Annotated in this window: 53 protein-coding genes (1 of these 53 only partly in view); 22 read left to right on the forward strand and 31 right to left on the reverse strand. The window is 41.0% G+C overall.

The genetic code is table 11. The features are described from left to right. Positions 1-79: 79 nt before the first annotated feature. The 11 genes from iscX to E0H81_RS01590 form a co-directional block, all read right to left on the reverse strand. Entirely contained in the window at positions 80-280 is a 201-nt protein-coding gene (gene iscX / locus E0H81_RS01540) for a Fe-S cluster assembly protein IscX (protein ID WP_086192927.1), read from the reverse strand. Between the two features lie 85 nt (positions 281-365). Beyond that, a complete protein-coding gene (locus E0H81_RS01545; protein ID WP_131315971.1) occupies positions 366-917 on the reverse strand; it encodes a phosphatase PAP2 family protein in 552 nt (183 codons plus the stop codon). A gap of 31 nt (positions 918-948) precedes the next feature. Further along, the gene (locus E0H81_RS01550; RefSeq protein WP_131315973.1) at positions 949-2,232 is read right to left on the reverse strand and encodes a glycosyltransferase family 4 protein; all 1,284 of its coding nucleotides are present in this window, start codon (positions 2,230-2,232) and stop codon (positions 949-951) included. A gap of 384 nt (positions 2,233-2,616) precedes the next feature. Beyond that, positions 2,617-3,027, reverse strand: coding sequence for a hypothetical protein (locus E0H81_RS01555; protein ID WP_131267134.1), 411 nt, complete (start codon positions 3,025-3,027; stop codon positions 2,617-2,619). 9 nt (positions 3,028-3,036) lie between these two features. Continuing rightward, positions 3,037-5,364 carry a fimbria/pilus outer membrane usher protein gene (locus tag E0H81_RS01560; RefSeq protein ID WP_131315975.1) on the reverse strand — a complete coding sequence of 776 codons (2,328 nt, stop codon included), beginning with the start codon at positions 5,362-5,364 and terminating at the stop codon, positions 3,037-3,039. Positions 5,365-5,375: 11 nt separating this feature from the next. Continuing rightward, positions 5,376-6,077, reverse strand: a complete 702-nt coding sequence (locus E0H81_RS01565; protein ID WP_131315977.1) for a fimbrial biogenesis chaperone — start codon at positions 6,075-6,077, stop codon at positions 5,376-5,378. A gap of 111 nt (positions 6,078-6,188) precedes the next feature. Further along, complete coding sequence (locus tag E0H81_RS01570) at positions 6,189-6,617, reverse strand: hypothetical protein (protein ID WP_244926484.1); 429 nt, start codon at positions 6,615-6,617, stop codon at positions 6,189-6,191. Between the two features lie 1,037 nt (positions 6,618-7,654). Continuing rightward, entirely contained in the window at positions 7,655-8,470 is an 816-nt protein-coding gene (locus E0H81_RS01575) for an XAC2610-related protein (protein ID WP_131315981.1), read from the reverse strand. 383 nt (positions 8,471-8,853) lie between these two features. Next, positions 8,854-9,870, reverse strand: a complete 1,017-nt coding sequence (ilvC, locus tag E0H81_RS01580) for a ketol-acid reductoisomerase (RefSeq protein ID WP_131267139.1) — start codon at positions 9,868-9,870, stop codon at positions 8,854-8,856. Between the two features lie 120 nt (positions 9,871-9,990). Further along, complete coding sequence (gene ilvN / locus E0H81_RS01585; protein ID WP_067722031.1) at positions 9,991-10,482, reverse strand: acetolactate synthase small subunit; 492 nt, start codon at positions 10,480-10,482, stop codon at positions 9,991-9,993. Continuing rightward, entirely contained in the window at positions 10,479-12,206 is a 1,728-nt protein-coding gene (locus E0H81_RS01590; protein WP_131267140.1) for an acetolactate synthase 3 large subunit, read from the reverse strand. The genes ilvN and E0H81_RS01590 overlap by 4 nt, the downstream gene beginning before the upstream one ends. Positions 12,207-13,003: 797 nt before the next feature. Between E0H81_RS01590 and E0H81_RS01595 the strand changes: the two genes are divergently transcribed. The 7 genes from E0H81_RS01595 (at position 13,004) to E0H81_RS01625 (ending at position 22,983) form a co-directional block, all read left to right on the forward strand. After that, positions 13,004-13,363: a DUF4124 domain-containing protein gene (locus tag E0H81_RS01595; protein ID WP_131315983.1), complete on the forward strand. Its 360-nt coding sequence runs from the start codon at positions 13,004-13,006 to the stop codon at positions 13,361-13,363. Positions 13,364-13,510: 147 nt separating this feature from the next. Further along, positions 13,511-16,132, forward strand: coding sequence for a leucine--tRNA ligase (gene leuS, locus E0H81_RS01600; protein ID WP_131315985.1), 2,622 nt, complete (start codon positions 13,511-13,513; stop codon positions 16,130-16,132). Positions 16,133-16,387: 255 nt separating this feature from the next. Continuing rightward, complete coding sequence (locus tag E0H81_RS01605; RefSeq protein WP_131267143.1) at positions 16,388-16,924, forward strand: LPS-assembly lipoprotein LptE; 537 nt, start codon at positions 16,388-16,390, stop codon at positions 16,922-16,924. 16 nt (positions 16,925-16,940) lie between these two features. Further along, entirely contained in the window at positions 16,941-17,930 is a 990-nt protein-coding gene (holA, locus tag E0H81_RS01610) for a DNA polymerase III subunit delta (protein WP_131267144.1), read from the forward strand. Positions 17,931-18,239: 309 nt separating this feature from the next. Next, complete coding sequence (locus tag E0H81_RS01615; RefSeq protein ID WP_131315987.1) at positions 18,240-19,586, forward strand: MacA family efflux pump subunit; 1,347 nt, start codon at positions 18,240-18,242, stop codon at positions 19,584-19,586. Between the two features lie 2 nt (positions 19,587-19,588). Beyond that, entirely contained in the window at positions 19,589-21,568 is a 1,980-nt protein-coding gene (locus E0H81_RS01620) for a MacB family efflux pump subunit (RefSeq protein WP_131316206.1), read from the forward strand. Positions 21,569-21,579: 11 nt separating this feature from the next. Then, complete coding sequence (locus E0H81_RS01625) at positions 21,580-22,983, forward strand: efflux transporter outer membrane subunit (RefSeq protein ID WP_131315989.1); 1,404 nt, start codon at positions 21,580-21,582, stop codon at positions 22,981-22,983. An 82-nt stretch (positions 22,984-23,065) separates the two neighbouring features. On the opposite strand, the gene E0H81_RS01630 is transcribed toward E0H81_RS01625, so the two are convergent. Continuing rightward, positions 23,066-23,587 (reverse strand): CHAP domain-containing protein, encoded by a 522-nt coding sequence (locus E0H81_RS01630; RefSeq protein WP_131315990.1) that lies wholly within the window; start codon positions 23,585-23,587, stop codon positions 23,066-23,068. 651 nt (positions 23,588-24,238) lie between these two features. Here E0H81_RS01630 and thyA point away from each other — a divergent pair. The 5 genes from thyA to msrA all read left to right on the forward strand — a co-directional run bounded on the left by thyA (position 24,239) and on the right by msrA (position 28,077). After that, a complete protein-coding gene (gene thyA, locus E0H81_RS01635; RefSeq protein WP_131315992.1) occupies positions 24,239-25,081 on the forward strand; it encodes a thymidylate synthase in 843 nt (280 codons plus the stop codon). A 185-nt stretch (positions 25,082-25,266) separates the two neighbouring features. Next, a complete protein-coding gene (locus tag E0H81_RS01640) occupies positions 25,267-25,779 on the forward strand; it encodes a dihydrofolate reductase (protein ID WP_131315994.1) in 513 nt (170 codons plus the stop codon). Between the two features lie 28 nt (positions 25,780-25,807). Further along, positions 25,808-26,869, forward strand: a complete 1,062-nt coding sequence (locus tag E0H81_RS01645; RefSeq protein ID WP_131315996.1) for an Lnb N-terminal periplasmic domain-containing protein — start codon at positions 25,808-25,810, stop codon at positions 26,867-26,869. A 102-nt stretch (positions 26,870-26,971) separates the two neighbouring features. Next, positions 26,972-27,433: an META domain-containing protein gene (locus tag E0H81_RS01650; protein WP_131315998.1), complete on the forward strand. Its 462-nt coding sequence runs from the start codon at positions 26,972-26,974 to the stop codon at positions 27,431-27,433. A gap of 119 nt (positions 27,434-27,552) precedes the next feature. After that, positions 27,553-28,077 carry a peptide-methionine (S)-S-oxide reductase MsrA gene (gene msrA, locus E0H81_RS01655; protein ID WP_131316000.1) on the forward strand — a complete coding sequence of 175 codons (525 nt, stop codon included), beginning with the start codon at positions 27,553-27,555 and terminating at the stop codon, positions 28,075-28,077. A gap of 67 nt (positions 28,078-28,144) precedes the next feature. On the opposite strand, the gene E0H81_RS01660 is transcribed toward msrA, so the two are convergent. The 5 genes from E0H81_RS01660 to E0H81_RS01680 all read right to left on the reverse strand — a co-directional run bounded on the left by E0H81_RS01660 (position 28,145) and on the right by E0H81_RS01680 (position 31,832). After that, complete coding sequence (locus tag E0H81_RS01660) at positions 28,145-28,549, reverse strand: ExbD/TolR family protein (RefSeq protein ID WP_131267153.1); 405 nt, start codon at positions 28,547-28,549, stop codon at positions 28,145-28,147. Then, positions 28,549-29,172 (reverse strand): MotA/TolQ/ExbB proton channel family protein, encoded by a 624-nt coding sequence (locus E0H81_RS01665; protein WP_131316003.1) that lies wholly within the window; start codon positions 29,170-29,172, stop codon positions 28,549-28,551. The genes E0H81_RS01660 and E0H81_RS01665 overlap by 1 nt, the downstream gene beginning before the upstream one ends. Positions 29,173-29,192: 20 nt before the next feature. Continuing rightward, positions 29,193-29,975 (reverse strand): energy transducer TonB, encoded by a 783-nt coding sequence (locus tag E0H81_RS01670; protein ID WP_131316005.1) that lies wholly within the window; start codon positions 29,973-29,975, stop codon positions 29,193-29,195. A gap of 210 nt (positions 29,976-30,185) precedes the next feature. After that, positions 30,186-31,052, reverse strand: coding sequence for a formyltetrahydrofolate deformylase (purU, locus tag E0H81_RS01675; RefSeq protein ID WP_131267156.1), 867 nt, complete (start codon positions 31,050-31,052; stop codon positions 30,186-30,188). A gap of 78 nt (positions 31,053-31,130) precedes the next feature. Further along, entirely contained in the window at positions 31,131-31,832 is a 702-nt protein-coding gene (locus E0H81_RS01680) for a TetR/AcrR family transcriptional regulator (protein WP_131316007.1), read from the reverse strand. A gap of 115 nt (positions 31,833-31,947) precedes the next feature. On the opposite strand from E0H81_RS01680, the gene E0H81_RS01685 reads away from it, so the two are divergent. From E0H81_RS01685 to E0H81_RS01700, 4 genes are all read left to right on the forward strand, one after another. Next, positions 31,948-33,396 carry a coniferyl aldehyde dehydrogenase gene (locus tag E0H81_RS01685; protein ID WP_131316009.1) on the forward strand — a complete coding sequence of 483 codons (1,449 nt, stop codon included), beginning with the start codon at positions 31,948-31,950 and terminating at the stop codon, positions 33,394-33,396. Between the two features lie 162 nt (positions 33,397-33,558). Then, positions 33,559-33,795, forward strand: coding sequence for a 50S ribosomal protein L28 (gene rpmB, locus E0H81_RS01690; RefSeq protein WP_010325866.1), 237 nt, complete (start codon positions 33,559-33,561; stop codon positions 33,793-33,795). Positions 33,796-33,807: 12 nt separating this feature from the next. Next, positions 33,808-33,963 carry a 50S ribosomal protein L33 gene (gene rpmG / locus E0H81_RS01695; RefSeq protein ID WP_001205031.1) on the forward strand — a complete coding sequence of 52 codons (156 nt, stop codon included), beginning with the start codon at positions 33,808-33,810 and terminating at the stop codon, positions 33,961-33,963. Between the two features lie 140 nt (positions 33,964-34,103). Then, positions 34,104-35,822: a cation:proton antiporter gene (locus tag E0H81_RS01700; RefSeq protein WP_131316011.1), complete on the forward strand. Its 1,719-nt coding sequence runs from the start codon at positions 34,104-34,106 to the stop codon at positions 35,820-35,822. Between the two features lie 53 nt (positions 35,823-35,875). Here the strand turns inward: E0H81_RS01700 and E0H81_RS01705 are convergent, their stop codons facing one another. The 12 genes from E0H81_RS01705 to E0H81_RS01760 form a co-directional block, all read right to left on the reverse strand. After that, entirely contained in the window at positions 35,876-36,154 is a 279-nt protein-coding gene (locus E0H81_RS01705; protein ID WP_067722074.1) for a hypothetical protein, read from the reverse strand. A gap of 104 nt (positions 36,155-36,258) precedes the next feature. Next, positions 36,259-36,762, reverse strand: coding sequence for a DUF6586 family protein (locus tag E0H81_RS01710; RefSeq protein ID WP_131267160.1), 504 nt, complete (start codon positions 36,760-36,762; stop codon positions 36,259-36,261). Between the two features lie 259 nt (positions 36,763-37,021). Further along, positions 37,022-37,294: an RNA recognition motif domain-containing protein gene (locus E0H81_RS01715; protein WP_131267161.1), complete on the reverse strand. Its 273-nt coding sequence runs from the start codon at positions 37,292-37,294 to the stop codon at positions 37,022-37,024. A gap of 97 nt (positions 37,295-37,391) precedes the next feature. Further along, the gene (locus E0H81_RS01720; protein ID WP_131267162.1) at positions 37,392-39,383 is read right to left on the reverse strand and encodes an ATP-dependent helicase; all 1,992 of its coding nucleotides are present in this window, start codon (positions 39,381-39,383) and stop codon (positions 37,392-37,394) included. Positions 39,384-39,638: 255 nt separating this feature from the next. Then, positions 39,639-40,781: a glycerate kinase family protein gene (locus tag E0H81_RS01725; RefSeq protein WP_131316013.1), complete on the reverse strand. Its 1,143-nt coding sequence runs from the start codon at positions 40,779-40,781 to the stop codon at positions 39,639-39,641. A gap of 78 nt (positions 40,782-40,859) precedes the next feature. Further along, positions 40,860-41,456, reverse strand: a complete 597-nt coding sequence (locus E0H81_RS01730; RefSeq protein ID WP_131316015.1) for an HdeD family acid-resistance protein — start codon at positions 41,454-41,456, stop codon at positions 40,860-40,862. Between the two features lie 113 nt (positions 41,457-41,569). Further along, positions 41,570-42,328 carry a hypothetical protein gene (locus tag E0H81_RS01735; RefSeq protein WP_131316017.1) on the reverse strand — a complete coding sequence of 253 codons (759 nt, stop codon included), beginning with the start codon at positions 42,326-42,328 and terminating at the stop codon, positions 41,570-41,572. 32 nt (positions 42,329-42,360) lie between these two features. Then, a complete protein-coding gene (locus E0H81_RS01740) occupies positions 42,361-43,341 on the reverse strand; it encodes an NYN domain-containing protein (protein WP_131316019.1) in 981 nt (326 codons plus the stop codon). A 93-nt stretch (positions 43,342-43,434) separates the two neighbouring features. Next, complete coding sequence (topA, locus tag E0H81_RS01745) at positions 43,435-46,074, reverse strand: type I DNA topoisomerase (RefSeq protein WP_131316021.1); 2,640 nt, start codon at positions 46,072-46,074, stop codon at positions 43,435-43,437. 35 nt (positions 46,075-46,109) lie between these two features. Beyond that, positions 46,110-46,559, reverse strand: a complete 450-nt coding sequence (locus E0H81_RS01750; RefSeq protein ID WP_131316023.1) for an ammonium transporter — start codon at positions 46,557-46,559, stop codon at positions 46,110-46,112. Positions 46,560-46,630: 71 nt separating this feature from the next. Beyond that, complete coding sequence (locus E0H81_RS01755) at positions 46,631-47,629, reverse strand: hypothetical protein (RefSeq protein WP_131316025.1); 999 nt, start codon at positions 47,627-47,629, stop codon at positions 46,631-46,633. Positions 47,630-47,727: 98 nt separating this feature from the next. Beyond that, positions 47,728-47,973 carry a SlyX family protein gene (locus E0H81_RS01760; RefSeq protein WP_067866331.1) on the reverse strand — a complete coding sequence of 82 codons (246 nt, stop codon included), beginning with the start codon at positions 47,971-47,973 and terminating at the stop codon, positions 47,728-47,730. A 33-nt stretch (positions 47,974-48,006) separates the two neighbouring features. Between E0H81_RS01760 and E0H81_RS01765 the strand changes: the two genes are divergently transcribed. From E0H81_RS01765 to E0H81_RS01775, 3 genes are all read left to right on the forward strand, one after another. Next, positions 48,007-49,902 carry an ATP-binding cassette domain-containing protein gene (locus tag E0H81_RS01765; RefSeq protein ID WP_131267168.1) on the forward strand — a complete coding sequence of 632 codons (1,896 nt, stop codon included), beginning with the start codon at positions 48,007-48,009 and terminating at the stop codon, positions 49,900-49,902. Between the two features lie 106 nt (positions 49,903-50,008). Further along, a complete protein-coding gene (gene lpxL / locus E0H81_RS01770) occupies positions 50,009-50,944 on the forward strand; it encodes an LpxL/LpxP family Kdo(2)-lipid IV(A) lauroyl/palmitoleoyl acyltransferase (protein ID WP_131316027.1) in 936 nt (311 codons plus the stop codon). Between the two features lie 36 nt (positions 50,945-50,980). Next, positions 50,981-52,087, forward strand: coding sequence for a glycosyltransferase family 4 protein (locus E0H81_RS01775; RefSeq protein ID WP_131316029.1), 1,107 nt, complete (start codon positions 50,981-50,983; stop codon positions 52,085-52,087). A 94-nt stretch (positions 52,088-52,181) separates the two neighbouring features. Here the strand turns inward: E0H81_RS01775 and E0H81_RS01780 are convergent, their stop codons facing one another. Both E0H81_RS01780 and E0H81_RS01785 read right to left on the reverse strand, forming a co-directional pair. After that, on the reverse strand, positions 52,182-52,589 hold the full coding sequence (locus tag E0H81_RS01780) for a GNAT family N-acetyltransferase (RefSeq protein ID WP_131316031.1): 408 nt from the start codon (positions 52,587-52,589) through the stop codon (positions 52,182-52,184). A 471-nt stretch (positions 52,590-53,060) separates the two neighbouring features. After that, positions 53,061-54,197: an endonuclease/exonuclease/phosphatase family protein gene (locus tag E0H81_RS01785; protein WP_131316033.1), complete on the reverse strand. Its 1,137-nt coding sequence runs from the start codon at positions 54,195-54,197 to the stop codon at positions 53,061-53,063. A gap of 187 nt (positions 54,198-54,384) precedes the next feature. Here E0H81_RS01785 and asd point away from each other — a divergent pair, with 187 nt between their 5' ends. From asd to E0H81_RS01800, 3 genes are all read left to right on the forward strand, one after another. Further along, complete coding sequence (gene asd, locus E0H81_RS01790) at positions 54,385-55,503, forward strand: aspartate-semialdehyde dehydrogenase (protein ID WP_131316035.1); 1,119 nt, start codon at positions 54,385-54,387, stop codon at positions 55,501-55,503. A 143-nt stretch (positions 55,504-55,646) separates the two neighbouring features. Further along, positions 55,647-57,104 (forward strand): FimV/HubP-related protein, encoded by a 1,458-nt coding sequence (locus tag E0H81_RS01795; RefSeq protein WP_131316037.1) that lies wholly within the window; start codon positions 55,647-55,649, stop codon positions 57,102-57,104. Positions 57,105-57,174: 70 nt separating this feature from the next. Then, positions 57,175-57,671, forward strand: the 5' portion of a protein-coding gene (locus tag E0H81_RS01800) for a T4P machinery localization factor FimV (protein WP_131316039.1). Its footprint extends 835 nt past the window's final position; the window shows 497 of its 1,332 coding nt (coding positions 1-497); its start codon is at positions 57,175-57,177; its stop codon lies off the right edge, out of view.

Genomic DNA, 57,671 nt, shown 5'->3' on the forward strand with positions numbered 1-57,671 from the left:
AATTTTGCCGCATTATACCGAGATAATCAGCAAGTATCAGCTTTTGATATGTAAAAAGTTGCTTTTTTCGATTTACTGATTAACGAACTTCGTCAATCCACGCCATTTGAATGCCTTCCAATAAACCTTCAGTCGATTTTTCCGGGTCATCCTTGAAGTCTGGCAATGCACAAACCCATGCATGCAGGTCTGTAAAGCGAATCCATTGTGGATCGACATCTGGATGGGCTTCAGAAAGTTCAATGGCAAGATCAATGGTGTCAGTCCAACGTAAACCCATGGTTATTCCTAAACGCTAAATGGATGCCCTACTTTAACAAATTCCTAAAATCGAGAGAGAGTTTTTCGATTTTTAAAAGACATTTTTATAACACGATATTTAAAAATGGTGCGGTAAAAATAATGCCCGTCGCAACCAACACCCCAATCAATGCGCCTACAATCACATCGCTAGGATAATGCAACCCTAAAACCATACGTGATACGGCAACCAAAAGCGTAAACGGCAACATAAAAACAAGTAACATCGGCTGAATATAGCCCAACACTGTACTGGCCATGACAGCATGCAAGGTATGTCCAGACGGAAAACTGAAATGATCTAGCGGCGGCTCTTGTAACAGAACCACTTGATGCACCTGATAAGGTCGAGGACGCGTGGTTTTTTGTTTTAAAATTTTATAAATTGCAGAGCCCACAGATCCACTAATTAAGATATACAGCAATTGCTCTATATAAAAGCTATCTTCCAGTACCCAAAGACTGGCCAACATTAGGCACCAAAACAAACCATTGCCCAGACGGCTGATAATTTTAAAAAAATAGGCAACGGTTTGTGAATGGGAAAAATGATTCAGATATAAACATCCTTTTAAATCGAGATCCAGCATCGTTATTATTGCTTTTTTTAATTTCATGATGATGCTCCTTTAAGCGTCTGCTTAAAATTCAGGATGTCATTTGCCTCTCTCTGGCAACTCCATAAAGTGCCTGTTCAAATTGTCGTACCGGATGCTGCCATCCTGCATCCATTACTGTTTCACGGGCTTTCATCCCCATGTATTTCAACTGTTGATTATTCGGCAATTGATCAATTGACTGAATCAGTTTATCCATCCGACCTAAAGGACTTAACCAACCGGTTTCACCATTTTTCACATGCAAGTGCGCACTGGCATAATTATAAGCAATTATCGGCAAGCCACTTGCCATAGCCTCAAGCACAACATTACCAAAGGTTTCCACTTGGCTAGCGAATACAAATACATTGGCGCTTGCATAGGCCTGAGCTAAATTCAAACCGCTTAAGTTTCCCATAAAAATAACGTCATGACTTTGGCATAACATTTCCAATCGGCTTCGATCTGGCCCGTCACCGACAATAACGAGTTTTACATCCTGCCGAGTCGCTCGCTTCATAGCCATATATGCATTCACCACAACCTCTATTTCCTTTTCGGGAGATAGCCGTCCTACATACAACATCACCCTGGTTTCTGCAGTGACCTTCCACTGTTGGCGCAAAGCATCCGAACGATGTTCTGGAGAAAAACATGCAACATCCACACCACGCCCGACAATAGCTAAAGGACAACGAACTCCAAACTTTCTTAAAATATATTCTGTATCTTTGCTGGGAATACATGTCAGTTGTGTATTGTTATGAAACCAACGTAAATAATGCTGAACGGGCTTAACTAAAAAAGCCAAATCAAAGAAGCGACTAAATTCTTGAAAAGGTGAATGGAAGCCACTTGAAACAGGAATTCCTTTGGTTTTTGCAGCCTGCAAAGCACTTAAACCCAAGGGTCCTTCGGTAACAATATGCACAAGGTCTGGTACAAATCCATCCAGTGCATATGATACTTTTAAAAATTGCGGCCAACCAAATTGAAGGTTTGAATACTTGGGAATAGATTGCGCTCTGACCAGACACTCTTTAGTGGGTGTAAAGTCATGACAAGTCCGCTGTTGCTCTGGTCGAATCAGTAAAATTTTATGACCTTGTTTTTGTAAGCCTTTACATAATTGTAGTAAAGACAGTGCCACTCCATTAATTTCTGGAGGCCAGGTCTCGGTAACAATAGCTATTTTTAGGCGTGGACGAACCAAGTCACTTAAAACCTGGATCTCATCGCACCTAATATCTTGCTTTTTTTGTTTAAAAAAAAATTGAAAACTTTCTGGAAAATCTTGTTGTTTGAACAGACTTGTCGTATATAAATTTGTCATACAACACCTATATCATTATTTTAAACCTAGCTTAGATGTTGTTTCTTGCAGTTTGATGATTTTTAGATGACCGTTTCTTGACATATTTTATAAGGCAAATTTTATAAAACAAAATGAATAAAGACTAAAGCATTACCTATGTAACGTGCTCGTTAAATATCTCTTTACGGCTGATTTGTATCCATAAAAATCCTTATATTCCCTCAGCACTGATATATAAAACCATTCAAATAACAAGCTTAAGTAAACTGCCTTCCAAACTAAACTATTTTGGGACGGCACTTAAATTATCGAAATAAATTCTCTACGCTCTAGTCATTTTTGTTATTGAGCAACTCAAAACAATCTATAGATTGGGTAACTTATTTAATAACCAAATTTATTTTAGAATGAAATATCAACTGAAACTCGATCTCGATAGATGCCTGCAGGAACACCATTTAAGGGATTATCTTCAAGTTGTACAGAGATAATATATTTTTGTCTTTGCGCCCCGGCCTGATTAAGATGCACTCCCCATAAATTTTGATTTGCTCCTCTCAAATTTAACTTGGTCCGTAATTTATACGGCCCATTTGAAATATAACTCATTCCATTCGGTGTGGTTAAATTTTGGCTATTGAATAAAATTGAATAGCTCGCGTCACATGAAATATTAAATGAAGTTGCCGACTGACTACGCTGATAACTTGCCAAGCGCATTTCTGAGTTGGTAAATCCATCAATTGAACATTGTTGAGCAGCAACCATTTCACTCATCAATGCGCCTAAAATTATTAAAATGAATTTATTCATTTTCAACTCCTATTTACATACGGTACTCAAAACCTGATTAGCTAAATTTTCGAATTGATTCTGATTAAGGACAAATTGAGACTGGCATTGCGTTCCCCCTTGCGTCTTAACTACAAGGTTGTAACGATCAGGCTTGGATACATACAAATAGACGATCCCATCACTACCCATAAAATATGGCTCTGTGGATATGCCTTGTACCTGAACTTCTGATCCTGCCAATACATTATTTCCATTGATATCTTTAATATTTATAGCAAGGCGTTTCGTTTTATAAATGGGAAAATCGATTTTATATCCGCGTTGATCTAGGCCAACCAGTCTTTTAGAAGAAGATTCAAAAGTTTCCTCCATAGGTAGCTGATTCTGATCAAAAGAAATATCATAATTTATATAAGGAATAATATGATGTACAAACATATAGCCTTTATTATTGGTGCTACCGACTAGTGAGGAGGATTTATAAATATCCAAATTTGAATGATTATTGACGTTAACAAGGGCAAAAGCATTATCGGCATATTTGGTTAATGCCGCTTTATTACCCAACCAAACTAATGCGCCTTCAAACATGGCTTGTGAAATTCGATTATCTTGATATTCATCATGAGAAACACGTAAATTACCAATATCAGTTTTCCATAACCCATAAGCATTATAATTTATTTCATCTTCAATTCGATTTACACCTAATACATAGTCAAAGCCATTTTGTGTCATCGTTGTTTTTCTAAAGCTTAGTCGGGTTTCATCGTTATCAGTATCATGGTTTAAATTAATTTGACCTTTTCCAACCCAATTATAATTAAATGCAATATTAAACCCATAGTCTTCATCATCTCCAAAATCTTTAAAAAAACCCAAAGTTGAATACAAATTATTGGTTAAATTTTTTCTTGCAATAATATCAAAAACTTTGCGGTCATTCGGGTCAGCATTATTAGACGTATAATTTGTCTGATCGATATAACTTATGTTTAGTCCATCTATATATTTAAGGTTATAAAAATTAAAATAAACCAGATTGGAGGTTTTTATATTAGAATTAAATTCTTCATCGCTAATATATTTATATTGTTCAGAAAAAAAACGGCTATTTAGTCCAAATGACCAATTCATAAAATCTCGGCTAAGAGATACAGAAGCACCATATCCTTGCTCATTTTCAGCATCACTTAGCGCAAAAGCAGTGTCTAAAAGTACAAATTTACTTAATGCTTGAGTCCATAACAAACTGGCATTACTCGCCTCCTCACTATATAAAACATCTCCTCCTAAAGTAGTGGATGAAGTAATTCCTCGCCGAAAATATAATTTTGAAAAAAAGTCTCGGTAATCATCATCAACCTCATCATAGTTATATCTGAGTTTACCTAAAGAGAAATTGTATTCATTTAATTTAGGTTTGAGTAATTGATTATTGATATAGATAGGAAAACTCTGAACAGTTCTATTACCCAAAATATCTTCTACAACAATTTGGGCATTTCCTGCCTGATTAATGAGTGCACCTGTAGGCAGGGAGTAATTACCTGGTGTCACAGAATTTTTATACAATTGAACGCCATTAAGGTATAAATCAACTGTGGAAGGTAGCGCAGCACTTCCTTTTAGAGTCGGTGCATTCCAGTAAATAAAATCTGGCCGATCTGTATAATTCGTCCCAATACTCAGCCCTCCAAACCGGAATGAATTATTTAAAGTGTTATAAGGACTGGTCGTATCCCCTAGTGTTAATGTTAAAAATTTTTCAGGAAACTCAATATCTAAAGTACTGTTTACTCGAAGTAATTTCTTTTCGAATTCATCTGGACTATTTCTATATAAAAAAGAATTTTTTAATAACCAATAGTCTTTAAATAGGCCTAGTTCAGAAAACGTATTAAAGTCCTGCTCATAATTATCTTTACTATAAAAAAGACTATAGTTCAAAAAACCACCAAAACTTGCTTTTTCTGGAGGCGTAGTAGTATTTAAATTATATTGCGTATCTTCAAAATAATCTGGTGGAAAATTTATTTTTATTGCTTGTAAAGCCTGATCATCTTCAAATTTTATTAAAGATGAAGTCAATAGACAAAAATCTTTTTTAATCGTATCCCTGCTCAATTTCTCAATACGGACCCCCACATTTTTTAAGGCCTGACATTCAATAAATTTTTTTCCATCTCTCAAAAAAGTAACTGCTTCCGTTTTATAATCAAGGCCATTGATCCAGATATTTACAATGACCATACCCACTTCTTGTTGTTGATTTACTTGCTGATTAATATCTGCATTTACATGAGTAAAACCTATACTACAAACGATCATTGTAAGAATTTTATTGGCCTTCATAGCACTCCCCCCTATCCTTTTACCGAGTATTCCAAATACTTCTCATCCTTATCTGTTTTAATTTTAATTTTTAACTCATTATTATTAGTAATTTCTCCAAGCTCAAGCTTGATCCGATTCCCCCCTAAAATATATTGACCTAATTTCTTTTTTAAAATTTCTTTATCTTTATTATCCGTTACAAGAATTTCAATAATTTTTATGTGCGATTTGGCCACATTATCAATATTTAAATAAGCCTGATTATCTAATTTCTCTAATTTTAGATTTAATTTAGGATTCACCTGTTTTCCAGCAAATAATGGCAAAGAAAAATTAAATAAAAAATTAATAGTAGAATCATCTTCAATAGGGGCAACTTCTTTAAAAATGATACGCCATGTTTGTTCTTGATTCATATTTGTTAATGGTTGACTAAAACCAACACGTACAACTTGTTTACTTTCGGGCTTTAATTCAAAAGTTTTAGGATTAAATAAAAGTGTTTTATCTTCTTCTAAAATATCTTCACCTTGCTGATTTTGTTTCCACTTCACTGCAGAAATTTCAAATATCCGTGATTTCTTTAATCCTGTGCTTTCGACGCTGACCGTGGTACTTCTTTGCCGGGTAGAATCTTGAATATATAGTTGTATAGGGTTAAATTTTATTCCTGCAGATACAGATAAACTCCACAAAAGTAATCCGCAAAAACCTATTATTTTTTTCATCATTCTTTGCCCCAAATATATAAAATTATTTTTCTGCTATAAAGGCTAAAAATAGGAGATGCTGAAATGCACCTCCTATATGATCTTTTTTTTAAAATAGAGAATGCTTGTAAGTTAGAATTTAACTTCTACACCATAAGTTCCTCGGTAAGTACCCGCATATGTTCCGATACCAATGTTACGGGCCTGAGCTCGAACACCATAAGTATGTTCCCGTCCATCCCAAGTAACCGTCGAGCCACTACTGTATGCAGCCCCACCCCGTCGAGTAGTTTGAACACTTACCGGCACAGAACGAGTACCATTGACCAGTGTTCCAGGAGGTGTAATGGTCAAACTATAATCAGCATTGGTACGTACACCAAAGGTTGTGGCGTCTGTATAATTATTTTGTTCTGTAAGTACAAGACTTGAATCTGCAATATCAAGATCACAATGTTTTGGAACTTCTAATACAATATCAATTTTGCCTTTACAGTCATGACCGCAAGAAGATTTTCCTGGTTTATGCCCACCTCCACGATCTGCTTCTCCTGCATGCACGCTTGTTACACATACACCAAAGGCTAGTGCTGCTAATGCGGCTTGTATTGTTTTATTCATAACTTTCTCCATTTCTTTTTAAAGAATGTAATAAGAATGTTTATATATTTAATGTTAACAATTACGTTTGTAACTCTTTTTATTATGAGTAAGGTTTCGTAATCGTTGAGTTATCTTATTACGATTAATATAAAAATTTTAAAAATGTTATTATTCACAATATTTTTTTATATTTTAATTTTTCAATACCATTCATAGATAGAATACTATTTTTATTAAGGTTTAAATTACTAAACAATAAGATACAATTTAAACTTGTTTCCAATTATGTCAAAAAACAACTAAATATTTCTTAAAATAAATTAATAAAAAACTAAATACTTAATTTCTATATTTTTTTTAAATTATGAAGGTATTACACAAAAACATCATAAGATTACATAAATTACAAAAGAGTAAAATTTATTTCTTATTTTCTAATAAACACGTGATTTATTTTTTAATTTTACGTTATTTTTATAACAACCTCTGATTTGAATAATTTTATGCTCACACTCTCATCATTAAAATATTAAACAATTAAAAACATTCAATAAAAATTAAAAATTCACTTTATAAATCTTATTCAAAATAAAAATCTTGTCATAATTATTCATTATTATGATTGTATTTATATTGCTTCCGATATTCTCTGAATCGTGAGCAATCGTACTTACTTTAATTCAGCATGTAATGTTTTAAGAATGATTTTCCTAAGAAATTAAATCGTATATTTATTGAGAAATAAATTATAAAAAAATTAAATGAATATTTATTTAAATAAAATTTATAATTTAGGATTAAAAAGCGATTAATACTATTATTAAAAAATACATAAGCCAACCCATGTAAAATCCACTTAGCTTAAAAAAAATGAGTTAATTCAGACTATTAAATTACACTTATTTCACATACAGAAATTTAATATCAAAAAATCCCAAAGCTATTGTTCAATATAAGCTTATACATAGCATAATTATTCTATTAAAAATTCATATTTATTCTATTCGATTTAATAAGCCTTTTTCTACTTGGTACATTTGTCCATCTCCAAAATCAATCTGTTGTTTATCACCCTGTAATTTTGGAAATCCTATAATCCTTTCAAGTTGGGGGGAGCGTTGAAACTGCTGGGTTTTGGGGTTAAACATCCAGTAAATATAACGTTTATCTTGAATGGTTCGTTCTTCTGAAATATCTGACAACACAATATCGTAATATCCATCAAAATTAACATCCATGTAACCAATACTTTTCGGAAATGCGCTAAATCCTGACAGCGCCTGTACAACGCTATTGTTATTTTTATTTACAATGTCTACTCGTTTAAGTACCGAACCATAGGGTTGCTGAATATCTTCCAGACCATAAAATTTAAAGATAAAATTAGGTTTATCTGTAACTTTTATTGCAGGCTCAAACTGAATGGATTTCCCCAAAGCATCATCACCTTCAGCAAACATCGCCTTCAGATCACCGCTATTGGCATTCAGCATCCCCGATAATTGATAAGTCCTGCTTGTTATATTTTCAGGGTCAGCATCAACAGATTTTAAATTCAACTGATCGCCTTTTTGCAATCCTTTTAAATTGATTATCTGATCTTCAATAAGGTCATATAAAGTAGCATGCGGATTCCAAATCCCAGCATACAGACTAAGAAAATAACGTCCTTCGGTCGATTTCAACATGCGTTGCATGGAAACTCGAACATTATTGAGTGGCTTGTATTCTGGAGCATTTAAAACGGTTTCAGCCATACTTAGGTTGGAAAAAGTCAACGCAGCAATACAAAGCAATAATTTAGTTTTCATTGTTCAGCACACTCATAAATGCGGAAATTATGAGTACTGTATCACAAAAAAACCACTCAATTGAGCGGCCTTTTTTGTATCTTTGCAACAGAAAGAAAACTTAGTTCTTTTCTTTATCTATGATTTTGTTTGCTTGAGTCCACGGTATGAGCAAATTCAAAGCGCTGCTTTGAATGAAGTGCAAGGAGACAAAACTCTGCTTGTCACAAAATGTAAGAAAGGGAAAGCTACCTTGCATAAAAAAGCCCCTGTTAAAAACAGGGGCTTTTTGACTTAGAAATTAGAACTTAGTTCTTTTCTTTGTCTACAACCTTGTTCGCTTGAATCCAAGGTATGAAAAAAATGGAAAGCATTGCTTTCCATTTTTTGTAAAGAACGAAACCTTAGTTCTTTTCTTTATCTACGATCTTGTTCGCCTGAATCCAAGGCATCATAGAACGTAACTTATTACCTGTCACTTCAATACCATGCGCTGCATTTTGACGACGACGTGCAGTCATAGATGGATAGTTCAACGCACCTTCTTGAATGAACATCTTCGCGTATTCGCCAGATTGAATACGTTTAAGCGCATTACGCATTGCTTCACGAGACTGTTCGTTGATAACTTCAGTACCAGTTACATATTCGCCGTATTCAGCATTGTTAGATACTGAATAGTTCATGTCCGCGATACCGCCTTCGAACATCAAGTCAACGATCAATTTAAGTTCGTGTAGACATTCAAAGTAAGCCATTTCTGGAGCATAACCTGCTTCAACCAAAGTTTCGAAGCCCATTTTAACCAATTCAACAGCACCACCACAAAGAACTGCTTGCTCACCGAAAAGGTCAGTTTCAGTTTCTTCACGGAATGAAGTTTCGATAATACCAGTACGTCCACCACCTACGCCTGAAGCGTAAGAAAGCGCAACGTTACGTGCATTACCAGAAGCATCTTGGTGAATGGCGATTAAGTCAGGAACACCTGAACCACGTTGGTATTCAGAACGTACTGTGTGACCCGGTGCTTTCGGTGCAACCATGATCACGTCTAAGTCAGCACGTGGAACAACTTGGTTGTAAAGAATTGAGAAACCATGAGCAAATGCTAAAGTCGCACCTTGCTTGATGTTTGGCTCAATCTCGTCACGGTAAAGTTGTGATTGGAACTCATCCGGAGTCAAGATCATGACTACGTCAGCTTGCGCTACAGCAGCAGCAACTTCAGCAACTTTAAGACCTGAATTCTCAGCTTTTTTCCAAGAAGTAGAGTTCGCACGTAAACCTACGGTCACGTCAACACCAGAGTCTTTAAGGTTAAGCGCATGTGCGTGACCTTGTGAACCGTAACCGATGATCGCTACTTTTTTACCTTGGATGATAGATAAGTCAGTGTCTTTATCGTAAAAAATTTGCATTGCTGTCTCCGCTTAAATGCTTTTGTTTCCTTTTTCCCAAGCCAATGATGTTATTGGTATTCATTGGCCTAGAACCTCATCTATAAGATGAGCAGAATGTGTGAATAAAATTAAAATCGGTTAGATTGTTAAAACTTTTTCGCCGCGCGCGATACCTGATACACCTGAACGCACCACTTCAAGAATGGTATTTTCTGCCAGCGCATCAATAAAGCCGTCTAGCTTTTCAGTGGTACCTGCGATTTGAATCGTATACGTCGTCGGTGTTACATCGACAATTTGTGCACGAAAAATGTCTGCAGTGCGTTTAATTTCGGCACGAGCTGATCCAAGTGATTTCAATTTAATCAACATGAGTTCACGCTCAATGTGTGCACCTTCAGACAAATCTACAACCTTTACAACTTCAACCAACTTGTTGAGCTGTTTGGTGATTTGTTCAATTTTATGATCATCACCATAAGTGGTGAGGGTTAAGCGCGACATGGTGGGATCTTCAGTCGGTGCTACATTTAAAGTCTCAATGTTATAACCGCGTTGAGAGAACAAACCGACTAAGCGAGAAAGCGCACCAGCTTCATTTTCAACGAGTACAGAAATTATGTGTCTCATTTTGTGCGCTCTCCTTTTCCTAACCACATATCTTTCATAGATTGACCAGCAACCAGCATTGGATAAACGTGTTCTGAACGATCAACCATCACGTTAATGAATACGCATTTATCATTGATGGCCATTGCTTCTGCAAGCTTAGAGTCAAGCTCATCTGCATGGTCAATTTGAATGCCGACGTGACCGTAGGCTTCCATTAATTTGGCAAAATCTGGCAATGAATCGACATAAGAACTTGAATGACGACCTTCGTAGTTCATATCCTGCCATTGTTTAACCATACCTAAAGCACGGTTATTCAAGCAGAGAATTTTCACATTTAAGCCATATTGCTTACATGTTGATAATTCCTGAATACACATCTGAATCGATGCTTCACCGGTAATACACACAACTTGCTGGTCCGGGAATGCGAGTTTCGCCGCCATGGCATATGGCAAGCCCACACCCATCGTTCCTAAACCGCCAGAATTGATCCATTGACGTGGACGTTTGTATTTATAGTAGTTAGCACCGAACATTTGATGCTGACCAACGTCTGAAGTAATGATGGCTTCACTGTTGGTGATGCGATCAAGTGCTTCAACCACCTGTTGTGGTTTCATTACACCATCAACACCTGGTTCATAACGCAAGCCATGTACTTTGCGCCATTCATTAATTTGAGACCACCACGCAGCAATCGCTTCAGGATTTGGCTTAGAAACATTCATTTGTTTCAATTGAACCAACATCTCTTGAAGTACAGGTTCTACTGCACCCACGATTGGAATATGCGCCATGATGGTTTTTGAAATCGTCGCTGGGTCGATATCAATATGAATTACTTTTGCATTTGGACAGAATTTTGCCGGATTATTGGTTACACGGTCATCGAAACGTGCACCGATACACAAAATCACATCTGCATTGTGCATGGTCATGTTGGCTTCATAGGTACCATGCATGCCCAACATACCAACGAACTGCTCATCAGTCCCCGGGAAAGCACCCAAGCCCATAAGGGTATTGGTTACCGGGAAATTTAGAAGATGTGCAAGCTCTGTAAGTAATTCAGATGCATTGCCTTGAACAACACCACCACCACTATAGATGACTGGACGTTCAGCGCTAATCAGCTCTTCAATGGCTTTACGGATTTGACCTGAGTGACCACGATGCGGTGGCTGATACGAACGCATCTTCACTTTTTCAGGATATTCGTAAGCAAATTTTTCTGCAGGATTGGTTGCATCTTTAGGAATATCAACAACCACAGGACCTGGACGACCTGAAGAGGCAATATAGAATGCTTTTTTAATAATTCCAGGAATTTCACTGGCATGACGCACCTGGAAACTATGTTTCACGATTGGGCGAGAAACACCAACCATGTCTGTTTCCTGGAATGCATCTTCACCAATTAAATGTGTTGCAACCTGACCAGACAAAATCACCATTGGGATTGAGTCCATATATGCCGTTGCAATAGGCGTTACTGTATTGGTTGCACCTGGGCCTGATGTAACAAGTACCACACCAGTTTTACCGGTTACGCGCGAATAGGCATCTGCCATGTGACCAGCAGCTTGCTCATGACGTACGAGGTAATGATTGATTTTGTCTTGTTGAAAGAGCGCGTCGTAAATATGCAGTACTGCGCCGCCTGGGTATCCAAATAAATGTTCAACGCCTTCGTCCGCCAATGCGCGAACAAGCATTTCACCACCAGATAAAAGTTCCAACGTGATTCACCCTAATCTTTTTCACTAACAAATGGAGGGCATTTGTAGTGGTTAATTCATTAACTGTATGCACTGTTATAGCACACAAATTTCATAGTTTTCATAGCAATAGGAAAAAAATCTGACCTGACTGCTGTTTGAGCAATATGAGGTCTAAAACATGTTGGGATAAACATATTTTGTTGGCTTTGTTCAGCTTCTCGGCTAGAGAAGAAGTCCATTGCTAAAATGACGCTGATTCGAAGGGTGATCAAATAAACGCATATAAAACTACAGTCAGCATTTTTGTGGTTTCGACTATTAAAGTCAAGTTTAAAAATTAGCTTTTTCTTGATTATTTACAGACCGTCTGTTTTTTAAGCTTTTTGATTGATTTCAGCATTTATTTGTTTATGGATGATTTCACCAGAAAAACCAATCACTTCGTTACACTTAACAATTTGCTCATAAAAAAATACTATAAATTAAATAAATAATTTTAATATGTTATGGCTTTGCAGATTTGTTTTTCTGAATAAGGTTTTTAAATAGCCCTGTCAGTTACTAAATATTTCGTCTTTATTTTCATCCCAGCCGCACCACTCATGCGATCATAAATTGATCAAAAACAGAATAGCTTGGAATTAAAAATTAACGCCACAATGAACCATTTTTGTGCAAGATTCAACCTACCCTATCATTCGTCAGCTTATCTTTTTTTTCTGCAAATAAGCGAAAATCATATAAAATATGAAACCTAGAATGTAAATATCTTCCATATATTACAACCGACTGATTATTATAGGGACTTGTTCATTATGTCATTATCTTTGATTAAAACTGGATTCATGGCTGCATGTGTTACCTTCAGTCTAAGTTCCACCACCGGCTTTGCTAAAGAATATTACAAATGGGTCGATGCAAAAGGTTCTACGCATTACACCACTACTCCACCACCCAAATCGGCCAAGAAAAAAGGTAAAGTGGATACCTATGGTGTCTCTCGCACTTCAACACCTAACCAATCAAACTCTGAAAATATCAACAATATAGAGCAGCCGACTCAAAACACCACCATCGTGTCTGGCGAAAAAGTCATTGTTTTACCAACGCCAACTGCATCACCTAGGAGCCAGGCACAACCGGATAATGAGACTTCGGCACCTGCCGCACAATGACCGATTTGGCTGTATAAATTCAACCGCTGATATTTATCCAAAAACTTCGATATTTTCTTATTTATACATCGCCGCAAAATTCACTTTTAGGTGCATTTTGCGCTATGCTGTGCAACAAACTTTTAACCGTTGTTCTTAATTACGTTTATGACTACTCACATTGACCCTGAATATCAAGCCAGTGCGATTGAACCTTCTGTCCAACAAGACTGGGAAACTCGCAAAGCCTTTAAAGTTGCCGACACTGTAGAAGGTAAACATCGCTATATCTTATCGATGTTCCCTTACCCAAGTGGCAAGCTGCATATGGGTCATGTGCGTAACTACACCATTGGTGACGTGATCAGCCGTTTCCACCGTTTAAAAGGTGAAACTGTGCTTCAGCCGATGGGTTGGGATGCGTTCGGTCTTCCTGCAGAAAATGCAGCGATTGCCCATCAGGTTGCTCCGGCAAAATGGACGTTTGAAAATATCGCATATATGCGTGATCAATTGAAAAAACTCGGTCTTTCAGTGGACTGGGATCGTGAATTTGCAACCTGTACTCCAGAGTATTACCACTGGGAACAATGGCTATTTGTACAGCTGTATAAGAAAGGTTTGATTTATCGCAAACTTTCAACAGTGAACTGGGATCCAGTAGACCAGACTGTTCTTGCAAACGAACAAGTTGAAAATGGTCGTGGCTGGCGTTCAGGTGCATTGGTTGAAAAACGTGATATTCCAATGTATTACTTCCGCATTACCGACTATGCGCAAGAATTATTAGACGATCTAGATTCACTCAAAGATGGTTGGCCACAACAAGTGTTGACCATGCAGCGTAACTGGATTGGTCGTTCACAAGGCATGGAAATCACTTTCCCTTCAGCGAACCCTGAAGTGTATGCAGACGACTTAACCGTTTATACCACTCGTGGTGACACCTTGATGGGTGTGACTTATGTTGCAGTTGCGGCTGAACATCCATTGGCTTTAAAAGCTGCTGAAACGAATCCTGAATTGGCTGCATTCATTGAAGAATGCCGTATGGGTTCTGTAGCTGAAGCCGATCTTGCCACTGCTGAAAAGAAAGGTATGGCAACAGGTCTTTCAGTTAAGCATCCTGTGACTGGTGAAGCAGTTCCGGTTTGGATCGCCAATTACGTATTGATGTCTTATGGTTCAGGTGCGGTGATGGCTGTTCCTGCACATGACGAACGCGATTTCGAATTTGCCAACAAATATGGCCTAACCATCAAGCAAGTCATTGATGCCAAAGGTGCAGATGATGCTGAATTCTCTGCTACGACATGGCAAGAATGGTACGGTTCAAAAGAAGGCAAACTGGTTAATTCTGGCGAATTTGATGGCCTGGATTTCCAAGCTGCTTTTGATGCGTTCATTGCCAAATTAGAACCACAGAAACTTGCTAATACCAAAGTTCAGTTCCGTTTACGTGACTGGGGTGTTTCTCGTCAGCGTTATTGGGGTTGTCCAATTCCAATGATCAACTGTGAAACATGTGGTCAGGTGCCTGTACCTGAAGAACAGCTTCCAGTGATTCTTCCGACTGACGTGGTGCCGGATGGTTCAGGTAACCCGCTGAACAAAATGCCTGAATTCTATGAAACTCAATGTCCTTGCTGTGGCGCAGACGCACGTCGTGAAACAGACACCCTGGATACCTTTGTAGAATCATCTTGGTATTACGCACGTTATGCATCGCCTGACTTCACTGGCGGTATGGTGAAACCTGAAGCTGCACAATCTTGGCTTCCAGTGAACCAATACATCGGTGGTGTTGAACACGCGATTCTGCATTTGTTATACGCACGCTTCTTCCACAAATTGATGCGTGATGAAGGCGTAGTACAAGGCAACGAACCATTCACCAACTTGCTCACCCAAGGTATGGTTTTGGCGGATACCTTCTACCGTGAAGCAGATTCAGGCAAGAAAACCTGGTTTAACCCTGCGGATATCGAGCTAGAAAAAGACGAAAAAGGTCGTGTGCTTTCTGCAAAATATAAAGCTGACGGCCAAGAAGTTGTGGTTGGCGGTCAAGAGAAAATGTCGAAATCGAAAAATAACGGTATCGACCCGCAAGCGATTATTGACCAATACGGCGCAGATACCGCACGTGTATTCATGATGTTTGCAGCACCACCGGATCAATCGTTAGAGTGGTCTGATGCAGGTGTTGAAGGTGCAAACCGTTTCTTGAAACGTGTATGGCGTTTGGCTACAGGTTTCCTTGAACAAGGCAATAGCGCTACGACTATTGATAAAGCAAATTTATCAAAAGATGCACAAGATTTACGTCGTAAAACGCATGAAACCATTCAAAAAGTGAGTGATGACTTAGAACGCCGTCATGCATTTAATACAGCCATTGCAGCACAAATGGAATTATTGAATAGCATCAACAAATTTGAAGCGAAATCTGACAATGATGTTGCGGTTGAACGTGATGCCATTATTACTTTGCTCACAATGCTTGCCCCATTTGCACCGCATTTAAGTCAAACCTTATTGACTGAATTTGGTATTGAGTTAACTGAAGCACTGTTCCCAGTTGTGGATGAGTCTGCTTTGACGCGTAACACGCAGACCATCGTGGTTCAAGTGAACGGTAAGCTTCGCGGTAAGTTGGAAGTTTCAGTCGATATCTCTAAAGAAGACATTTTGGCTCAGGCAAAAGCCTTACCAGAAGTTCAACAATTCTTGACCGGTCCTACCAAGAAAGAAATTGTGGTTCCGAATAAACTTGTGAACTTGGTGGTTTAAGATCCTTGAGTTCCCTCTCCTGAAGAATTGTTTAAGCACTGCTTTAAAAAATTCTGCAAGTGAGGGTTAGGGATAGGTAAATTATAAAAGCCCCTCATCCTGACCTTCTCCCTGAGCCATATATGGCGCAAGAGAAGGGACTTTCTGAAGGATTTCACAATTCTAAACAAAGCCCGTTGTCAATCAACGGGCTTTGACTTTACAATCAACTCAGGAATTCATTTACCCATCTTTGGGATAAACCGAGGAATAAGCATGCATTTGGTTCAACGTGTTGCAGCGATTGTATTAACTTTAGGTCTAAGTGCCAGCTTAGTCGGTTGTGGTTTTCATTTAAAGGGAACCAACCCAACGACAGCTCCTGTTGCGTACTCAAAAATGAGTTTAGCGCTTCCAGATAACACAGAAGAATTACACGAAAAACTTGCAATATACCTGGGTGCGACCGGCATTCAACTGAGCAACAATCCAGATGCTTATGTATTACATGTGCTTGAGTACACGCCTCAACGTCATGAACTCAACGGTAAACTGGTTGAAACCTTGCTTCGCTTAACCGTAACTTTCCGCATTGAAGATGCGCAAGGTAATCCTGTCACCGAACCACGTACTCTGACAGCTTCACGCAGCTATCAATATGACGTCGCGACCGTAAACACCGACGATCAGGAACAGAAATATCTCAATCAAGTCATTGTGGATGACATTGCACAGCAAATTGTGCGTCAGATTTCATCCAATCGTTTACCGAAAGTCGCAGCCAAACCAGCAACGTCAACCACTCAACCTTAAAGATAGAAATTAAGCTATGAAACTTGACTATCCACAAGCACTGAAACGTGTTGATGAAGCTCGCGGTGCTTGGATTATGTATGGTCAAGAGCCATTACTTGAACAAAATTTACTCGATGCTTTTCGGAAAAGTTGGCAAAAACAAGAAATCGAACGTCAGCGTCATGACATTAATAACGTGAGTGACTGGAAAAATGTCTTTAATGCTCTAAATAGCTTATCGCTTTTTTCCACTCAGCTTGCCATTGAAGTGCATGGCAACATCAAGCCTGATGCAAATGGCATCAAGCAACTGAAAAGCTATATTCAGCACAATGAACAAAACCTGTTGCTTGTGGTCATGCCCAAACAGGACAGCAGCAGCTTAAAATCCAGTTTCTTCCAGGTGGTGGATGCCAATGGTGTTACCGTACCGCTGACTGCCAATTACCCACAAGACCGGCAACGGATTTTAGGAATTGAGGCAGAAAAACTGGGGATTAAACTGGCCAATGATGCCTGGGCTTGGCTGGAACAGCATCATGAGCACAACCTGCTCGCTGCCAAAAACAGTTTAATGCGTGTCAGTGATACCTTTGCCGATGTCGACGTGATTCAGATTGATCACTTGTATTCATGTTTGCAAGACCAGTCGCGCTACACCACTTACGATTTAAATGATGCCATTCTTGCGGGAAATTTAGCCCAAGCAGTGAAAATTTTTCAATATCTGATTGCTTCAGGTGAGCCGATGAGTCTGATCTTATGGAGCATTAGCAAAGAAATGCGCTTGCTGATGCAACTGTTTGAACAGCCGCAAAATGCCTTGCAACTCGGTATTTGGAAAAATAAAGTCAGTCAATATCAACAAGCCTTAAGACGGCTCAATCCCAATAACTTTCTGACTTGGCCTTCGCTGCTGTTACGTATTGATGCGTCCATTAAAGGTTTGGGAAAAGAAAATCCTGAGCACTTGGTCATGCAGGCCATTGCCAGCATGTGTGGTCAAAGTTTATTTTCCAGCTAGGTTTAGGATTCATCTGTTTTCGCTGATGCAGACCATTTTTTCTAAGCTGAATATTTTATTTTTATGATTTGAGTGATCTGCTTCTAAGTTCCATTTCAATATCACGCTTGCTATGTTTTATATATTTTTCATCTTAATTAAAAATCTCAAAAAAAGTACTTAACAACAAAGCACGTTAAAAACTTATTGAATAAAAAAGAGTTTTTTTGTAAAAAATAGTTATCATTTCTATTTGATGCAAAAATATTCACGTTTTATCCTCATTTAGCTTTTATAATCTGTTCAATTTCCTCAATTTGCACGCTCACTATGCCAAAAATAAAACCGTCCAAAATAGTTGTTGCTGTGGTCTGCATTCTTGCTCTTGCGGTCACAGCCTGGTTTTTCTTAAAGCCCAAAGAGCAACCACCTCAATACATTACCAGCGAAGTCAGCCGCGGCGATATTGAAGACTCTGTGCTTGCAACTGGTGTACTTGAAGCCACCAAAATGGTCAGCGTCGGTGCACAGGTTTCCGGTCAGGTCAAAAAAATGTATGTGAAACTGGGCGACCAAGTCAAACAAGGTCAGCTGATTGCACGAATTGATTCGATTCGTCAGGAAAATGACCTGAAAACGGCTGAAGCGAGCATTAAAAATCAACAAGCGCAACTGGCAGTCAAACAGGCAAACTTAGCCAAAGTTCAAGCGGAGTATCAACGCCAGCAAGCGATGTATGCACAAGATGCAACTTCACGTGCTGAACTGGAATCTGCACTGGCAAGTTTTAAAACAGCACAAGCGGACATCCTGGCGATTAATGCACAAATTGAACAATCTCGTTTAACCCTGGCAACCGCCAAAGAAGATTTGGGCTATACCCAGATTGTTGCGCCTATGGATGGCACCATTGTGGCGATTGTGACTGAGGAAGGTCAAACCGTAAACGCCAACCAAAGTGCACCGACCATTGTTAAGTTGGCAAAACTTGACTACATGACCATTAAGGCTGAAATTTCAGAAGCCGACGTGATGAAAGTAGAAAAAGGCCAAACGGTTTATTTCACCACTTTGGGCAATAGCGACAAAAAACACTATGCAAAACTACGCCAAGTAGAACCGGCACCGAATTCAATTAATACCGAAACCAATAATTCATCTACTTCATCTTCTAGTACTGCGGTGTATTACAACGCATTATTTGATGTCCCGAATGAAGATGGCAAGTTACGTATTGATATGACGGCACAAGTTTATATCGTACTGAATGAAGCAAAAAATGCCTTAACTGTGCCTGCAGCAGCTTTGCAAGGCTCAAACCGCCCGCAAGGCAAACGTGGTGAGCGTAGTGCAGACAAGGCCAAAGAACAAAAACCAGCCGATGCCGATCAGGCTAAAGCTGAACGTCCAAAACGCCTGGAACTGTCTGCTGAAGAAAAATCACTGATTGAACAAGGCAAAGCCTCTATGTCAATGGTTCGCGTGGTTCAGGCCGATGGTACTGCAAAACCGCAACCAGTCTTGGTCGGTTTAAATAACCGTGTAACCGCTCAAGTGATTAAAGGCTTGAAACAAGGTGACAAAGTGGTGATTGCAGATGCTTCCGATACCTCGAATGATTCTGCAAAGCGTAGTAATAGTCGTGCTGGCGGTGGTGCTGGTCCAATGAGAATGTAATGATGAGTCAAGATCAACAACCTTTGCTCAAGGTCACAGATCTGACTCGTGAATTCCCCGCCGGGGAAAGCACCATTCAGATTCTGAAGGGCATTAATTTAGAGATTTACCCTGGAGAACTGTTGGCCATTGTCGGCCAATCAGGTTCAGGTAAGTCAACCTTGATGAACATTCTCGGATGTTTAGATCAACCCACTGCAGGCAGCTATCAGGTTCAAGGACGTGAAACCCGGAAACTGGAAGCAGATGAACTGGCACAACTGCGCCGTGAATACTTTGGTTTTATTTTCCAGCGCTATCATTTATTGGGAGATTTAACTGCGGCAGGCAATGTCGAAGTTCCGGCTATTTATGCAGGGGTGGATGCATCTGCACGTCAGGAACGTTCAACCCAACTGCTGACAGACTTAGGGCTGGCTGAAAAAACCCAAAACCGTCCCAGCCAGCTTTCCGGTGGTCAGCAACAACGTGTGTCGATTGCACGTGCCTTAATGAACGGTGGCGATGTAATTCTGGCCGATGAACCGACCGGTGCACTGGATAAAAACAGTGGTATTGAAGTGATGCGTATTTTACGTGAACTGAATGCCAAAGGTCATACCATCATTTTGGTCACGCACGATCATAATGTAGCGAAAAATGCCTCGCGCATTATTGAAATTAGTGACGGGAACATTATTTCGGACCGGGCCAATGTGCCTGAAACGGATGGTGAAGTGCTGGAGAAGCGGCAACTTGACCGTACACCACAAAAGAAAACCCCATCTTGGCGCTCTGCTGCCGACCGACTGGGTGAAGCATTCCGTATGGCCATCCTTGCCATGAATGCACACCGCATGCGTACCTTCCTGACCATGCTCGGGATCATTATTGGTATTGCATCGGTTGTGTCAGTTGTGGCGCTCGGCAATGGTTCACAAAAGCAGATCTTGGAAAATATCAGCAGTCTTGGTACCAACACCATCACGGTGTCCCAGGGCCGTGGCTTTGGTGACAATTCCAAGACCGCTCAAGTCAAAACCCTGGTTCCGGCCGATGCTGAAGCTTTGGCCGAACAGCCCTATGTCGATGGGGTGACGCCTTCGGTTACCAGTAGTGTAACTGCACGCTTTAAAGATACTGAAGCATCTGCCACGGTCAATGGCGTGAGTGAAGACTTCTTCTATGTTAAGGGCATGACCTTGGAATCGGGTCAGCCCTTTGACAAAGAAGGTGTGACTGAACGTGTCCAGGATGTGGTCATTGATAACAACACCAAGAATACCTTCTTTAGTGATGGCACCAATCCTGTCGGTCAGGTCATTCTTCTGGGCAGCTTGCCAAGCCGTATTATTGGCGTAATTGAAGCGCAAAAATCGATGATGGGTAACTCGGATAGTCTGAATGTTTATCTGCCCTACTCGACCGTCATGAGCCGTATGTTGGGTCAATCCAATGTGCGTAACATCATTGTGCGTGTCAAAGATGAATACCCGAGTACTGCCGCTGAAAATGCCATTCTGAACTTGCTGGTTCAGCGTCATGGCGCACAAGATGTGTTTACCCAAAACTCGGACAGTATTCGTGAAACCATTCAGCAAACTACACAAACCATGACCTTACTGGTTTCTGCCATTGCGGTGATTTCACTGATTGTCGGTGGTATTGGGGTGATGAACATCATGCTGGTTTCGGTGACTGAACGAACTCAAGAAATTGGGGTACGTATGGCTGTCGGTGCACGTCAAAGTGACATCTTGCAGCAGTTTCTGATTGAAGCGGTACTGGTGTGTATTTTGGGCGGTGTCTTAGGGGTACTGTTATCTTTAGGCATTGGACAGCTGATTGGTCATTTTGCTGGCGGTACTTTCCAGATGGCCTATTCAACCACTTCAATTATTGCAGCCTTTGTCTGTTCCAGCATGATCGGGATTATTTTCGGCTTTATCCCTGCCCGTAATGCAGCACAGCTCAATCCTGTTGATGCACTTTCTCGCGAATAAGGATACTTAGAATGCAAATGAATTTTACCAAACTTGCTACTGCCCTTATTTTAACTGGTTCGCTGGTCGGTTGTGCTGCGGTGGTGAAAACACCGTATGAGCAACCTGCTGTAAATATTCCTGGCAACTTCCAGAACAGCAAAGCCATAAGTCAGCAAGTACATGCCGATGTCTATGCAGACCAATGGTGGACCTTGTTTGGCGATGCGCAGCTGAATCAATTGGTCAGTCAAGTTTTAGCCAGCAATACAGATCTGGCAGTTGCCGGCATCAACTTGCAGCAAGCACGTTTGCAGGCCGGTTTAGCTGCAAACCAGCAAGGTCCACGGGTCAGCTCAAGCGTATCGGCTGGGCATAGTATTGACTTAAATTCAGGTGATGATTCCTCACGCGGCTTGTCGTTAAGTGGTGGCGTAAGTTATGAACTGGATTTATTCGGGAAACTGGTGCGCCAAACTGAAGCATCTCGTTGGGAAGCTTTAGCGACTGAACAGGACTTGCAAGCCACTGCACAAAGCTTGGTAGCGACGACTGCAAATTTATATTGGCAGTTGGGTTATCTGAATGAGCGTTTGACAGTTGCACAGCAAAACCTCAGCAGTACGCAAAAGATTTATGAACTGGTACGCACACAGTACCGTGCCGGCGCAGTTTCTGGTCTGGACTTAACTTCAGCTGAACAGTCAGTGCAAAGTCAAAGATCGACTTTAAGCCAGATTGAACAGCAGAAAGTTGAAACGCGCACTGCACTGGCGGTGTTAATGCATCAGCCGGTACAGCAACTCAACATTCAGGAACCGTCTCGTTTACCCCGCATTGCCCTGCCGACCATTGCAGCCGGCTTGCCGGCAGACTTGCTGTCACGTCGTCCAGACCTACAGGCCTCGGAATTACGTTTACGTAAGGCTTTGGCCAACAAAGATGCCACCAAAGCCGGTTACTATCCTTCAATTAATTTGACCGGAAATTTAGGTTCTTCCAGCACATCGTTAACCAATCTGTTGCAGAATCCGGCTTTAACTCTGGGTGCGAGTTTGAGCTTACCATTCCTGCAATATAACGATATGAAGAAAGATTTGGCGATCAGTGATCTGGATTATGAAAAATCGATTATTCAGTACCGTCAAACCTTGTATCAGGCTTTTGCTGATGTGGAAAATGCGCTATCGGCACGTACCGAATTAAACAAACAGGTGGCTTTGCAAGAACGTAATGTACAACTTGCCGAGAAAACCGAGCGTTTAACTGAAGTACGTTACCGTAACGGCGCAATTGCACTTAAAAACCTGTTAGACGCACAGGAAACCACACGTAATGCGCGTCTGTCTTTAATTCAGACCAAGCAAAGCCAATACAATGCTTATGTAACCCTAATGCAGTCTTTGGGTGGTAGTCCAATCAAACAGTTGCCTTAATCTCAGCAATAAAAAAGCCTCTACGGAGGCTTTTTTTATTTAGGTTATCTTTTTTAGTTAAGTTATTTGGCTTTATAAAAATTTAGAAACTCGGGCGATAATATTTATAAGTCAGGCCTTTTTCATTATAAACGTCATAACTTTTTTGCTTAAAGTCAGACACCCATTGCTGGCCATTAAAGCCGGCAATATGTCCATACACATGTTTGCCGGTGCGGTCAATAATATAAATATCACCTTCTTTAGGTGAATCGAATTTAGGGTTAATTTGTCGATAACCAATTTTCGTCAAAGTATTGCCCCAGTCTGCCGCAGCAACAGGATGACTTTGGAACCGTGCACCTGCTGACTCCAAAGCAAGCCGGATACTTTTGGCACACTTTTGTGAACTGCGATATGAGCTAATACCTTGCAAGAAATTGGTGAATTTATTAATATCAATTCGCTGTCCATTGCTTGCAATAATATTCTTTTTTTGGCTGGTTTGAACGGACTTGGACTCTGTATTTTTTTTAGAATTTTTACCAGATTTGGAACGAATTACGATGTTGGTCTGAACGGGAGCATACATCTCATTCATGTTTACATTATAATCATAAGCCATTCTTTACCACTACTCCCAACCCTTAAACGACGGGCTTTTCACTCATTTCGACGGCGAAGATAGTACCCCGGAATATGTGATTTTTCATGTAATAAATGTAATTAAATATAAACAGACCCCGTGAAATTGAGTTAAATGATTATTTTTTGTTAACTTTTATAAATACAAAGAGTGGATAAATTTAATTACTACTCAACAGATAAACGCAAAGCTGTTATTCCCTTTCCAGCCCTCATCATGACTGGGTCATCTTGAACGCGAGACATTGAAGGAGAAAAATTAAAATCGAGCAAATTTTCCATACTCTGCAATTTCTCTCAATAAACTTCATTCAATTTAAGATCACCCATATATTTTGAATATTGAATAGCAACCGACATATAGCGTTTTTTATCGAGATCCAGAAATACTGTAAAGAAAAAGTTTAACCATTTTCTTTATCCTTATCATTTTTAATTCAAAGTCTTAACTTATAAAATTTCATCTAGAGTTGATAGCTGAATCACCCAATTTAATTTCATTAATTTTCATGTATTTAAAGATAAAATTCCGGTTAATCATATTTCTTTATCCTGAGTAAGCTATGGTTTCATCACTGTAAAAAAAAGGCTAATATGTGCCACAAGAAATTCACAATATTATGAGAGAGACATGCGTCAGTATTTAGACCTTTTACAACATATCCTCGACAACGGTGGCGACAAAGGCGACCGTACCGGTACAGGGACGCGTTCTGTATTTGGTCATCAAATGCGCTTTGATCTTTCTAAAGGTTTCCCTTTACTCACCACCAAAAAAGTTCATTTCCGCTCAATTGTGATTGAACTGTTATGGTTTCTAAAAGGTGATACCAACGTCAAATATCTACAAGACAATAAAGTTTCAATTTGGGATGAATGGTCAACTGCAGAACAAACTGCACGTTTTGGTCGCCCGGGAGGCGAATTGGGGCCGGTCTATGGTCATCAATGGCGTAACTTTGGTGCAACCAAAAAAGAAAATGGCTTATATGAGCAGGATGGTTTTGACCAGATTCAATGGCTGATCAATGAAATTAAAACCAATCCCAATTCACGCCGTTTAATCGTGTCGGGCTGGAACCCGAATGAAGCGGGAAATGTTGCCCTTCCGCCTTGTCACACCCTGTTCCAGTTCTTTGTACAGAACGGCAAACTGTCTTGCCAATTATATCAACGCAGCGCGGACGTTTTCTTGGGTGTTCCATTTAACATTGCCAGCTATGCCCTGCTCACCCATATGATTGCGCAAGTCTGCGGTTTAGGGGTAGGCGACTTTGTCTGGACAGGTGGCGATACCCATTTATATGTCAATCATTTTGAACAGGCAAAATTGCAACTCAGCCGTGAACCGTTGCCGCTTTGTCAATTAAAATTGAATCCTGAAATTAAAGACATTTTCGAGTTTAAATTTGAAGATATCGAAATTGTCGGTTATGAATCCCATCCAGGAATCAAAGCTCCTGTTGCGGTTTAATTTTCCTTTTTAGAGTCCCCTCTCTCAAGAGGAAAGGGTTAGGGAGAGGTAAATCAATACCCTCACCCTAACTTCTCCCCAAGGGAAAAAAATTAGAAATCAAACCTATAAAATCCCTCGTCCCTCCTTTAATAAAGCGGGAAATTGTAGAAAGGATTTTGGGATTATTCACAAGGATTAAATAAATGACCTTTCAAAATTTAGAAATTGTTCATGTCGTGGCCATGGATCAGCAACGCTGCATTGGCAAAAATAATGACTTGCCTTGGCACATTTCTGCTGACCTCAAGCACTTTAAAGAAATTACCCAAGGGGGTGTCGTGGTCATGGGCCGCAAAACTTTAGAGTCTATGGGACGTACCCTGCCGAAACGTGTCAATTGGGTGATTACCCGTGACACGAATTGGTCATTTGAAGGGACTAAAGTGGCCTACTCTATTGAAGATGCCTTGACACAAGCCGTTGCCGATGTCAAAGCTTCAGAAAAACCAGATGCGATCTTTGTGATTGGTGGCGGAGAAATCTTTAAGCAGACCATGAACATTGCAGACCGTTTGGAATTGACTCATGTTGAGCTTGATGTTCAAGGCGATGCCTATTATCCAGAAATTCCGGCTGAATTTAAAAAGGTCGCGTCTGAACAACATATTGACGACAAAACTGGGATTGCTTTTGAGTTCGCAACTTACCGAAAATAAAGGCAATAATTCTTTATAACAGTCAAATATGCATAATATTGGGAAAAGGGAATTTTTCGCTGCGCTGGGCATGGCTCTACTGCATTCTGTGTTCAGCCTTTTCGTTATTTTGTCCTCAATTTGGCTGTGTCTTGCCTTGTGGTTTCAGGAACCTTTTGGCTGGCTCATCACTCGCCTACTTATTGGTATCTGGATTGTCTTTGCTTTAAGTATTCTCGGCATTTACATCACCCAACATTTCTTTAACCGTCACACCGATGTACTGATTTATATGCTGGGTTTTCTGCTCGGCTTATTTTGGTATTTTGGTCTGGAAGCCAGGCAAGATCGTGACTGGAATCCGGAAGTGGCTCAGGTGTTGTCTTATGAACAAGATGGCGACAAGATCACCTTACACAATGTGCGTAATTTTAACTGGCATGCAGACAGCCGTTATGATGAACGTTGGGAAACGCGTGACTTTGATCTAAACCAGATTACCGGTGTGAATATTATTACCTCCTACTGGATGGGACCACAGATCGCCCATACCTTGGTCAGCTTTGACTTTGCCAACAGCAAACCCCTGACCTTCTCGATTGAAATTCGCAAAGAAAAAAATGAAGAATTTTCAACTTATGGCGGTTTTTTTAGAAAATATGAACTCAGCCTGATTGCAGCAGATGAAAAGGATCTGATTTATACCCGCAGCAATGTTCGTGGTGAACATGTCTATTTTTTTCCGGTCAATATGTCGAAAACCGAAAGACGCGCTTTGTTTAAGGAATATCTGGGTAAAGCCAATGAATTCAGGCATCAGCCAAAATGGTATAACAGCCTCACCAGTAACTGCACCACGCTGGTGTTTGATATGGTGCAGGCGATATCTAAAAGACATTTACCCACCGATTACCGCCTGCTGGCTTCAGGGTATTTACCCAATTATCTGTATGACTTAAATGCCATTTCACACGATTTAACCATACAGCAGTGGTATGACGTTGCCTATATAAACCCGCGTGTCAGTAAATTAAACAATATCAGCAGTACACAATATTCAACCCTGATTCGCCAAGGCATACCTAAACCAATACTGCAAAAATCACCATAATTTAAAGTTTAAAAATATATAAGACATAGATTTAACGCTAGTGAATTGACTATTTTTTTGTTTATATAGAACATAAGTTAAATCAAGAACGAGAATTCCAATATGTTAAAAAAATTATTTGCTGTTGGCATGATTGGTGCGGCTATTACTTTTAGCGGTTGTGAAACCACACCGAGCACATCTGCCACGATGGAAACTGCAAATTTAGTTCAGTTGCAAAACCGCACCTGGATTGCAACACAGATTGGCAATACTGAAATAAAAACTGCCCCAACTGCGCATAATATTCCAAGCTTACAGTTTGATGCTGCAACCAAACGCGTCAGTGGTGCCGATGGCTGTAACCGTATTATGGGTAGCTATGAAGCTGGTCGAGATACTTTGGTTCTTAGCCAAATGGCAGGCACCAAGATGGCTTGTCTAGATGGCAATAATGTATCGCAACAATTTAATGAAGCACTGACCAAAGTGGCAAACTATCAAGTCTTTGGTAAAACACTCAAGCTGCTTGATCGTCATGGCAACCTTCTGATCCAATTCAGCAGTCCGGTTCAACCCCGTTAAAGCGTGCAGATAAACACCTGAAATCTCAGGCTTCTGTATTTAAAATGCATAAATAAATACATTGTAACTTCATAAAAAGCCCATATATTAAAAACAATAGATAAATACAGGATAAAACCATGCAACAGGCATTATTTGGTGGTGGATGTTTTTGGTGTGTTGAAGCCATATTTTTACAGCTGAAAGGCGTAGAACAAGTGGTCAGTGGTTATGCCGGCGGTCACACTGACAATCCAAGTTATGACGATATTTGTCGTGGTGACACCAACCATGCAGAAGTCATTTTGATTGATTATGATGAAACACAAATTAGCTTTACCCAGCTTTTGGATGTGTTTTTTACCACCCATGATCCAACCACATTAAACCGTCAAGGCAATGATGTAGGCACTCAATATCGTTCTGTGATTTATTATTTTAATGATCAGCAGCAACAACAGGCAGAGCAAGCCATTGAGCATTTGAAGTCAGAAGGCCTGAATATTGTGACTGAGCTCAGCCCTGCACCCAAGTTCTACCCGGCTGAAGAATATCATCAAAATTTCTTTGCCCGAAATCCATCTCAAGGCTACTGCAATTTTTCTATTCCACCGAAACTGATGAAATTACGCAGCAAGTTTCAGGATTTGCTTAAAGCTGAATAAGAGCACTTTTCAGCGAATTTCAGACATAAAAAAGCGACCGTAATGGCCGCTTTTTTTATATTTTTGATTAGTTATCACTGGCAAAAGCAATATCGCTGAGCCCGGCTTCGCTCGCACGAGACATCACTTGTGCCACAGTGTCATAACGTGATTCTTTATCGGCTTTCAGAACAATGGTCGGCTGACGCTGTTCCTGACCCGCTTGTTTGAATTTTGTCTGTAGCTCATCAAGCGTGAGCACATCGCCATTCCACGCCACATCTCCACCCGCATTAATACTGATGGTGACACTTTCAGGCGGCAAATCAATAATATCTGCCGTGGTTTTTGGTAAGGTTAATGGAATTGATGGGTTAGCAACGGTTGCTGTCACCAAAAAGATGATCATCAATACCAACATAATGTCGATGAGTGGAATGAGATTCATCTCATTCATGCCTACATCGTTGTCTTCGCCCAATTGAAAGCCCATTAAGCTTGACCTCCAACCAAATTATTCGCTGTTGCTTTAGCTTCAGCAGCTTGAGCCGAGCTATCTTGCTGCAACATGGTATCAATTAGCAAACTGTGCGCCTGATCTTGTAGCTCATGCGCCAAACCACGATTGACACGGGTACAAATGTTATAAGCCAGTACTGCAGGAATAGCCACCGCCAAACCTAAACCGGTCATAATCAAAGCTTCACCCACCGGTGTTGCTACTTGTGCCAAACCTGCCTGACCGCTCTTACCTACCGCAACCAAGGCATGGAAAATACCCCAAACCGTACCGAACAAACCCACAAACGGTGCAAGTGAAGCAATGGTACCTAAAACTGCAACACCTTTTTCAGCATTGGCTTTTTCAGCAGAAATTTGACGCAATAAAGCTTGTTCTGCCACTGCTTTACGTTGTTCAAAATTTAAAGGTGAAAATTTTGCCTTTAACTTGCTTAACGCTTGAGAAAGTTGAGCATAAGCTTGTTGCTTCAGTTGGCGAGTCCCCATTAAACGTAAAACGAAGATGGTCCATGTCGTAATCGACATTGCCAATAACACGAAATACAGTGTTTTACTCACTGCATCGGCGTGTTGCCAATAAACTGAAAAGTTCATACTCGAACTCCTAAAAAATGTTAGCCGTGTGGATTCAATGTCAATTCAAATGGTTGGTCAGCACTAATTGGATAAGCCACGCCATTTTCTTTGTACGGTTTGAATTTGGAACTACGCACTGAGCGTAAAATCTTGTCATCTAAAGCAGGCACACCACTCGAACGCGAAATACGCGCTGAGGTAATTACCCCTTTTTCATTCGCTTCAATATGTACCACCACAGTACGCGTTTGGCCTTCTAAATCGCTATTGTTATAAGAAGGTTTGGGCGAACGGCTCCATTGCACGCCCGAGCCACCAATCGATACACTTTTTGGAGATGGCGGAGCAGCGGGTGCCGGTGGAGTAACAGGTGCGGGTGGCGCAACCGGCGCAGGTACAGGTTTAACCACTTTAGTTTCAGAAATCGTTGTCGTGACAGCTGGTTTCGGTGGCGCTTCAACCGGCTTCACCACGGGTTTGGGTGCTTCTGCTTTTTTAACTTGTTGAACCTTCTCTACCTTTTTTGGAGGGGGGGGAAGTTGTTTTTCTACAATTTTAACTTCTTTCACTTCCTTAGGCTTGGGCTTTTCTTTTTTCGGTTCAGCTTTCGGCTTCGGCGGTAAAGGTTTTGGTGGTTCTTGAATTTTAACAAAACGAACTTTTAAAGGTTCTTTTTCAACGGGTTTGAGTTCAGGGGTCTTCATTTGCCCCACCGCCCACAATACGCCCATGTGACCGACCACAACGGCGATCAGCGCTGTGATAATTTTCTTTTTCATCGGGTTGGGAGTTTGCATATTTAGAGCGGGAGATTGACTCATTAAAATCGGTTACCTAATTAAAGCGATTGTAGATCAATACAGATTTAAGCAATCAAGCTCATCGGTTAGTACATTTAAAGCACCGTAATAATAAATGAGAAGTGTTTTCATTTGCAACTATTAATTCAGGAGTTTTGATGAGTTTTTTGAATCAAAAACGAAAAAGGCATGCCTAAAGCACGCCTTTTGAATGAATCATTCTAACAATTATTATTGAAAAACAACGGTCTTGTTGCCATCCACAATAATACGGTCTTCAAGATGCCATTTCACTGCACGCGCCAGCACATTTCGTTCGACGTCTTGTCCAAGTTCACGCAGTTGGTCAACCGTAAAGTCGTGATTTACCCGTTCTACATCTTGCTCAATGATCGGTCCCTGATCCAGATCAGCAGTCACATAATGCGCGGTTGCACCAATCAGCTTCACCCCTTTTTCATATGCTTGCTTATAAGGGTTTGCACCGACAAAGGCAGGCAAGAATGAATGGTGAATATTAATCACTTTCATGGTCCATTTAGACACAAATTCTTCGCTTAAAATTTGCATATAACGTGCAAGAATCAGTAAATCATTTCCTTGCATGATTTCATCAATTTTTGCGTAGGCTTCTGCTTTGTTGTCTTTATTGACCGGAACCACAACAAAAGGAATACCGAAGTTTTCAACTGATTCGCGTAAATCTTCATGGTTAGAAACCACGGTGGTGATTTCGCAAGGCAAACCACCACGTGCATGACGCCACAACAATTCAAGCAAGGCATGATCGACTTTAGAGACCAAAATGCCGACTTTTTTGACATCGCTAACCAGAGCCAAACGCCAATGCATGTTATAGCGCTCTGCCACATTGCTCGCAAAAGTTTGGGTCAAACTTTCTTTACGGCTTTGCAAGTTATCCAGTTCAAACTCAACACGCATGAAATAACGCCCGCCCTGAGCTTCAGTCGCGTATTGATCAAGTGCGGTAATATTTGCTCCCTGATGATACAAAAAGCTCGATACAGCTTGCACGATTCCTGGTTTATCCTCGCAAGTAATCAGTAAACGTGCTGTGTTAGCAGTGGTCATATTCATGTTGGTTTATATCACTAATCAGTTAAATTGAAAAACAAGCCGAGCATTCTAACGCTTTTTTAAGGCTTTCTAAATAGGCTATGTCGCATCGTGATTTTTACTTGAAGATAGACTCTCAAATAGTTCTGAAGGCCCCAAAGTGTCAAGCAGATGTTCATAAGTTTGACGGCTTTCACCACGCAAATATGCTCCTTCCAGAAACACCATTTGACGCAATGCCTGCCAGACCCACTTCTCTTCTAAAGTATTTGAGTCGGTAATATGACCCGACATATATAAGAAGTTGGTCCAGTTGGTCAAAACAATCCACAAGTTAATAATCAGGGCCTCAATTTCCGAGTCCGTCATTTGCATCAACCCGGCATTCACAAAGGCTTTATAAATTTTCTGCCCCTGCTGCATCACCTGACCGGCAAAACGTGGGTACATTTTGCGAAAATCATCATTATTTTCAACCAAATGATAAACATCACGATGCAAAAAGCGATAAGCCCAAAGCTGACTGCTCAGTACTTGGAAATAACGAATCTTATCATTGGCATCGAGCAGGCGATCGTCTGGCAATGCAAGCATTTCCAAAGTTTCTTTTTGATATTGCTCCATCAATTCCTTGATAATTTCGTTTTTATTACGAAAGTGGTAATACAAATTACCCGGGCTCATACTCAGTTCAGCTGCAATATGATTCGTTGTAACTGAACGCTCACCGCGCTCATTAAATAACTGTAAGCTGAGCTGTAAAATACGTTCTTTGGTTTTCACCGTTTTGGAGTGAGACATCCTAAAGTAACCATTCATTCAATAGGTTAGCTAGCTAACACATAAAGTAACTTGACTATTTAGAGCTTTTACTCTAAAAATTAAATTAATCGCTTTTATTTAAGGGTAGCAGGTCATGAATAGTCCTATAAAAACAACTTCAATGACACCACATTCTTTCGATATTCCGCACTTACATACTGTGCTGGAACAGCAAAAACATGCCTATCAACGCCACCCTTTACCAAGTGCAAAGGAACGTATTGATCGTTTAGCACGTTTAAAGCGTATCTTAGTTAAATATCAAGATCAATTTGCCGAAGCAATTAATCAAGACTATGGTAACCGTTCTATTGGCGAAACCAAAATTGGTGAACTGCTCACCTGTCTTGAACAGATTAAATATTATAGCAAGCATTTGACCCAGTGGATGAAACCTTCGAAACGCCATGTCGGAATTATTCATCAACCGGCAAAAGCTTGGGTTCAATACCAGCCGTTAGGTGTGGTCGGAATTATTGCTCCTTGGAACTATCCTTTATTATTGTCGGTAGGTCCACTGATTTGTGCAATTGCTGCCGGCAACAATGCCATGATCAAAATTTCCAGTGCGTCGAGCAATTTTGGTCGTGCGCTTGAAAAAGCCTTAGGTGAAGCCTTTTCGACCGAACTGGTTGCGGTTATTAATGGCGGCGGTCCTGTCTCTGATGCGTTTAGCCATTTAGCTTTTGATAAAATTATTTTCACCGGTTCTACCGAAATTGGTAAAACTGTGATGGCAGCGGCCTCAGAAAACCTGGTGCCGGTGATTTTAGAATTGGGCGGAAAATCCCCTGTTCTGGTGCATCCATCCATTGACCTAAAAGATGTCGCGCAGCGACTTGCTGCAGGTAAGCTATGGAATGCAGGTCAGACCTGTGTGGCACCCGACTATATGTTCCTGCCTAAAGGAAAAACGGCTGAATTCATCGAGCACTTTAGGGCGTGTGTGGAAAATATGTATGCAGATATTGCATACAACCAGGATTACACCTCGATTATTAATGACAAACAGTACAATCGCCTGCAAGGTTATCTGGAAGATGCCTGTAATCAGGGTGCCAAAATGATCGAAATCAATCCTAAACATGAAGATTTAACTGCAGTTCGAAAAATTGCGCCAACTTTATTAACCGGCGTAACCACTGAAATGCGGATTATGAAAGAAGAAATCTTTGGCCCGATCCTGCCAATCATGGAATATGATCAAATTGACGATGTTATTGACTTTATTAATAGCCGTCCGCGTCCACTTGCTTTATACTATTTCGACTTTGATCAGGCGCGTGCTGACTATGTCGCACAGCATACGCATTCAGGGCATTTCGGGCAAAACACGGTATTGACCCATGTTGCACAAGACGATTTACCATTTGGTGGCGTAGGTGCTTCAGGCATGGGCAAGTATCATGGTCCAGAAGGTTTCTTCAGTTTGTCTCATGAACGGTCGGTGATGTCGAATCCTAAGCTGTATAGCTTAAAATTCATTCTCCCACCATTTAACAAACCGATTCATAAATTGATTTCGAAGACCCTTCTTCGCTAACTGATCAAGGCATGAGCTATTGCACGTGTTCATGCCGGGTTTTTATTAAATTCGCTTGTCTTTTAAGCGTATTTTTGATATAAAACGCCCCTTGAATGATTTCATCCGTTTACTTTTAATGACTAGCCGCACAATTAGTGCTGTCTAGCAATGGAGTTCACCATGTCTAAGGTTTGCCAAGTTACCGGCAAGCGTCCAGTCGTTGGCAACAACGTCTCGCACGCCAATAACAAAACCAAACGCCGGTTCGAGCCGAACCTGCATCACCACCGTTTCTGGTTAGAAAGCGAAAAACGTTTTGTACGTCTTCGTTTAACCACTAAAGGTATGCGTATTATCGACAAATTGGGTATCGAAAAGGTTGTTACTGACCTACGTGCTCAAGGTCAAAAGATCTAAGGAGTTCGAACCATGCGTGATAAAATTCGTCTAGTTTCTTCAGCTGGTACTGGTTATTTCTATACCACCACTAAGAACAAACGTACTATGCCGGAAAAAATGGAAATCAAAAAATTTGATCCAAAAATCCGTCAACACGTGATTTTCAAAGAAGCTAAAATTAAATAATTTTGCCTTCTTAAAAAAGCGACCTTCTGGGTCGTTTTTTTTTGCATTTTTTTTATCCGGCTTGATACACTTTAGCTACTTTTTTGGCACCCTTTGTGCTTTTGTATTTTTACCCTTAACTTAGGCTTAAGGAGTTTTTAGTGCCTCATGACGTAGATCTCATTATATTATTAGCAGTTGGCTTTGGACTGGCGCTTATTTTTGGCTATATTGCAGCTCGTATACGCCTCCCTCCTCTAATCGGCTATCTCATTGCCGGTATTCTGATTAGTCCGAACACCCCCGGTGTGGTCGGTGATATTCAACTTGCCAACCAGCTGGCTGAACTTGGGGTCATGTTCCTGATGTTTGGTGTCGGGATGCACTTTTCCCTAAATGATTTGATGCAGGTACGTCGAATCGCTTTACCCGGTGCCGTGTTACAAATTGCTGTCGCTACCTTGCTGGGTATAGGTGTTTCCATGATCTGGGGCTGGAGTTTTGGCTCTGCACTGGTGTTTGGTTTAAGCCTGTCTTGTGCCAGTACTGTAGTATTGCTCAAAGCCTTAAGTGACCGTGGCTTACTCAACTCAGTCAACGGGAAAATTGCCGTAGGCTGGCTGTTGGTTGAAGATCTTGTGATGGTTTTGGTCTTGGTGCTGCTTCCAGCCACTGCCGTGTTACTTGGTGGAACACCTGTTGCAGGCGCCAATCCCGATGCAAACATATGGCTCACTTTAGGCGTGACTCTGCTTAAAGTGGTTGGTTTTATTGCCTTTATGTTGATTATCGGTAAACGTCTGGTTCCCTGGATCATGCAACTGGTCGCACGCTTGGGTTCGCGTGAACTGTTTACTTTAACCGTGGTTGCCGCTGCGGTGTCAATTGCCTTTGGTGCTTATAAAGTTTTTGGCGTATCAATGGCACTCGGTGCATTCTTCGCCGGAATGGTGGTCAAAGAATCCGATTTCAGTCACCGCGCAGAAGAAGAGACTTTACCGCTACGTGAAATTTTCTCGATTTTATTCTTTGTTTCCGTCGGCATGCTGTTTGATCCTCGCATTTTGATTGAGCAGCCGCTGCATGTACTTGCCGTGGTTGGCATCATCATGATTGGCAAGACTATTGCAGCGATGGCTTTGGTTTTATTCTTCCGCTATCCGATTAATACCGCGTTAACCGTGGGTGCAAGCCTTGCACAAATTGGCGAGTTCTCTTTTATTCTGGCAACCTTGGGTCTCTCACTCAATTTACTTTCAATTGAAGGGCAAAACCTGATTCTGGCAGGCGCACTTATTTCAATCACGCTGAATTCATTTGTGTTCTCTGCGATAGAACCGGTACAAAAATGGATTCGTGAACGCTCACATCTGGCGCGTTTACTGGAACGTAGTGGTGACCCGCTTTCCATGCTGCCCGATGAAGTCTCTCAAGAGTATTTACGTGATCAGGTAGTGATTATCGGTCATGGTGAAGTCGGTCGTCGCATTACCAGAGAATTAATGGCACAAGATATTAAAGTGGTGATTGCGGAAGAAAACCGCGAAATTGTAGAAAGCTTACGACAAAAAGGCATTGCTGCAGTTTCGGGTCATGCAACCGAAGCAGGTGTACTCATTCAAGCACATATTCAACATGCGCGGCTTTTAGTCCTATCCCCTATGGATATTTTGGATATTCATAAAATTGTGGATATTGCCAAAACCCTGAATCCGCAAATTCAGGTTTTAGTCTGTGCAGAAAGCAAGGCAGAGGCTGAAGTGATCCGCCGTGATGGTATTGGCGAAGTCTATTTTGCCAAAGAGGAAATGGCGAAAAATATGACCAACCATATTCTCAATCAAATCCAGATTGCTCATCAGCAAAATCCCACCCATTAATCTTGTCTGGTAAAAAAACGCACTCATGAGTGCGTTTTTTTATTTGAATGAGATCAGCTCAAATACTTAGGTTGATCATCGACAATCTCTGCCTGCCATTCATTGACCTGTTTTTCCATCATGGCAAACAAGGCAGCTTGCACCATATGCTGTGCAATCTCAGGCATTTGATCACCCAGTAATGACTTCACTTCATCATTAAACTGAATTTTAACCAAGGGTTCTTTTTGAGAGCCTGCATTTCGCAATGCCAACTCACCACCTTCAAGTTGAACCAATTCTAAAATAGCTTCTTGATTACCAAATAATTCTTTCAATTGTTCTATAGACATAGTTCCTCCATGTTCAACATGGTGGCAAAGGCAGTTGCACTTTGCATTACGTAGACTATTTATATAAGGCCGATAGCAAAAACTTCAAGAGCAGAGAAAAAAGATTAAAACTCAACCATCTCGTTACGAAAGCCATCAATCAGCTGAGTTAAATCAAGATGCCATTCACGCAAAATTTTTGTATCCGGCAACCACGCTTGAGGCGTTTGGGTCACTTTAATAATTAAGTTAGATGATGTTTCATGTTCTGGTTCAGGCGCACTTGGTTCAGGTGCATATTGGCACATGCGATAAGCACGTTTTAGTTCAGCAATAAAACCCTGCTTTGACAATTGCTGCATTACGGTCACTTCAGGAGATACTTGTCCCTTTTCCGCCATATTGTCTTCAATCGACTTGAGTGTCGGCATAAAGTCATTTAAACGATAGTAACGAACCAGTTCCTGCAGAAATGCCAGCACTGCACCATGCAAATGGAATACAGCAGCTTCACGATGTGCTTGTGCCTGTTGAATATTGTCAGTTTGCTCAGCTTGTTGACATGAAAGACGTGCAAAATACAGTTTCTGATTGGTACGGTCAGCATGGAAACGAGCAACACGGGACATAGCGATATTCCTAAATTTTGGCGTTTGTTACAGACTTAAGATTAAACTTTATTTTGCTCAATTCACAATAAAAATTATGCATGATCTATGTCAATTAAACAGATTTTACACTTTGCAGCAACTTCGCTCCTGTTCTGGATTGGACTTCTAAAGTCTTAATCCTTCTGAGAAATACACATTCTATTGGAGTCAATCACAGACAGGACCTGAAAATTTTCGTATCATTTTTATCTAAAAAAAGGAGCTTTCGCTCCTTTAATTATTTGTTTTCAGTTTTACTGGTCTCTTCAGGCTTATCTTCAGCCTGTTTCACACGAATACCATGTCCGTGCAAACGCAGCGTATTTAAGCCTTTAATCGCTTTCACAGCTTCACGACCATGGGGCATTTCAACAAAGGCAAAACCTTTCGATTTACCTGTAGTGGCATCCATCACCAACTTGCATGAATCAACTGTGCCAAAGTCTTGAAATAGCTTCAATAATTCAGCTTCTGTTACTGTACGTTCTAAACTACGAACTAAAATTTTCATCTTACAACCTTAAAATAGGCAAAATCATCAAAAAGCACTCGCCTACTCGACTTTTTGAACTTCGCAATAAAAAACAAAATAACGCAATTGCTATAGTTTAATCGAGATCAATGCCAAAATCTAAATTAATCGACTGTCGTTCTATTAAAGCACTTTTCACGGTTTGCTGGCGTTGCTTGTAATGGGTTTCGGTAATGCACAAATTACGGCTTAATTCATTGAGGAAATAACTTTCAATCTTTCGGCCCTGATCATCCATCTGATCACGTGTCCATAAATTCAAATTCTGCTTGGTCAAAATCAGTTCATTTTTGGCACGGGTTAACGCCACATACAATACACGGCGTTCTTCTTCGACTTCATCGAAATTACCCTGCGCACGTGCATGTGGATATTGCCCTGCCGAGACATTGGCCACATAACAGACTTTCTGTTCCGTGCCTTTGGCAGAATGGATGGTGATCAGGGTAACCACATCATCCTGCGACTGTCGTTCAATCTCACTGATCGACACCGGATCGAGCACGTATTCTTCCAGAAACTCACTCAGTTGATCATGCTTGGCAGCCAGTTGTTTGACCAGATCAAAATCACCCAAGCGTTTCGACCAGTCCTTTTTGGCATAATTTTCTTCCAGCTGATCTTTTAGCGCTTCAATACCCAGCGATACACAAGCCTGCACATGATCTTTCAACACCAGCATTTGTTTCATGATCAGCAAAGTATTGTCTGGAATACGGCCGAATTTTTCCAACTTTTCAAAAATTCGCTCGGTCTCAGGCTCAAGTAATAACTGTTGAGCCAGTTTACTTGCCCCGACATCACCCACACCATTCCACAGCGTCAGGAAGCGCATCCAGGCGATATCATCCAGAGGATTGGCAATCACACGCAGTAGGCTGAGCAAGTCCTTGACATGCGCAGTTTCAAGCAATTTCATGCCGCCAATAAAGCGGTAAGGCATATTGGCCTGAATAAATGCCGCTTCAATATGCCGCGCAGCAAAACTTGAACGCACCAAGACCATATGTTCATGCCAGGCCGAACCTTCCAGTAAATGCCGCTCTTTAATGTCGATGGCAATCCATTTGGCTTCATCAAATTCATTCGGGAAAATATGCATACGTGGTTTGACGCCCTCACCACGATAAGCCTCTAAATGCTTGTCATATTGAATCGGGCTTTGATCGAGCAGCCAGTTGGATAAATCCAGAATTTCCTGTGTGGAACGGTAATTTTTTTCCAGTTTAAAAATCTGTGCATTGGGTACACGCTCTTTAAAATGGTGAATATTTTCAAAGTCAGCACCACGAAAACCATAAATAGACTGCGCATCATCACCGACACAGAACAGACTGGTTTTATCTTTCAGCGGTTCCAGCAAGGCCCATTGCAGAGGATTGGTATCCTGCATTTCATCCACCAGCATGTGCTGACAAATGGATGAAACGTAATCCACCAAGCCTTCCGATTGTGCCAGTGCTGAAGCAACAACCGCCAAAATATCGTCATAATCCAGAAAGCTACGCGCCTGTTTACGGGCTTCGTACTCTTTCATGATTTCCACAATCTGGTCTTTATATTCCAGAAATTCTGGCATTTGCTTTTCTAAAGCCAGACTTAATTTTTGCCGCGTATTCCGAGCAAAAGAATAGAGATCACATAACTCTTTCGGCTTTGGCAGGGCATTGGGATTCTTCTTATCATCTTTACCCCGAATCAGGCGGAACATCATCAACTGATCATCACGGTCGATAATCGAGAATTGTTCCAAGCCAAAAGCTTTCGGAAGACGGCGCAGCAAGTACATACAGAAGGTATGAAACGTCGATGCTCTAAGCCCTTTGGCCTGTTCACCCAAAGCCAGTTCCACACGTGCCACAATTTCACTGGCTGAACGGCGGGTAAAGGTCAGAATCTGGATTTGATTGGCGGGTACACCTTGATCAATCAGATAAGCTGCACGCGCCACAATGGTTTTGGTTTTGCCACAGCCTGCGCCTGCAAGTACCAAACTGTGCTTAGATTCGGTGGTTGCGGCTTGCTTTTGTTGAGGGTTTAATTCATCAATCAGGGTGGCTAAACTCATAATCTCTAATCTACTTGGGGATAGATATAGTTTAGCAGAGCTGACCATACATCTGAGATTGGTCTGCTTAAAAACTGAATCTAATCCCATATATTTGTCATCCAGACAGGCGACATGGATGTCGTCTGTTGAACTGTGAAACATGGATGTTTAATCAGTTCAACACAGGATTTTTGTTACTTTTCATCCTTGAAAAGTAAGGCATTACCTACGCAAAAACATTTAAGTTTACCTAGAATAATCTGGTCGTGATGGTTATGAATTTAGGGCAAATATCCGAGCAATAGCCTCACAGGTTCTTTCCAGATTCTTTTCCCCATTTTCTAATGCCGTTGGCAAATCACAAATACCATCCACAATACCAAAAATTGCCGTAAACCCTTCATCATAAAGTTCTTCTATATCTTCCCCAATATAGCCTGCACAAGCAATCACGGGTTTATTCAATCGCTTCGCCACTTGTGCCACACCAAAAGGAGTTTTACCAAATTTAGTCTGAAAATCGATGCCGCCTTCACCGGTAAATACATAGTCGGCTTGAGTAATTTTCTCTGCCAATTGGGTCTGTTCAATGACAAGCTCTACACCTGAACGAATACCTGCACCTGCAAATACCATCAAGCCAAAACCTAAACCACCCGCAGCACCTGCACCTGCGATCTCTTTAACATCAATATTTAATTGTTGAGAAACCAGTTCTGCAAAATATGTAAGGTTCTGATCAAGCTGTTGCACCATTTCAGCTGTGGCCCCTTTTTGTGGGCCAAACACATGCGATGCCCCGTTTACTCCAGTCAGAGGATTATTCACATCACTGGAGATCACGATTTCAACCTGCTTTAAACGTGCATCCAAACCTGAAATATCAATCGTTCGAATTTGATCAAGTTGCCCACCGGCTCTTGCAACTTCATTGCTGTGTGCATCTAAAAACTTTGCTCCCAATGCCTGTGCCATCCCTGCACCCGCGTCATTGGTGATACTTCCGCCCAAACCGATAATAATTTTAGACACGCCTAAATCCAGAGCCGATTTAATCATTTCTCCTGTACCGAAAGTGGTCGTCAGTAAGGGATTTCGCTGGGAAGGCTCGAGCAAATGAATGCCATTGGCTTTTGCCATTTCAATCACAGCAGTTTGACCACCTTCAATTAAGCCAAAATAGGTTTTTACTTTTTGAGTGGCTAAAGGTCCTGTAACTTCACAATCAACCCTCTGTCCATTTAGGCAAGAAACCAAAGCATCGACCGTCCCTTCGCCACCATCTGCCATCGGCACATGAATAAAATGTGCATCTGCAAATATTTTCTGGATGCCGCGTTGTATGGCCTGACACGCCTGTTCAGCAGTCATGCTTTCTTTAAAGGAGTCGGGAGCGAGAACAAAAATTTTAGGCATGATTTTCAAGAATAAAATGAATAAATCTTTTATACATTAAAAAAAGAGCGCATCTAGCGCTCTTTAGTCGAATTGGGTTTAAACATCAGCAGAACTTTGTGGTAATTCACGTTTTATATAAGAAGCCAAGGTCAGATAATTTATGCCCTGAAACAGAATATCGACTGCCAGGAATAGACCTAGCACCCAGAACGGCGCATCGGGTGACATCAAAATAATAATCCCCGTCAGCAAGGTTAAAATACCTGAAAACAATACCCATCCCCAACCTTGATAGGCTTTAAAAATAAAGGCATTCAAGATACGGATGACACCCGCAACAATCAAAACGATGGCTAAGAGATTGGTCAATACAATGGCGGTTTTTACAGGAGTGCTAAATGCATAATAGCCTGCCGTTAGATAAAGCAAGCCGAACAATGCCCACAACCAACGATATCCCCCATCAAAGATTTTAAATGCTGCAATGAAATGTAGAACGCCACCGATCATCATCAGCACACCAAACAGAAAAACGACTGAAAGCGTGGCAAACGGTAAAGAAGCCAGTAACACAATTCCAAATACGATGAGCCAAATACCCAAACCTAAATACCATTTTCGGTTTTCATGCAGCTGATGTCGGACCAGGTCATTTGCTACTTTTTCATGATTCTTCTCAAGTCTTTTGTTTATAAAAAAGGATTATTTTTTCAATATTTTAAAACAAATTTGCGTTATGAATTTGCGATATTTTTATCCACATCAGTACATTAAACTGTGGATAAATTAAGCGTTATCCACATCTTTTATTTTTTCCAGCCCAGTTCAATCGCAGTAATTTCATTAATTAATGTCTGTTGTAAAGTATCCGGCATCTTACTTTTATCGAGTGAGACCGGAATATGTCCCGCCATCAATTCACATTTGGCTTGAGGAAATAAAGGCTTTTGATTGGGATAGGCATAACCAACTGGATACAGCGGTTGTCCGGTTGCCAAGTCGTATTTATCGGTTGCACCGAAAGCATGTAACAGCTCATGTACAAGCACAATTTTGTTTTGTTCAGCCTGTTTTTTAGATGCAAACAAATTGACCGAACCAATCCGGCCTTTTTGCAAGGCGGTTGAATGCTTTAATTCTTTAGTGTGTGCAGGGTCATAATAATTTAAAAATAAAGTCACACTAGGCGCGCCCTCTTTTCTTTCATGCTGTTTCCATGCATAAAAACGGAACTTTAAACTCCATAAAATGGTATCCAGCATACTTGCATGCTCAGGTACTTTAGGTGGAAGTTGTTTGAGTTCTCTCCCCATTTGGAAATACAGAGAAATGGGTTGTCCACGATATTCCGTCGACATCTGTTTCAGATATTCTTGTGCAGCCCTTAATTCAGATAAGTTAAGAGTCTGAATATAGTTCTGGGTAGCAACCTGCCCATCTGCATTAATGGGATGCAGCATCACAATAATGGGTTTGGACCAGTCTTGATTCTGGTCGCGGTAAGCATTGACTGCCACGATGAATAAAATGATGAGTAAACACAGTACCCGAATTTTTTTCCACATTAATTCTTACCATTTCTATGGATAATTAAGTCCTAAACCATAACTTTATTTATTTTAGTAAATTTCTTCTTATCAATATCCTTAAATTCAAGCCATCCTGAGTGGATAGATTCAATAGCCTCCTCATAGTTTCTAATATTCAAATCTGTATTCTTTAGATACTCTACGACATCCTGAATATTCACCCAATCATTTTGTTCCGAATAATGGTAAATAGCTTTTTGTACAAGTCGAATAAATGAACTGAAACTACTTTTTCTTAAATACATTTGGCTACCTTGCATTTTAATTTCGAATACACCTAATGCTTTTACCAAACCTGACAACTTATCATGACCATAATTTCGTGTGTCAAAATCAGGTTTGACAGTAGTTATATATGCTCCTACTAAACCAAGATATGCCCAACCACTATCATCTGAATTATCTTTAACAGCTTTATATATTAGATTTAAAGTAGCTTTATCTATTTGTTGTTTAACAATATCCTTGTCAATTAATTCAATTTTTATGGACTCTTTTACCCCATTATCTTTTTTAATTATTGAATTTTGCTTAATCTCCTCCTTTTCTTCAAACACCAAATTTTCTACCGAAATGAATTTATCACATGCTTGTTTGAATGGTTCAGGTGTTGTTTTCCGCCCAAAACCATAAACAATCAAACCATTTTCACGGATTCTTGATGCTAAAGGTGTAAAATCACTATCACTTGAAACAATGCAGAATCCATCTAATGCACCTGCATACAATAAATCCATAGCATCAATAATTAAAATCATATCTGTGGCATCTTTGCCTTTTGTATATGCAAATTGCTGCACAGGTGTAATGGCATGAGGAAGTAAAACGTCTCTCCATTTTTTTAATGTGTCACTACTCCAATCACCATAAACCCTTTTTACACTTGCAATGCCATATTTAGCAACTTCTTCTAATACAGATGAGATTGCGTTAATAGATGAATTATCCGCGTCAATTAAGACAGCAAACTTTTTCGTTTGAATTTCCACTATTACCCCAAATCAATATTTTTAAATTTTTATATAAATCATTCTGACATAAAAAATGCCGACTTTCGTCAGCATTTTTTCACTTCTTAAAAATTAGGCTTCAACCCATTTCCCATCTTGGTAAACCAGGCTCCACTTGGTTTGTTTGCCTTCAGCATTTTCAGAACCAATATACTGCGCCTGGTTCTTACGGCTGAATTTCACCAATGCTGGATTGCCTTCCGGGTCTACATCGGGAGCTTGCAAAATAAACTGATATTTTGGATCAAGCTGTTCAGCTACAGAACGTAGTTCAGCGACTTTCGGCGCACGTGTTTCACGAACTTTCGGGAATTTGCTGGCTGCCAGGAATAAGCCGGCTGCACCATCACGAAGAACAAAGAAGTCATCATGTTTGGTTGAACGTAAATGTTCCATTCTAATTGGATCGACACGCGGAGGCGCTGGCTGACCACTCTTCAATACTTTACGGGTATTGTCACAGCTGGTGCAGGCAAAGTACGGTCCAAAACGTCCCGTCTTGAGCTGCATTTCACCATCACATTTGTCACATGGAATGGTTGGTCCATCGTAACCTTTAATTTTGAACTCGCCTTCTTCAAGCTCAAAACCGGCACAGTCCGGGTTATTCCCACAGACATGCAATTTACGACCACCATCAATCACATAACTGTCCATTGCCGTTTCACAAATCGGGCAACGTTTTTTCGACATTAAATCGGCAGTTTCTGCTGCATCATCATCAGATAAGGCTGCAAGCGACTCAACCGGCGTCAGGTTCAAGGTACCCTTACAACGCTCTTTTGGTGGCAAGTTGTAGCCTGAACACCCTAGGAATACGCCCGTTGTACCGGTACGAATCTGCATTGGACGTGAGCATTCAGGGCAATGCACCGCTTCAACTTCAACAGGCTGATTACGACGCATGCCGTTTTCACCCTGTGCTGTGGTTAAGCGTTTTTTAAAGTCGCCGTAGAAATTATCCAGTAATTCCTTCCAGTTACGCTGTCCATCAGCCACTTTATCGAGCTGACCTTCAAGATCGGCAGTAAAAGCGTAATTCATCAGGTTATTGAAGTTTTCATCGAGACGATCTGTCACGATTTCACCCATCTTCTCAGCATATAGACGACGATTGTCGAGCTTTACATAACCACGATCCTGAATGGTTGAAATAATTGCAGCATAGGTTGATGGACGACCAATGCCTTTTTTCTCTAATTCTTTCACCAATGATGCTTCGGTAAAACGTGCAGGGGGTTTAGTGAAGTGTTGAGACGGATCAAGCTTCTCAAGTTTAAGCACTTCACCCACTTTAACAGCAGGTAGCAAAATATCGTCATCTGCTTTGTTTGCAGCGCGAACTTTGGTAAAACCGTCAAAAACTAAAGTACGACCTTTGGCTTTGAGTTCCACGCCATTGGCATCGACTAAAATGGTTGAAGACAGGTATTCTGCCGATGTCATTTGACAAGCAACAAACTGACGCCAAATCAGATCATACAAACGCTGTGCATCACGATCGACACCGACTAACTGATCACCTTTTAAAGTCACATTTGAAGGACGAATCGCTTCATGGGCTTCTTGCGCGCCTGCTTTATTACCATAAAGGTTTGGCTTGACAGGTAAGTACTTTTCACCGAACTCAAGTTCAATGTGATTACGAACCATATTGACTGCATCATTACTTAAAAAGGTTGAGTCAGTACGCATATAGGTAATAAAACCTGCTTCATACAGCCGCTGCGCCATCGTCATGGTTTTCTTCACAGAGAAACCTAAACGTGTACTTGCAGCCTGTTGCAGGGTCGAGGTGATATATGGTGCACTTGGATTAACCTTGGTCGGTTTATCTTCACGCGTGGTAACTTTATATTCAGCAGTATTTAAAATTTTTAATAAAGCATCCGTTTGTGCTTTATTTTGCAGTTTTAAGCTTTTACCACCTTGTTTGACTGCTTCTAAACGAATCTCATCGCTTGAAGATTTGGTATCTGCAAACACTTGCCAGTATTCTTCAGGAATAAAAGCACGAATCTCACGTTCACGCTCTACCACCAATTTTACCGCAACCGATTGCACACGACCTGCCGATAAACCGCGGGCAATCTTTTCCCACAGCAATGGCGAAATCATAAAGCCCACTACGCGGTCCAAGAAACGGCGTGCTTGCTGTGCATTAACCTTATCAATATCTAAGCGTGAAGGCTGTTTAAAGGCTTCCTGAATTGCATTTTTGGTAATTTCGTTAAAGACTACACGTTGATAACGTGAATCATCTCCACCAATCACTTCTTTTAAATGCCAGGCAATGGCTTCCCCTTCACGGTCCATATCCGTTGCGAGGTAGATTTCATCGACTTGTGATGCCAGTTTTTTTAGTTCAGCAACAACGTGTTCCTTACCCGGAAGCACTTCATAGTGAGCTTCCCAGTCATGTTCAGGGTCAACGCCCATCCGATTAACCAAGGCCGTTTGTGCTTTTTCAGCTTTTTGCTCATCGGTCAGTTTGACACGTGATACAGGTTTTTTTTCTGTACTTTTAGAACCACCGGTCGGTAAGTCACGCACGTGACCGACGGATGATTTCACAATGTAATCTGAACCGAGGTATTTATTGATTGTTTTCGCTTTTGCAGGCGACTCCACAATCACTAAGGCACGCTTTTTCGCAGCACTCGGTGATTTTGCTGTGGTGCTTTTGGATGTAGACCGAGGAGCGTTCGCCATAGTTAATCGTTAATCCTGTTTGTTTGGTTTATAAATTAAAGTTCAGCCAAAGACTTTAAATAAGTTTTCATGTCATCTAACTGTGTTGCTCGCAGGTCAGATTCTTCTTCCCAATAGAGTCCTACACAGTTTGCCTGCATATCAATAGCATAAATGCCCTTTAATGCAATGGGCAAATCGTTAAACTTATCATCACCCTGCACAAGTTTTAGCTTTTGCTCTTCAACACGCGCACGCATTAAAGGCAGGCGAGCATCTGGAATCAGTATGCTGTAATAGGCCACCATACTGGCACGACTTGAGGAGGCCATGGGGATTTTTGTCCAATCGGGAGCGGCCACTAAACGTGGGTGCAGCCCCATTTTTCGTGCCTTCTCACGCATTATGCCTAATGCTTTTTCTCGCGGACTGACGCGAAGACCCAAAATCGAGCCCAAAACAAATACAATAATGAAGCCAATGACCCAAATACCGGTATTTTCCATAGTACAACCTTGTCTGTTCCTTTATTAGAGTTGCATAAGCGCAATATAAAACGCAAGTTACAACGATGAAATTAATTCAAGAACATCTCGTGGCTGTACAGCACTTCAGTGCCATTCCAGTAAATATATCCCTTTTCAATCAATTCTTTAAGCAACAATTTCACATCCGATTTCGGGAACATCTGCTCCAGCAAATCACGCAAGGCATAAATATCTTTAGGCTTGTCCGATTTTAATTCGCGCAATTTACGCGCGACAATGACCTGAACCGGATCAATTTTAGAAAAGTTTTTAAATAAATCTTTTTGCGCATGATGAATGGGATTTGAATGCTGCAGTTCTTCATCTGAGGAAGATTCTGTTTGTAGTTGAGCAAAAATCGGGGAAATGTTCTGTGCTGTTTCTGAAGGCGTTGCTTGCTCTAAATCAAGTTCCGTCCATTGTTTTAATAGTTTTTTACGGAAATTAATTTGCTCATCATAACGTTTCACAATTTTGAGATTAATCAGTAAAGCTATCAGCTGCTGTGCCTGACCTGTTTCAACTTGCAAAATGTTACTCAGCGAGTTTTTAAGTTTCTCAATCGAGTTCGGTTTGCCCTTCATTTTACTTAAAGCGTCACAATATTTTTTGACCAACAATAACTCTGGTTTTTGCTTAATGGTTTCGATACTTGGAATTTTATATTTTGAATTTAATGAAGGTTCTTCTGCCTGAATTTGAATCAGCTTACAGGTCATGTCCGAGGATTGCATCATCTCTAGCAGAATTTCACTGCTTGGCATGGCAGAAATGACTTCAATCGTGGTGTCAGTTTCTAACAACGCGATCAGTTGCCCGACGACCACCGCATATTCGAATTCTTTTTGATCGACCTCGGCAGTTTCTAAAATAACCACTTGTCCACTACTGACCCAACTTGAAAACTCGGTTAAATCTTCAAGTGAGTATTCAAACTTTCCTTGGCAGTTAAATAAGTAAATTACAGCGTAGTGTTGAATGATGTCTCGCAGCAATTGTGCGGTAGGCATATTCTTTTCAAGATCAAGAAGAACGACTTTATTGGACATAATCTCAATAGACAAGTAAGGGAACTTTGAGCCTGCATTAGAGCGAGCCTGAATGGAAAGGTCAAATCAATTCAGCAAAAAGACCCGTGAAGATTGACTCAATAATGCGGTGGTCGATCAGCCATTGGATCAAAATTGGCAATTCCATCGGATAAATCGGCAGACTCAATGCGTTGATACAAAAACTGCATTTGTTTTTTCAAATCAGCTATTTCGGCATGTTGCAGAGACACCTGTTCATTTAATTGTTCAACTAAATCATCTAAAAATGTAATTCGCACTTGCAAATCTTCTATGGGTGCGGAAAATGACGCCTGATCATTAAGATTTTTTTGTTTAGTCATTTTAAGTCCTCATTTTGGATTTCAGGAAACAGTATGGCCTATATTACGTTAAGGGATGTCCAACTCGCGTTTGGCGGACCGTCCCTGCTCGACGGCGCGAACTTCAATTTGGAACGCGGTGAACGAGTTTGTTTGATTGGCCGTAACGGTGAAGGTAAGTCTACTTTACTTAAACTCATTGAGGGAAGTTTACTGCCAGATCGTGGTGAAGTTTCTATACAAAATGGCATCACCATTTCCATGCTGGCTCAAGATGTACCCATGGATTCCGGTAAAGTCGCTGACATCGTTGCCGACGGCGCAGGTGAAGCGGCTACTGTACTCAGAGCCTATCACGAAGCCAGTGATGCGTGTGTACTCGGTGATATGGAAGCATGCGATCGCATGGGTAACCTGCAGCACAAACTCGATCAGGTCGATGGTTGGGCTTTGGAAACCAAAGTAAATTCTATTTTGAGCAAAATGGGTTTAGACCCAGATGCCGATTTGGCCGATTTATCCGGTGGTCGTAAACGTCGTGTCCTGTTGGCACGTGCGCTACTCACCCAACCCGATGTACTTTTACTCGACGAACCAACCAACCACCTGGACGTTGAAAGTATTGAATGGTTAGAAAAATTCCTGCTCGATCAAAATAATTTAACCTTATTATTTATTTCGCATGACCGTTCATTTGTCGACAGCATCGCAACCCGTATTGTCGAACTCGATCGCGGTACTTTGCGCAGCTATGAAGGTAACTACACACGTTACCTTGAGCTTAAAGCGCAACAAATGGAAGCGGAAGAAAAGCAAAACGCTTTATTCGATAAACGTTTGGCTGAAGAAGAAGTCTGGATTCGTCAAGGCATTAAAGCTCGCCGTACCCGTAATGAAGGTCGTGTACGTGCACTAAAAGATTTGCGTGAAGAATCTAAAGCGCGTCGCTCGCAACAGGGCAAAGTGAGCATGGCAACGCAAGATGCCAACCGCTCTGGTAAATTGGTCTTTGATATTGAGCATTTAAGTGTTGCTTTCGGCGATCAAGAACCCATCATCAAAGATTTCTCTGCATTGGTACTTCGTGGTGACCGTATTGGCTTGGTCGGCGACAATGGTGTAGGTAAAACTACCCTGATCAAAGCCATTTTAGGTGAGCTTGAGCATGGCGGCACAGTAAAAACCGGTACCCAACTGGAAGTGGCCTATTTCGACCAGCTGCGCAATGCGCTGGATTTAGAGAAATCGGTTAAAGATAACATTTCTGAAGGTACGGACTTTGTTGATGTGAACGGTGGTCGTCGTCATATCTACAGTTATCTTCAAGATTTCCTGTTCTCGCCTGAACGTGCCCGTACTCCGGTAAAAGCGTTGTCTGGCGGCGAACGTAACCGTATTCTATTGGCGAAACTCCTGCTTAAACCATCGAATTTAATTGTGATGGATGAGCCAACCAATGACTTGGATATGGTGACGCTGGAGCTATTGGAAGAAATGCTCGGTGGTTATACCGGTACATTACTTTTGATCTCGCATGACCGTGCATTTATGGACAACGTGGTCACATCGACTTGGGTATTTGATGGTAAAGGTCACATTGATGAATACATCGGTGGTTATCAGGACTATCTAGAGCAACGCCCAGATCAAACGGCTGTCGGTCTGAAAAGTGATGCCAAGAAAGCCGTTGCTAAAGCCGAAGCAGCTGTGCCGAAAAAAGTAAAGCTCAGCTATAAGGATCAACGTGCTTTAGAGCAGTTACCGGCTGAAATGGAGGCACTTGAGAAAGAACAAGCCCACATCAATGCACAGCTTGCCGATGGTTCTTTATTTACTTCAGATGCTGATCAAGCGATGAAACTTTCTAATCGCCTTACGGAAATTGACGAGCAATTGCTTGAAAAATTAGAACGCTGGGAAGAATTAGACAATCTTAGCAAAGGCGATTAATTTAGCCGCGTTATAAAAGCACCTGTAAAGTATTTTGCAGGTGCTTTTTTATTTACAAAATAACTTCATGTTAAACTGCAGATAAATTTTGGTATAAACGGTCATTATGAGTAAAAAGCCAGACTACAAACCGGGTGAGTTTCAATGGTCTTTCCTTCTTCCACACTATTGGGGCATTTGGATTGGAATCGTATTTCTAATGATTCTGGCAATTTTACCGTGGGCCATTCAGCATCGTCTAGCCACTGTTATAGGCAATATCGCATTCAATCAGCTCAAATCACGTCGTAAAACAGCGATTCGTAATTTAGAGCTCTGTTTTCCAGAATGGACCAGCGAACAGGTTCAAGAAAATACCCGACACGTTTTTGTCGATCAGATGATTGGAATTTTTGAAACCTTAAATGCGTGGTATTGCCCGCAGTGGTTTAAAGGTCGTGTCAGTATTGAAGGCTTAGAACATCTCCAAAAAGCACAAGCTGAGGGCAAAGGGGTTTTATTGCTAGGCACGCATTCAACATTACTCGATGCTGGCGGATATTTATGTGCCCAGTATTTTGAGCCAGATGTCGTCTACCGTCCGCAAAATAATCCGCTGTTAGATATGCTGATCTACCGCTGCCGCGCCACCATTTATGCCAATCAAATTGATCATGATGATATGCGTGGCTTGATTCGTCATTTAAAAAATGGCCGTGCAATCTGGTACAGTCCTGACCAAGACTATGGCCTGAAACAAGGCGTAATGGCACCCTTTTTTGGGATACCTGCTGCAACAGTGACTGCACATCGTCGTTTAATTAAAATGACCAAAGCTGCCGCCGTACCTTTATATTTCTACCGTGATGGCGATATTGCCAATCCACAATACAAAGTCTTGATTCAAGCACTGGTAGAAAATCTGCCGAGCGAAGATGAAGTGGATGATGCAACACGGGTTAACAAGATCATTGAAAGTCAGCTGCGTATCGCACCCACCCAATATATGTGGTTTCACCGTCGCTTTAAAACGCGCCCTGAAGGCTATGACAAAATTTATTAATCAATCCCACACTTTAAAATAATGAAGATAACACCTATGAAAATTATGCAGCTTCTTCCTGAATTGAACAGTGGTGGTGTTGAACGTGGCACACTGGAAATTGCACGTGCGCTTGTTGCAGATGGCCACGAATCTTTGGTGATTTCCAATGGTGGGCGTCTGGTTGCCCAACTTGAAGCGGAAGGCTCAAAACATCTGTCTTTAGCCATTCATAAAAAATCTTTATCCAGTCTTTGGCAAATACGCCCTTTACGAAAACTGATTGAACAGCATCAACCTGACATCGTACATGTTCGTTCACGTGTACCTGCATGGCTGACTCATTTTGCCTTAAAAGGTATTCCGGCACATAAACGCCCGCATCTCATTTCAACGGTGCACGGCTTTTATTCGACCAATCGTTATAGTGCGATTATGACGCAAGCGGAAAAAGTCATTGCCGTTTCTGACAGTGTGGTGAAATACATTACAGAACATTATCAGAACTGTCCGCCTGAAAATATCGTGCGAATTTATCGCGGGATTTCACCGCAAGAGTTTCCTCACGGCTATCAACCTTCTACACAGTGGATCAATCAAACGTTTAAAGATTTTCCTCAACTGGAAAACAAGTTTTTGGTCTGTCTTCCCGGGCGTATTACCCGTTTAAAAGGCCATGAGACTTTAATTGAATTAATACAACAGCTGCAAAGCCAGTATCCAAACCTGCATGCTGTGGTGGTAGGTGGAGCAGATCCGAAAAAAGCAGCTTACTTAAAAGAAATGCAGGACAATATTCACAGCAAAGGTTTAAGCGACAAAATCACCTTTGTCGGTCATCGTTCCGACATCCGTGAATGGTTGGCCTTTAGTGATGTCGTCCTTTCCCTTTCAAATCAGGCGGAAACCTTTGGCCGTACGGCATTAGAAGCATTATCGGTGGGTACACCGGTGATTGGCTGGAATCGTGGCGGTGTGGCAGAAATTTTATCCCATATTTATCCGCAAGGCTTAATTGAGGTAGATGATCAAGCTGCACTTTTAAATGCCGTAAAGCATCATATTGATCAGCCTCAGGAAGTTAAGCCAGTCACGATGTTTAGCTTAAAAGAGATGTGTGATCAGACCCTTGATTTATATAAACAGGTTTTAAGTTTAGATTAAATTTGTTCAGCCCAGCCTATGGATGAGGTCTTGGTGACATACAAAAATAGCTTGGGCATAAACATATAAGCTTAAATAAATCATCTAAAAATGATCAATGTTCTGTTCCTGCATAGATCCACATAGGCTCGGTTTGGCCTGCGCGAACAAAACCCATTGATTGATAAAATTTTATCGCTTGATGTTCAGCAACCAATATCTTTTGGTGAAGATCTTTATATTTAAATAACATTGCTTGCATCATTAATCGGCCCGCACCCAAATTTTGAAAATCGGGATGCACGAGCAGGTGCGGAAAATACACCACCAGATGCCCATCAGATATCGCATTTCCCAGACCAATAAGCTGTCCATCCTGTCTGGCTGTGACCAGACTATGCGAATGACGTAATGCTGCCATCAGCTGAACTGGCTTTTGCGCTGATGACCAATCATTGGCTCGATAAATTGCTAAAACTTCTGCTTCATGAATCTGATCGTGCATTGATATTTCAAAAGTCATCACCTGATTCACCCTTCCCTACTCTAAACCTAGCCATTAACCCACTCAGCAAAGGCCAATAACTCTACATAGAAATCAGTCTGCATAGATATGAAAAGCATCACGTGATAAATCAGTAAAATCAGCAATTAAAATTTAAGTTCTTGCAATGTGGATAGAAACATCACTGAAATTTTATTTTTAGAATATTCTATATTTTAAAATGTTCTATAAAAGTAGAACCCGAGTTCTGCATCCTGCAAAACTCGGGTGTATAAGGTTGTGCTTTTCAAACTTTATTTTTATTATCTTATTTGCGATCCCTTGCTGCATCATATCCATGATGACTCACCATCAGCCCAACATCGTCTTCCATAATGGGATTTTCCGTTCCCAACTCCTTGGCTGATGAGGCTAGATTAAACAGAAACAGAAAAAAGAACTATTCGCGATTGACCTCTATCCATGTAAGCTATTTCGTACACTTTTCCTCTAATTCCCTTGAGGTACTTTCGTACCATTTTTATAGTCCTGTGCAATTTCATCGGTGACCAATTTTTCTTCTTTTTCTGCTTTTTGAATACCTTCCTGAATTGCCTCTTGGGCTTCTTGTTCATCGGCATCGGTTTGTTCCAGTTCATCCTGAACCTGTTCGAAAACGCGACCCGTTTGTAATACGACATACACCGGAAAATGATCCGACCCAACATGTGGCAAACGCTCCATATGGACTAAAGCAAAGTCGGTGCTATGAAAAACATGGTCGAGTGACCAGCGAAACATTGGATAATCTGCATGAAAGGTATTGATATAGCGTCGCCCTACACGCGGATCAAGCAGCCCACTAATGCGCTGAAATAATCGTGTGGTTCTTGACCACGCCACATCATTCAAATCCCCCATCACAATACAGCTTTCATCCAAATCTTTAATTTGATCACCGACCATTAAAAGCTCTGCATCTCGGAGGGTCGAATCTTTGGCTTCAGTTGGGCTGGGCGGTTTAGGATGCAGGCAATACAGTTGCACCGGTTGGCCTGAACGTAAAATTACGGTGGTATGAATGGAAGGAATTTCATCACTTAAAATGAATTTCACTTCGGTATCTTTCAGTTCAAGCTTACTGTAAAGATGCATGCCATACAGATTGTCCAAAGGCACAGGTACACGATAGGGATAATCTTTTTCAATCACGGCAAGGGCTTTTTGCCAGATGAGATCTGTTTCTAAGGTCAGTACCAAATCAGGTTGATGTTTCTGGATCTGTTCAACCAACAAGTGATATTTATCATTTGGAGTTAATACATTAGATACAAGCAAAGAAATTTGCTTATCAGGATTAAGCTGATGCTTATGGACTTTCTTGACCTGTTTCTTCCAGATAAAGGTATAAGGCAGCACCATTTTAAGCTGATATGCGAGTGCCGCAATCAGGGCAGTAAAGACAATTTCACGCCGTAGATCCCATGGCTGATCCCAGACCAACAACAGCACCAAAGCAATCAGTCCCAAAACTAAAATTTGCAAGCGTGGAAAATCGGCCCCTCGAATCCACCATTCATCCCGTGGAATTAATGACCAAAATGTCAGCCATATAACAAAAACTGAAATTAACTCCACCCAAATCATAAGTCTCTGCTCTTTTGTTGCTTTTAGTTTTTCTATGATGAAATAACTTTATCAATTTTCTATGTAACATAAACAAGATATTCCGCTCAATAATATTGATGTTTTCATTGTGTAGTACTTGCAGTTGCGGTCGCTTTTGATACACTCAAGCCCCCTTTTATTTTTTTACGCACCGAGGCAAAGTGACATGAAAGTAGGTCTGGTCGGTTGGCGCGGGATGGTTGGTTCTGTCCTCATGCAACGTATGGTTGAAGAGAATGATTTTGCTCATTTTGAGCCATTCTATTTTTCTACCAGTAATGCAGGTGGTGAAGCGCCTGCGTTTGGCGGTAAGACTGCCCCAGCACTTATGGATGCATCAGACATTAACAGTCTGAAGCAGATGGATGTCATTATTACCTGCCAAGGTGGTGATTATACCTCTGAAGTTTTCCCTAAATTAAAAGCGGAAAACTGGAACGGTTACTGGATTGATGCTGCATCTACCCTGCGTATGGATGATGAAGCCATCATCGTGCTTGACCCGGTTAACATGCATGTGATTAAAGATGGTTTGGTTAATGGCACCAAAACATTTGTCGGTGGTAACTGTACCGTTTCATTGATGTTGATGAGCATGGGCGCGCTTTACCAAAACAATTTGGTTGAGTGGATGACTGCAATGACGTATCAGGCAGCATCTGGTGCAGGCGCACAAAACATGCGCGAGCTGATCACGGGTATGGGTTATTTATATAACAATACCAAAGATTTGCTCGATGACCCGCGTTCACCCATCTTAGACATCGACTCTAAAATTGCATCTTTGCAACGTGGTGAAGGTTTCCCTGCTGCCAACTTCGGTGTGCCTTTAGCCGGCTCACTCATTCCATATATCGACAAACAGCTCGACAATGGTCAGTCAAAAGAAGAGTGGAAAGCGCAAGTTGAAACCAACAAGATCTTGGGCAATCAACAAATCGTTCCAATTGATGGTCATTGTGTACGTATTGGTGCAATGCGTTGTCATTCACAAGCTTTAACTTTGAAGCTTAAGAAAGACGTGCCGCTTGATGAAATCGAAGACATGATTCGTCAATCCAACCCATGGGCAAAAGTCGTTCCGAATACACGTGAAGCGTCGATGACGGATCTGACTCCTGTAGCGGTTACCGGTACATTGTCTGTTCCGGTAGGTCGTTTGCGTAAGCTGAATATGGGTAAAGAATACCTGGGCGCGTTCACTGTAGGTGACCAATTGCTTTGGGGTGCTGCGGAACCGTTACGCCGTATGCTTCGCATCCTCATTGAATATAAAAATGCTTAATTGTTAAAGTTAAAAAAACGAAAAGCCGGTCACAATTGATCGGCTTTTTTTATGTATGCTTTATGTTAGTATTTTACAATTATTCAACATCTCGTTAATCTACAACTTTCGCAATGCGATACAGAATTGAGCTAAAAATTAAGATGACTGCATATAACAAATTAAAGATTGCCATTTTAGCCATTATTACTTCACAGAATATTCATGCGATTACTATTGATCCTATTCAAATTCAATCTGCACCGGGCGAATTACTCTATGCAGAAATGAATTTCCGCCAAGCCGATCCTAATTCACAAATACAAGCCAGCTTAGCCAGTTCAGAAGACATCACCACTTTAGGCGTAGGTCACCAACCGCCTGGACATCTTAATTTTTTTACCCGTCGTGATGGCTCGGGGAATGGCGTGATTACCATTACCTCTTCACGTCCGCTGACTGAAGCTGAACTGAATATTATTATCAAAATTCAAGAAGGCAATGCCACGCGCTTGCAGCATATTAAAACCCCGTTACAACGTGGCAGCACACCTACTCAGGCACGTATTGCCAGCAATGAAAAACCTTTGGCTCCCATTACCATTGTCAGTGAAAAAGATATTGCCTTGCACTTGCCTGAAAGCACTCAATATCAGCTTGCAAAAGCACAACCAGCAGCTCATCAATCCTTTGAAGCCCCATTGATGGTACAAAAAGCAGCGCCGCCTCGCTTGAATGCCATGACTCCCGCACCTGTGGTCATCTCATCAATGAGTATGCCTTCCGCGCAGCCCAATACAACGGCTTTAGCTGAAATAAAAACATCAGCACCAGAACAACTCACCACAAAAAATCAGATTAAAGACACGCCTCTTGCATCGAACAAAACGACTTCCAATGCAATGACTTCTGCAGACCCATTAGTGAGGAAATTTGCAGAATCACCCACTCAAAAGATAGCCGAAAATAAAATAGCGGGTAAACCAGCAGAAAAAGCTGCCGCAAAAACCAAACCGGAAATACCTGCGCCTGCTCCTAAGCCACCCAAACAGCAAAATGAAGCAGTAGCTACAGCGCAAACCACAAAACATGTGGTGCAATCCAATGAGTCGCTTTGGGCGATCGCTTCACGGGTCGCAACTGAGCAAAACCGTCCGGTTGGCGAAGTCATGAAGCAGATCAAAGCGAACAATGAACACGCCTTTATTCAGGGAGATATGAATCGCTTACGTCGTGGTGCGGCATTGAATCTAAATACCGCCCATAGCCAAAAAGAAGGCAAGAAAGTCAGTGTTGCACACTTGGCAAAAACCCCGTCCAACCAATCAGGAAAAGCCAAATATCGCCTAAATCAGGCGGAGATGAGCCTGGTTGCAGAGAAAGAACAAGATTCAGCCAGCGGTTCTGCTAAAAAGAACACAGAAAAAAATCAAACATCGAACGAGTTGTCATTAAAAGTTATGACATCCCGTGAAAAAACCGTTAAATTACAGAGAAACGTAACACAGTTAGAATTGGCATTACGTCACAAGGATCACAGAATTCAATTATTAAATACTCGTCTTGCCCAATTGCAACAACAATTGAAAGCACAACAAGTAGAGAAAAAGCCAACACACTAAGGTGTTATACAATTTGATTTTTTTGGATGAGTTTCATTGATAACAACTCAATCCTGTAAGGGGTAACAACATGCTGCTTTATGTGATTCCGTTTATATTATTATTAGTGATCGCAATTGTATTAAAAAAGCGTGACACCAATAAACAAGCAGAGCAAACGTCAGCATCCAAGGCGAAAGCTAAAAAAGTAAGCTCAACAAAAAAGCCCGCGCAAAAAACTCAAATTGTGGCAAATACGGTTGTTGAGAAGAAAAAAACCACCCCTTTATCTGCTGATGTGCGCAATAAAATTGAAGCGCTCATCCGTGAACGTAATTTTTTCTCTGCTGAAGCACAGATTAATCAGGCATTAAACAGAGACAATTCACAGCATGAGTTGTATTTACTGTTGCTGGATATTCACATCTTGCAAAAAGATGAATTTGCGATTAGCCAACTGATTAATCATCTACGTTCATTAGAACTGGATGAGATTTTAGAACAAGCGCTTGCTAAAAAAGCAGCACATGACAAAGAAGCAGAAGGCTCTAGAGATACTATTGATTTCAAACCAGAAACTTCTATTTC

Source organism: Acinetobacter terrestris (assembly GCF_004331155.1).
In the GTDB taxonomy this organism is placed as follows: domain Bacteria; phylum Pseudomonadota; class Gammaproteobacteria; order Pseudomonadales; family Moraxellaceae; genus Acinetobacter; species Acinetobacter terrestris.

Excerpts from the sequence above, each read along its gene's own strand:
- E0H81_RS01710 (WP_131267160.1), bottom strand. The coding sequence starts at position 36,762 with ATGTCCCGTGTTGCTCGTTTCCATGCTGACCGTACCAATCAGAAACTG.
- E0H81_RS01660 (WP_131267153.1), bottom strand. The coding sequence starts at position 28,549 with ATGGGCTTTCAATTGGGCGAAGACAACGATGTAGGCATGAATGAGATG.
- E0H81_RS01555 (WP_131267134.1), bottom strand. The coding sequence starts at position 3,027 with ATGAATAAATTCATTTTAATAATTTTAGGCGCATTGATGAGTGAAATG.
- E0H81_RS01785 (WP_131316033.1), bottom strand. The coding sequence starts at position 54,197 with ATGATTTGGGTGGAGTTAATTTCAGTTTTTGTTATATGGCTGACATTT.
- E0H81_RS01545 (WP_131315971.1), bottom strand. The coding sequence starts at position 917 with ATGAAATTAAAAAAAGCAATAATAACGATGCTGGATCTCGATTTAAAA.
- E0H81_RS01650 (WP_131315998.1), top strand. The coding sequence starts at position 26,972 with ATGTTAAAAAAATTATTTGCTGTTGGCATGATTGGTGCGGCTATTACT.
- E0H81_RS01705 (WP_067722074.1), bottom strand. The coding sequence starts at position 36,154 with ATGTCTATAGAACAATTGAAAGAATTATTTGGTAATCAAGAAGCTATT.
- E0H81_RS01725 (WP_131316013.1), bottom strand. The coding sequence starts at position 40,781 with ATGCCTAAAATTTTTGTTCTCGCTCCCGACTCCTTTAAAGAAAGCATG.
- E0H81_RS01645 (WP_131315996.1), top strand. The coding sequence starts at position 25,808 with ATGCATAATATTGGGAAAAGGGAATTTTTCGCTGCGCTGGGCATGGCT.
- purU (WP_131267156.1), bottom strand. The coding sequence starts at position 31,052 with ATGAATATGACCACTGCTAACACAGCACGTTTACTGATTACTTGCGAG.
- E0H81_RS01560 (WP_131315975.1), bottom strand. The coding sequence starts at position 5,364 with ATGAAGGCCAATAAAATTCTTACAATGATCGTTTGTAGTATAGGTTTT.
- E0H81_RS01665 (WP_131316003.1), bottom strand. The coding sequence starts at position 29,172 with ATGAACTTTTCAGTTTATTGGCAACACGCCGATGCAGTGAGTAAAACA.
- rpmG (WP_001205031.1), top strand. The coding sequence starts at position 33,808 with ATGCGTGATAAAATTCGTCTAGTTTCTTCAGCTGGTACTGGTTATTTC.
- leuS (WP_131315985.1), top strand. The coding sequence starts at position 13,511 with ATGACTACTCACATTGACCCTGAATATCAAGCCAGTGCGATTGAACCT.
- asd (WP_131316035.1), top strand. The coding sequence starts at position 54,385 with ATGAAAGTAGGTCTGGTCGGTTGGCGCGGGATGGTTGGTTCTGTCCTC.
- E0H81_RS01595 (WP_131315983.1), top strand. The coding sequence starts at position 13,004 with ATGTCATTATCTTTGATTAAAACTGGATTCATGGCTGCATGTGTTACC.
- E0H81_RS01605 (WP_131267143.1), top strand. The coding sequence starts at position 16,388 with ATGCATTTGGTTCAACGTGTTGCAGCGATTGTATTAACTTTAGGTCTA.
- iscX (WP_086192927.1), bottom strand. The coding sequence starts at position 280 with ATGGGTTTACGTTGGACTGACACCATTGATCTTGCCATTGAACTTTCT.
- E0H81_RS01685 (WP_131316009.1), top strand. The coding sequence starts at position 31,948 with ATGAATAGTCCTATAAAAACAACTTCAATGACACCACATTCTTTCGAT.
- topA (WP_131316021.1), bottom strand. The coding sequence starts at position 46,074 with ATGGCGAACGCTCCTCGGTCTACATCCAAAAGCACCACAGCAAAATCA.
- E0H81_RS01720 (WP_131267162.1), bottom strand. The coding sequence starts at position 39,383 with ATGAGTTTAGCCACCCTGATTGATGAATTAAACCCTCAACAAAAGCAA.
- msrA (WP_131316000.1), top strand. The coding sequence starts at position 27,553 with ATGCAACAGGCATTATTTGGTGGTGGATGTTTTTGGTGTGTTGAAGCC.
- lpxL (WP_131316027.1), top strand. The coding sequence starts at position 50,009 with ATGAGTAAAAAGCCAGACTACAAACCGGGTGAGTTTCAATGGTCTTTC.
- E0H81_RS01765 (WP_131267168.1), top strand. The coding sequence starts at position 48,007 with ATGGCCTATATTACGTTAAGGGATGTCCAACTCGCGTTTGGCGGACCG.
- E0H81_RS01565 (WP_131315977.1), bottom strand. The coding sequence starts at position 6,077 with ATGATGAAAAAAATAATAGGTTTTTGCGGATTACTTTTGTGGAGTTTA.
- E0H81_RS01680 (WP_131316007.1), bottom strand. The coding sequence starts at position 31,832 with ATGTCTCACTCCAAAACGGTGAAAACCAAAGAACGTATTTTACAGCTC.
- ilvC (WP_131267139.1), bottom strand. The coding sequence starts at position 9,870 with ATGCAAATTTTTTACGATAAAGACACTGACTTATCTATCATCCAAGGT.
- E0H81_RS01735 (WP_131316017.1), bottom strand. The coding sequence starts at position 42,328 with ATGTGGAAAAAAATTCGGGTACTGTGTTTACTCATCATTTTATTCATC.
- E0H81_RS01575 (WP_131315981.1), bottom strand. The coding sequence starts at position 8,470 with ATGAAAACTAAATTATTGCTTTGTATTGCTGCGTTGACTTTTTCCAAC.
- E0H81_RS01715 (WP_131267161.1), bottom strand. The coding sequence starts at position 37,294 with ATGAAAATTTTAGTTCGTAGTTTAGAACGTACAGTAACAGAAGCTGAA.
- E0H81_RS01780 (WP_131316031.1), bottom strand. The coding sequence starts at position 52,589 with ATGACTTTTGAAATATCAATGCACGATCAGATTCATGAAGCAGAAGTT.
- E0H81_RS01615 (WP_131315987.1), top strand. The coding sequence starts at position 18,240 with ATGCCAAAAATAAAACCGTCCAAAATAGTTGTTGCTGTGGTCTGCATT.
- E0H81_RS01670 (WP_131316005.1), bottom strand. The coding sequence starts at position 29,975 with ATGAGTCAATCTCCCGCTCTAAATATGCAAACTCCCAACCCGATGAAA.
- E0H81_RS01550 (WP_131315973.1), bottom strand. The coding sequence starts at position 2,232 with ATGACAAATTTATATACGACAAGTCTGTTCAAACAACAAGATTTTCCA.
- E0H81_RS01795 (WP_131316037.1), top strand. The coding sequence starts at position 55,647 with ATGACTGCATATAACAAATTAAAGATTGCCATTTTAGCCATTATTACT.
- E0H81_RS01760 (WP_067866331.1), bottom strand. The coding sequence starts at position 47,973 with ATGACTAAACAAAAAAATCTTAATGATCAGGCGTCATTTTCCGCACCC.
- E0H81_RS01750 (WP_131316023.1), bottom strand. The coding sequence starts at position 46,559 with ATGGAAAATACCGGTATTTGGGTCATTGGCTTCATTATTGTATTTGTT.
- E0H81_RS01625 (WP_131315989.1), top strand. The coding sequence starts at position 21,580 with ATGCAAATGAATTTTACCAAACTTGCTACTGCCCTTATTTTAACTGGT.
- E0H81_RS01630 (WP_131315990.1), bottom strand. The coding sequence starts at position 23,587 with ATGGCTTATGATTATAATGTAAACATGAATGAGATGTATGCTCCCGTT.
- thyA (WP_131315992.1), top strand. The coding sequence starts at position 24,239 with ATGCGTCAGTATTTAGACCTTTTACAACATATCCTCGACAACGGTGGC.
- E0H81_RS01620 (WP_131316206.1), top strand. The coding sequence starts at position 19,589 with ATGAGTCAAGATCAACAACCTTTGCTCAAGGTCACAGATCTGACTCGT.
- E0H81_RS01755 (WP_131316025.1), bottom strand. The coding sequence starts at position 47,629 with ATGTCCAATAAAGTCGTTCTTCTTGATCTTGAAAAGAATATGCCTACC.
- E0H81_RS01775 (WP_131316029.1), top strand. The coding sequence starts at position 50,981 with ATGAAAATTATGCAGCTTCTTCCTGAATTGAACAGTGGTGGTGTTGAA.
- holA (WP_131267144.1), top strand. The coding sequence starts at position 16,941 with ATGAAACTTGACTATCCACAAGCACTGAAACGTGTTGATGAAGCTCGC.
- ilvN (WP_067722031.1), bottom strand. The coding sequence starts at position 10,482 with ATGAGACACATAATTTCTGTACTCGTTGAAAATGAAGCTGGTGCGCTT.
- rpmB (WP_010325866.1), top strand. The coding sequence starts at position 33,559 with ATGTCTAAGGTTTGCCAAGTTACCGGCAAGCGTCCAGTCGTTGGCAAC.
- E0H81_RS01640 (WP_131315994.1), top strand. The coding sequence starts at position 25,267 with ATGACCTTTCAAAATTTAGAAATTGTTCATGTCGTGGCCATGGATCAG.